The organism is Arthrobacter sp. zg-Y179 (genome assembly GCF_020907345.1).
GTDB lineage: Bacteria > Actinomycetota > Actinomycetes > Actinomycetales > Micrococcaceae > Arthrobacter_B > Arthrobacter_B jinronghuae.
In genome coordinates this window covers 394,122-449,320 of sequence record NZ_JAJJOB010000005.1, presented here as the reverse complement: position 1 = coordinate 449,320, position 55,199 = coordinate 394,122, and the positions used below count along the sequence as shown (strand labels likewise).

The window sequence follows — 55,199 nt, the reverse complement described above, 5'->3', positions numbered from 1 at the left end:
ACTGAAGGGCAAGCTGGACGGCTTCGCCATCCGCGTTCCGGTCCCCACCGGTTCCGTCACCGACCTGACCGTCACGCTGGAAAAGGAAGCCACGGTCGAAGAGATCAACGCCGCCTACGCCAAGGCTGCACAGGATCCGCGCTGGGCCGGCATCCTCACCTACACCGAGGATCCGATTGTCTCCTCGGACATCGTGGGCGATCCGTCCTCCTGCATCTTCGACTCCGGCCTGACCCGCGTTATGGGCAACCAGGTCAAGATCGTCGGCTGGTACGACAACGAGTGGGGCTACTCCAACCGCCTGGTCGATCTGACCGGACTGGTCGCTTCCAAGCTCTAATAAGCACCAAGCACGACGGCGCCGCGCCGGACTCCCTGAGTCCGGGCGGCGCCGTCGTCGTTTAATGTGCTGGCCCCTTTCCGCGGGCAGTTCAGTTGGTTGAAGAAGCTGCTGACTGGATGGCTTCGGCGAGGTCGCGTGGACGGCTCCACATAGGCCAATGCCCGGTCGGGAGGTCAACGACGTCGAGGTGCTCGGTGTTCGCGACTTCGGCAAACACGGCATGGCCTGCGCGGGCCAGCGCCGAACGCGGTTCCCCCGTCATCGCGCACAATCAGGTCGGCACTGGAGGAGGTGATGGCCGAGCAGCGGGTAATCCGCATCCGCTACACATCGAGAGATGGAACCAGGACCATCCGCGACGTCGAACCCGTGCTGTTCTCCTCCACGAACGGCCAGTGGTACCTAGTTGGGTGGTGCCGACTGCGCGACGCAATGCGCTGGTTCACCGTGTCGCGCATCGAGCGGGCCAGCGTAACCAAGACGGCCTGCGGCGGCCATACCATCCAGGAGGTCGGAGAGCCCCCGGCGAACGCCAGGCCGGTGCACGGCCGGGTCGACTGAGCACCTCAGTCAATTTCCCGGTAAGCATCCCTAGTTACCGGAAGTCCTTGCGGGACCTCTCGATTGTCGATAAGTATTGATTGTCCTTCAATCGAAGCGATCCCGTAGGGAGAGCATGATGGGAAAAGCAACCATCCTGGCATTGCGGATCGTGCTGGTGCTGGTGTTCCTCGGCACCCTGTTTGTGCAGGCCGTGCTGGTGCCGCTGTTCGGCGTCGACCTGGCCGAGGCGGGAGCCGAAGCCGTCCGGGTGCCGATCCTGGTGATTGTGGTGCTGGGGGTCCTCGCCTTCCAGGTCTGCCTGGTCTGCGTCTGGCGCCTGCTGACCATGGTCCGGCGGGGGACCGTGTTTTCCTCTGCGGCCTTCCGTTACGTTGATGTGGTGATTGGCGCGCTCTCGGCGGCAGCCCTGCTGCTCTTTGCCCTGGGGGCTGTGCTGGCACCGGGAGAAGAGGCGGCCCCCGGCGTCGTCCTGCTGATTGGCGGCATGGGAGTGACCGTGGCGGCCGGCGCCCTGCTGGTGCTGGTGATGCGGGCGCTGCTGGCCTCCGCCGTCGACACCGCGGCCGAAGCCAGCCACCTGCGCGCCGAACTCGGCGGGGTGATCTGATGCCGATCGTTGTGGACATCGACGTGATGCTGGCCAAGCGCAAAATGCCCGTCGGCGTGCTGGCCGAGCGGATCGGCATCACCCCGGCGAACCTGGCCGTGCTGAAGAACGGCCGCGCCAAGGCGGTGCGGTTCACCACCCTGGCGTCGTTGTGCGAGGTACTGGACTGCCAGCCCGGGGACCTGCTGCGCTGGGAGCCGGAACCGGACGGAACGGTTCCGGCGGACGACCGGACGGAGGCAATCCGGGGAGCATCGCAGCGGGACACCGTTGGGCGGCCCGGGCAGTAACGTTTACTGCTGCCGGTGCTGCTCCAGGACGCCTGGTACCGGGGCCTGGGCATCGGCCATGGCCCGGGTCAGTCAGGTGCAGCTGGCCCAGCCGGTGCTGACCATACGGTGCCGGCGTCGTCCGCCTGACCGGCCCGCGCCGGAGCCAGGCTAGGGCCAGGAATCCTCCTCCTCGTGGCAGATCAGCATTTCGCGGACCTCGCAGCCGGCGGGCTGGCCCAGTACAAAGAGGATGGCGTCGGCCACCCGCCGCGGATCATTGAGCCGGGAATCGTCCTGCGGCCGGTACTGCTCGGTGCGGTCGTCGAAAAACCGCGTTTTCATGCCGCCGGGAATCATGGTGGTCACACCCACGCGGCCGCGGGTCTCGGCCGCAAGGGCACGGCTGAAGCCGATCACCCCGAACTTGGAGGCACAGTACGCCGTCGCATCCGAGACGGCCTTGAGCCCCAGCGTGGAGGCCACGGTGATGACGCGGCCGTGGGAGGCGGCCAGATGCGGCAGGGCAGCGCGGACTACGGAGACGGTGCCCAGCAGGTTCACGCCGATGACCTTCTCCCATTCCTCCGCCGCCACATCTTCGAGCCGGCCGCAGCGGTCAATGCCGGCGGCGGTGACCACGGCATCGAGTCCGCCCAGGATCTGCGCCGCCTCCTGGACGGCCGCTTCCACGCCGGCGCGGTCCGCCACGTCCACCTGCACGGCCTTGGCTTCCGTGACGGTGCTGATATCGCGGTCCAGCACCACCACGCTGCCGCCGGCGGCGATCACGGCGGCGCTGACGGCGGCACCCAGCCCGGAGGCGCCGCCGGTGACCAGCACCCGGCCGGTGAACACCGCGGGAAGGGGGAGCGCTTGGAGGAGGGGGTCCGGGACCGGGACAGGAGCGGGCACAGGATCCGGCACAGGATCGGGAAGGGAGGCCGGCGCGGGGGCCACGGGGGACAGGCTCATGGGACTTCCTTTCGGCGGAACGGGTAGGGGCAGTGGAAACAGCGAACGGCTTGCTCAGCCGACCTTCGCCAGCGCGGAGGCCAGAGCGGTGGTGGAACGGGCGGGATGGAAGGGGACGGTGACGGTTTCCCCGCCCCAGGAACGGATCAGCGCGGCCTCCGGGAGCTGGTCTTCGCGGTAGTCGCCGCCCTTGACCCAGATGTCCGGGCGCAGCCGCTCCAGCACCGCCGCCGGGGTGTCCTCCTCGAAGACCAGGACCCCGTCCACGCATTCCAGTGACTGCAGCAGTTCCGCCCGGTCCTCGGCACCGATAATCGGGCGCTGCTCTCCTTTGAGCCGCCGGACGGAATCGTCGGAGTTCAGGCAGACAATCAAACAATCGCCCAGCCCCCGGGCCGCCAGCAGGGTGCGGGCATGTCCGGCGTGGAGCAGGTCGAAGCAGCCTCCGGTGGCCACCACGGTTCCGCCGCGCTCCCGGACCCGCGCCGCCGTCGCCATCGCGTCCGGTGTTTCGGTGCCAAACATTTGCTGGGGGTCCTCCGCCTCAAGTCCGGCCACGCCGCCGGCGGCCAGGAAGGAGGCCGCCGCCTGCACCGCGCCCTCGGCGGCGGTTTCCAGCCCGTCGCCGTCGAGCAGCCGCATGGTGAGGGAAGCGGAAAACCGGTCTCCGGCACCGCACGTGTCCTCCGCGGAAACCTTCGGGGCCGGAAGGATCTGCGCCAGGCCCGCGGCGGGGAGCGCCAGCGCGCCCTGAGCCCCCATGGTGAGCACCACGGATTGGCTCTGCCACCGGGTCAGCAGCTTTTCCGCCGCGCGAAGTGCCGCCGGAACCCCGCCCGGTACCTCCCCGGCAGCGGACAGGGCCTCGGCCAGGTTCGGTGTCACAGCCGCAACCCCGGGCACCGGATCAGCCCCGGCCGGATGCGGGTCCCAGACCACGGGAATACGCCGGGCCAGGGTTCCCAGCAGGTCCCGGAGGGCCGGATTGGCCGTGAGCCCGCGGCCGTAGTCGGCAACCACCACTGCATCGGCTGCCGCGACCACGGACAGCATCTGTGCGGTCACCGCCGGGACCGGGACAGGAGAGCAGCCGGAGTCGAAGCGGACCACGGCGTGGGTGCCGGCCCGGATCCGCGTCTTGACCGGGGTGGGTGCCTCTGACGGGCCGCAGGTCAGGGGGATGCCGGCCAGCGCGGTCCGCAGCTGTCCGGACGCGTCGTCGTCGGAGAGCACCGTCACCAGGTGGACCTGCCGGCCGTCCCGCTCCAGCAGGCGTGCCACCAGGCCCGCCCCGCCGGCCCGGCGTCCGACGTCGTCCACGTCCACCACGGGTACCGGCGCGTCGGGGGAGAGGCGCCGGGCCGAGCCGGAAATGTCCGTGTCCAGCAGGACATCACCCACCACAACGATTCTCTTCACGCGGTTCCTCCTGCATTGGTGAGCCGTTCAATTTCGGCGTCAAAGGACCGGCAGAGGGCATGCAGGGCAACCAGATGGGCCTCCTGCGCATTTGCTGCCGGCGCATCAATGGCAATGAAGTCCTCGCAGGCCGACGCGAGCGGATTCGGCGCCCGGCCGGTCAGGGCCCAGGTCCGCAGCCCTGCACCGTGCGCGGCCTGCACCGCGGCCAGCAGGTTGGGGCTGGCGCCGCTGGTGGAGAAGAGGATGAGCACGTCGCCGGGCCTGCCGTGGCCCTGCACCTGCCGGGCGTAGAGCTGGTCGAAGCCGTAATCGTTGGCGATGGCCGTCACGGCAGAGGTTTCGGCATGCAGGGCGATGGCGGAAAACGGGCGGCGCTCGCCGTCGAACCGCCCCACCAGTTCCGCGCTCAGGTGCTGGGCTTCGGCCGCGGACCCGCCGTTTCCCGCAGTCAGCAGCCGGTGCCCGGCGAAGAGGCGGGCCGCCAGCTCAAGGCCCCATTCGGTCAGGTGCCGGGCCTGCCGCTGGACGGAGAGCAGGGCGGGCTGCGTCTGGGCCAGATGGTCCAGCACTGCCTGCTCCGGCCCGGCGACGGGAGCGGTGACGGGGGATTCGATGCTCACAGCGCCTTACCTCCCAGCGGCTGCAGCCGGCCGGGCCTCGCGGCGGCGCCCAGGGCCAGCTGATAGGCCTTCTCCGTATCCAGTGCCACCCGGTCCCAGGAGTAGCGGGCGGAGGCACGCTGCTTGCCCGCTGCGCCCAGCCGCCGGGCGTAACGGGGGTTCTGCAGCAGCTCCGAGAGCGCGGCGGCCAGGGCGGCCGGATCCCGGGGCGGCACATGGAGGCCGGTCTTGCCGTGGACCACGGTGTCGATCAGCCCGCCCACTGCGGAGGCCACAACAGGCACTGCGCACGCCATCGCCTCCAGCGGCACGATCCCGAAGGGTTCATACCAGGGTGCGCACACCACGGCATCGGCACTGCGCAGCACCGCGGGCATTTGCTCGCGCGGGACCTGACCCCGGAGCAGCACCCGGTCCGCCACACCCAGGGAGCGGGCCAGGGCCAGCAGCCGGCGGGCTTCCGGATCCGATTCCAGTCCGGCACTGTCACTGGAGCCGCCGACAATCAGCAGCTCCACATCTTCCAGGCCCTCGTCCCGCAGCAGTGCGAGGGCGCGGATGGCCAGGTCCACACCTTTGCGTGGCACCAGGCGCCCGACGGCGGCAATCCGGTGCCGCCGTCCGCGCGGTTCCGCCGGCCCGTGGGAAGAGAAGAGGGACAAATCCACGCCGCAGGGCGCAATGGAGATCCGGTTGCCTGGCACCCCGATGGCCTTGAGTTCAAAGACCTCGTCCGAACAGGTCGCCAGCACCCGGTCCGCGCGCCGGCCCACGGAGGGCTCGAGCCAGGCCCGTTCCGGCGGGGACGTGTCCTCGGCGCCCTGATGCCGTTTCTTCACGGTGCCCAGGGCGTGGAAGGTGTGGACCACCGGCACGCCCTCGTCCCCGGCGTTGCGGGCCGCCTCCAGCGCGGCGAGGCCGGACATCCAGAAGTGCGAGTGCACGACGTCGGGCGGTTCGGTTCCCCAGTCGGCGAGGACGCCGTCGGCCAGCTGTCCCATGTACGGCAGCAGGTCATCCTTGGGCAGCGGCAGGGCCGGACCGGCGGTCACATGCACTACCTCCAGGCCGTCCTGCACCTGCACCCGGTCCGGGAGCCCTGGATCGTCCCGCCGCGTGTACACCTGCACGGTGTGGCCGCGTGCGGCCAGCGCCACGGACAGTGCGGCCACATGCACGTTCTGGCCGCCGGCATCCACGCCGCCCAGTGCGGCCAGCGGACTTGCGTGCTCGGACACCATTGAGATTCTCACTGTTGCCCCCCTCCTGTTGATGCCGGTGCGGTCCCCGCCGCCGGAAGAAACGATGCAGCGGAAACCGCCTGGGTCAGCAGGTCCGCGAAGAGCGCATCCCAGTCGGACAGAAAGCGGTCCAGCCCGTACCGGGACAGCGCCGCTTCACGGGCGGCCCGGCCGCAGTCACGTGCCCGCTCGGGTTCGGCCAGGAACATCCGCGCCGCCCGGACCAGCTCCTCGGGATCATTGCTGGCCACCCCCGCTTCCGGCGGAACCGCCCGGACCGTTTCAGTGGTCGCAAGGGCCAGGACCGGCAGTCCCATGTGCATGGCCTCAAGCAGGGACAGTCCCAGCGAAGTCCAGCGCATCGGGTGCAGGTAGGCCCGGCAGCCGGCCAGTTCCCGGTGCAGCCTGGTCACCGGCAGGTCGCCGCGGACCAGCAGACGGTCTCCGCCCAGCACCCCGGGCAGCCGTTCCGTGCCCATCCCGAAGACTTCCAGCGGCGCGGTCCGGGCAAACTGGGGCAGGAGATCGGTGCCGGCCACCCGGCTGCGGCGGACCGGCTCGTTCACCACCACCCCCAGATGCGGGCGCTCCCCGGTGTAGAGGTAGCCGGGATCCGGGATGCCGTGTTCGATCACCCGTACCGGAGCCCGCCCGTTGTCCCAGAACAGGCGGTTGAACTGCGTGACATGTACAACCGGGATGTCCGTCCGTCCGGCCAGCGGATGCCGGGTCTCGGGCACGTTGCCGCGCGGGGTGTTGTGTTCGAGATACACCGCGGGGATGTCCCGGCCGGGCCGCCGGCCGAGCAGGCGGGTGCAGGCCTCGATCTCCTCGGGACGCTGCAGCAGCACAACGTCGATCTGCTGTGCACGCAGATCTTCCGGCGCCACTTCCACGGCGGATTCCGGCCAGGCCCGGCCGCCGCGTCCCAGCCCCCAGCCGTCCCGCTCCGGGGTAGCCGGCAGCAGGTATTCGTGGGCGCCGCGGACAAATGCCTCCATCCAGCCGCCGTGTATGTGCCACAACAGGATCCTCATCGGTGCCTCATTTCGCGGTGGGTCTGCAGCGATGGCACACCGATGACCAGGCGCTGGACGGCTTCCACCACCTGCTCGGGGGAAACGCCGGAGAGGCAGGGATGCCCGGGTACCGGGCAGATCCGGGCACGGGTTCCGCTGCAGGCATCGTGCTGGTTCCCCAGCAGTTCGAGCGGAACCCGGTAGGGCGCCCACCGGATGGCGGGCACCACGGGCGCGAAGAGGCTCACCACCGGAGTTCCTGCCGCGGCTGCCAGATGGGCCGGTCCGGTGTTTCCGACCACCACCGCGTCTGCTCCGGCCAGGACCGCCGCCAGCGCGGCCAGATCGGTGCGTCCGCCCAGGTCCAGGCCGGCCACGGCCGCCACGGTGGCGGTCAGTTCCTTCTCCCCGGGGCCGCCGGTGACCACCACGCGGAACCCGGCGGCGGTGAGCAGCTCGACGGCGGCGGCATGGTGCAGCGCCGGCCAGGCCCGGGCCGGCACGGCGGCACCCGGATGCACCACGATGTAGGGTGCGGTGCCCACCAGGTGGGAGACGTCGGGCAGCGGCCCCAGCCGCAGCCGGCCGTCGTCGCCGGCGGGAAGCGGAAAACCTGCGGCGGCAGCGATCTGCAGCGCGCGCTCCGCCTCCGGCTGGTCTTCGGGAAAGTCCTCCCCGGGTTTCAGCCGGTGGGCCAGCAAGGAACCGGCGTAATCCGTGGAGGCCGCCGTGATCGTTCCTACCCCCGCTTCCCGGAGCAGTAGTGCCAGGGGAAGCGGGGACTGGTGGAAGGACGTGAGGATCACTGCTTCATCGGCCCGGGAGGCGGCGACTACCTCCCGCAAATCCTGAAGCAGGGCGGGGGAGGGGTCCGGGGCGGGATTCAAGATCCAGGGGCAGGACCACTCCAGCACCTGCGCGACCCCGGGCAGCAGCCGGCCGGCGGGCGCACCCTGCGGACCGCACAGCAGCACAGCTTCCACACCCGGAGCCGCCGCCACCGCCCGGATGGCAGGGCCGGCGAGCAGCACGTCGCCGGCCCCGTCGAGCCGAGCCACGAGTACCCGGCGGCTCATCGGCTGCTCCACAGCAGCTCCACGGCCTCGGCCAGGTTGCCCGCCACGAGCGGAGCCGCGGCGGTTTCCTCGGCACGGGTAACGGCGTTGGGCACCAGCACGCCGCGTGAACCGGCGGCCGCTGCGGCCTCGACATCGGCACCAATGTCACCGATGACGGCCACTTCCGCAGGATCGAGCCCCAGACGGCGGCTGGCCCGCAGCACCATGCCGGGCCTCGGCTTGCGGCAGGCGCAGCCGTAGCCCGGTGCATGCGGGCAGATTTCCCAGACGTCGAACGGCCCCAGCAGGTCTTCGACGGCGGCGTTCACTGACGCTACTTCTTCGGCGGACAGCATCCCCCGGCCGATGCCGGACTGATTGGTGATTACTCCTACGGCCACGCCGGCATGCCGCAGCCCGGCCAGCACCTCGACGGCGCCGGGCACCGGCCGCACGCGTGCCGGATCCGCGTTGTAGGGCACGTCAAAAATCAGCGTGCCGTCCCGGTCAAACAGGACGGCACGCGGCGGCGACGGCAAAAATCCCATACCGCATCTGTTCCCCGCCGGAAGGGAAGCTAAACACTGCGCGAACCACTTCTTTGCCAGTCGGAACTGCCGTCCCACCCGTATCCCGCGGCACAATCTTCTGGCAGGATGTGGACGTTCTGGCAGGAGTCGACCCGACCGGAAGGAAACTGCGCCCATGCCCGAGGTGGCCGACCGTCCCGAACTGCTGGTGCTGCGGGCCCTGAAACTCGGGGATCTGCTGGTCGCGGTTCCGGCGCTTAAGGCCCTGCGGCGGGAGTTTCCGGAACACCGCATCCGGTATGCGGCGCAGGAGTGGCTGCGTCCCATCCTGCCGCTCACCGGGGCCGTGGATGACCTGCTTCCCCTGCACGGCCTGGATGTGCCCATTCCGCTCGCGCCCGGACTGATCGACGTTGCCGTGAACCTGCACGGCAGCGGCCCGGAGAGCTGCAGTCGGATCGAGGCGCTGCAGCCCGCGCGCCGGATCGGTCATGCGGGACCCGGGTGGGACGGTCCGCCGTGGAAGGACGGTGTCCATGAACGGGAGCGGTGGGCAGGATTGCTGTCCTGGCACGGCATCCCTGCGGATCCGCTGGATTACCGACTGGAGCCGCCGCCGGCGGCGCAAAACGCGCCGGAAGCGGTGGTGATCCATGTGGGCGCGGCCTACGGCAGCCGGCTCTGGCCCGCGGACCGGTTTGCCGACGTCGCCCGTGAACTGGACGCCGCAGGTTTCCCGGTTCTCTTTACGGGCAGCGGGTCGGAGCGGCAGCGCGCGCTCGCCGTCGCCGACGGCGCCGGGCTGGGGGCGATGCGGGTCGTGGCCGGTGAGCTCCGGCTGGACGAGTTCGCCGCCGTGATTTCCCGGTCCCGGCTCGTGATCTCGGCCGATACCGGAGCCGCGCACCTGGCATCGGCCTATGCCCGGCCGTCAGTGGTCCTGTTTGGCCCGGCGCCGGTCAGCGAATGGGGCCCGCCGCCGGGGCCGCACATCGCCCTGACCGACGGCAGCCGACGCCGCGGAGACACCTTCGCCACGGATCCGGACCCCGCGCTGCTCGCGGTCACGGTAGAGGACGTCCTGGCCGCCGTGGAGAAGCTCGAGGCGCTCTAGCGGTCGCTGAGGCGCAGCCGGCCGCCGGATGCGTCCACGGTCAGTTCCGCGCGGCCGCCGATCGGCAGGGTCAGCTGCGGCTGGGTGTGCCCGAAGTCCACGTTGGCTAGAACCGGCAGGCCCGCCAGGGCAGGCTGCGCCGCGATCTCCTGCAGATGCGGCAGGGTGATGCCGCTGGACGCCTGGAACCTGCCGATGACCAGGCCCTGAACATCCTCCGCGTCCGGCTGCTGGAGCAGGGAGGTGAGGTCACGGGCAAAAGTCATGGGATCGGTGGAGGCATCGTCCTCCAGCATGAGGACGGCGCCGGCCAGCGGAGGCATCTGCGCGGTGCCCTGCAGGAGGTTCAGCGTGCACAGGTTCCCGCCGATAATGCGGCCGGAGGCGCTGCCCTGCTGCAGCGGCCACCATCCGGTCCCCGGCCGGGGAGTGCGGTTGTCCTGGTCCAGGAACCAGGCATCGTCGGTCCACTCCGGGGAGGGGGAAAGTTCCATCCGGTAGCCGTCTACCAGGGCGTCCACGAACCACTGCTGGGTGAGGTCAAAGTGGTCCCGCATGCCGAAGCTGGACCAGTGCGGGCCGGAATAGGTCACCAGGCCGGTGCGGGCGAAAATCGCGTTCTGCAGCGCCGTAATGTCGGAGTATCCGCACAGGATCTTCGGATTGGCGGCAATCAGGTCCCAATCCAGATAGGGGAGCAGTTCGTTGCTGTTGAAGCCGCCGATGACGGTCAGGATGCCCTTGACCTCCGGATCCGCAAACGCATCATGCAGGTCGGCTACGCGGGAGGCGACCGATGTGGAGTCGAAAATGTCGCGCTCATCCACGTGGCGGCCGTAGGAAAGCCGCAGGCCCAGACCGGCGAAGCGGCGCTCGATGAGTGCGCTGTGATCGTGTTCGGCCACCATGGCGCGGCTCGCCGCCGGGGCAATGACGCGCAGCAGGTCGCCTTTGGCCAGTTTGGGCGGGACGGTGGCGAACGGGACTGTATTTTCCGGGGCGCTGGTGTCCGGAGCGGCGGCGGGATCCATGGTGGAACGGTAACAGGGCTCCGTACGGTATTCGGGCAGGTGCAGCCGCGCGGCGGTTCAGGCGGTTGCGCTGCCCCTGGCCGCGGGAGTCACGGCTTGGTTGAGCGTGGGGGCACCCAGCAGTTCATGCTGCAGCCGCACCAGAATCCTCGCCAGTCCGCGGGAGACCTGCATCTGGGTCAGGCCCAGCCGTTCTCCGATGGCCTGCTGGGATTCCTCGTGGAAATACCGCAGGAACAGCAGTTCCTTGTCCTGGTCCGTCAGGTTCCGCACCGCGCGGCGGAGCATGGCAAGGTTCTCGGCCCGTTCCAGCCGGCCGTCGGCCACGGCCCATTGCTCCGCGCCGGTGGTGTCTGCCAGCGCTTCCAGGGATTCGGGGCGAAGACTGCTCTGGCAGTTCAGCGCCTCCGAGACGGCTTTCGTGGTAACTCCCAATGCCTCGGACAATTCACGGAGCGACGGCTCCCGCCCCAGCGTCTGCAGGAGTTCCGGTTGCAGCCTGGCGATGGCGGTCCGCAGGTCCTGGAGCTGCCGCGGGGGCCGGACTACCCAGGAGTGATCCCGGAGGTAGCGCTTGAGCTCTCCATGAATGGTGGGAACCGCGAAGGCCGGAAAGTGCGGGCCGACGGTAGGGTCAAAGCGGCGAACCGCCTTGATTAGTCCCATGTACGCGACCTGGCGCAGGTCCGCCAGCTCACGTCCCCGCCCCGCGTAGGCGGCGGCAGCTGTTTCCGCGATTTCCCGGTACCGGAGGACAAGTTCGTTGTGCAGTGCCTGCTGCAGGTCACCGCGTGCCTGGCGGGCTTTTTCAAATGGAAGCAGGGAGGACGGAACACCGGAGAAAGCGCTCATGAGCAGCACGGGTTTTCAGCAGCAGGTTCGGCCCGCTGCTGGACCGCCTGATCAGGACACCAGAGCACTCACGGGTTATCAATAGCCCGGACCACCTGTTTTGTTACTGCTTCTTGAGCTCCCGGTGGAGCAGAAGGTATAAGCGCCGCGAACGTCCCCCATCCTTCGGAGCGGCAGGACCGGCTCCGTTTGCCGCGCCGGCCCGGTCTGCGGAGCGGTGCAGGACCAACGCGGCGACGGCGGCCGCAGCCGCCGGTGCGCTTCACAGGGCAATCATGAGACTGCAGTACATCCACAGGAACATCAGGGTGGGCGGGGTGCCGAGCGGTGCCTCCAGGAACCCGGCCACAAGGGCCAGCCAGTATGCCGCGCAGGCAGCGAGGACAATCCAGGCGGTGCGGCGGCGAACAAGGGCGAGCAGCTTTTGCTCCATGGCAAAGATCCAGACAGATAGGAGAAAGTGCCGCCTGCTTGACCCATCAACCCTAGGCGCGCAGGCGGCTCCACCGCCGGTTATGCGGAGCTTGTCCCTACTTTGTGGACATCGGGGTTGTCATTCCCGCTGATTCCTCCACAATGACGGATATTTCTCCGGCAGGTGCCTGCCCGTCGACTGCCGTCTGCAGTGCGGTGACCTGATCCGCGGGGACCTTGACGGTCACCGTGCCGGTGCGTCCGCTGGTGCTGATCGAGTGGACTTTCAGGTCCGGAACGGGCTTGTCCGCGAGCCAGGTCTGCACTTGGTTGCGGGCCTGCAGCAGTTCGTCGGCACTGAACGCCACGAGGACCGGCTCTGCACCGGCGTCGCGCACCTTGGCCTCGGCCTCCGGACCGGTCACCGCGACGTGGAGAACGCCGCGGTCAATCCAGCCGTCCGCGTATTCGGCTCCCAGTTCGTTCCTGAGGCGCGCGTGCAGCAGCAGGAGCTGGGCGCCGGGTCCGTCCGAGTTCATGGTTGCATCCGATCCTGGTTTGGGTGACGCGGCAGTACCGGATGGGGAATCCGGCGGGGTACCCGGTCCGGCGTCTTGCGGTGCGCAGCCGGTAACCGCGCCGACGGCGATCACGGCCGCCAGGGCGGCCCCGGCCAGGCCACGGGCTGAAGGCAGGTGGAGCGCCGGCGGCGTCCGGTTTCGGATCATGATTCCTCCTGGTGCGTGACTGTAGCTTAAGTCAAAGCGGGTCCCGGCCGTTGGCAGGGACCCGCTTCAGTGTTTACCGCTGGTGCTGTTAGGCGTCGACAGAAACCCGGCGGCGCTTGTTGTACATCAGCGCTGCGGCACCGGCGGCGAGCAGGGATGCTCCGCCTCCGGCCAGCAGGCCGAGGTTGGCGGCGCCGGTATCAGGCAGTCCGCCACCCGGGTTAGCTGCCGGAGCGGGGTTCACCACAACCGGAGCTGCGGTGACCGTGATGCCCGCGAAGGCGTCAGCCGACGGAGCGCTGTTGATGGTCTGGACGGCCGTGATTGCGTGGTCGCCCGCGGTCAAATCGCCCATCGGAACGGACCAGCTGCCGTCTTCGTCCACGACTACGGCCTCGAGGGCCTCGTCATCGACCGCAACGGTCATCTCGACGCCGGCGGTACCGGTACCGGTGATTTCGTTGGGGAGTGAACCTTCAACGAACTCCTGGCCGTCAGTGGGGGAGGTGATCACCGGAGCATCGGGTGCGACCGTAAGGTTCAGCGTCGCTGCCCCCGAGTCTTCCTTGCCTTCAATGCCGCCCTGGGCTGCGGACAGCTCGTAGACGCCGTACGTCAGCGGTTCGTCCAGGGTCACTGACCAGTTGCCTTCGTCGTCGACCTCGGTATCGAGGGTTGCAGCCGCAGCGACTTCGTCCTCATCGGCATCGCCCGGCACAGTCAGAGCCAGGGTGGCGCCGGCTACGCCGGTGCCTTCGATGGTCTCAATGGAATGCAGCACCGTGGCAGGGGTGGTGAAGACTGGAGCAGGGAGGGGAGCTTCCTTGACCGTCAGTTCGAATTCGCTGACCGTCGAGTTGTTGTACCCGTTGACGGCCTGCGCGGTGATGGTGAGCTTTTCGTCGGCAGGGACCAGGGTCGGCGCCTTGAAGGACCAGGTGCCGTCCGCGGCGACCTCTACCGTCGAGTCGACATCGTCGACGGCCAGGCTCACGGTCTTGGCACCCGGTGCCGTGCCGGTGATGACCGCGTCGGTGTCAACGGTGCCGTTGTTCGCCGGGCTGGTCAGCGCGGGTGCGTCCAGGTAGATGCCCACCGAGTAGCCCGGGACAGCAGCCAACGCGGTGTCCAGATCAGAGGCAAAGGAGATGGGCTCTGCGTCGGCCCCACCGCTGGTGATGCCCACGCCGTATTCACCGGAGATCATCGCACCGCCGGAGTCGCCCCCGTCCACGAAGATGTCGGTGAAGAAACCGTTGACCCAGGTTTCGGACACGTTGGCGATCCCCAACTCGGTGATATTGCCGCATTCCCAGAAGGTCGTTCTGCCCGACTTGCAGATCGGCGCGCCCACGACAGGCGAAGTGATGCCCCTTAGCTTGACCGTAGTGGCGGAGAGGTCTTCGGTATTGGTCCAGTTGGCTGTCTCCGCGCGGAGGTCCAGCTCGGTGTTGATGTTATCGATCACAGCTACGTCGGTACCGGGAGCCTGCTCCGTGCCGTCGAATGACCACGATCCGAACGTACCGAGCTCTTCGCCCGTACCGAATTCGTCGCTCGTCACTTCGAGGAAAGTCTGGCTGCCAGCATCCTCTGCGCAGTGCCCTGCAGTGATAATAGCCTCGGCGCCACTCGCGTTGTATCCGGTGTAGCCCACCGAGCACCGGTAGCGGATCGAGCCGACCTCGGAGTAGTAGCCGGCGCCGCCGACGACGGCGTCGTCAGCCTTGGGCTTCAACTCGGGCTGGCCCGGATTGAGCGTCACATTTGTGTACTGCTTATCAAATTCCTCCGGGGACATGGAAGGAGCCGTGCGTGCCGCCGAAGGGGTGCCCTCGATGGCGAACGGGTCACCGAGGTCGATGGTGAAGCCGCGCTCCGGGCTGCCGGAGACTGACCTCAGGTTGTCGGTACCCACGGCAGAGGCGTAGGCAGACAGGAGGTCTTGCAGATCGGTGGCCTGCTTGGCCTCAGGCTCCGAAGCTCCTCCTTCGACTACCGCAGTCTGTGTTTCGTCCGTCGGGGGCGCCTGGGTGAGAAGCTCAATGGGAGCCTGCAGGGACGGAGCTTCAGTGGGGGCCGCGGGCTCAACAACGGTGGCGTCGAGTTCCGCGGCGAGTGCCTCGAGTTCTTCGCCGCTGCCGGTAACAACCAAGCCATTGTCACGGATTTCGATGTTGACAAAGCCCTTGGTGGCCCTGAGCTGCGCTAGGGCAGCTGAGGCCTTTTGGCTAAGCTCGCCTGCAGCCACGAATTCGTCGACGGTCATGCCGAGATCGCGCTGAAGGGCCTCCTCGAGGCCGGGAGCCAGTTCTCCGGTGCCCTGCAGTGCAGCGCCGGGTGTTTCGGTTGTGGTCGGCTGCGGGGTGTCCCCGGTATCAGCCATGGCCGGGCCGGCGATGAACGCGCCGCTCACCGCCAGAAGGGCAGCGGCGCTAAGGGCGCCTACCCGTGCGTAGAGCGGGCGTGGACTTTCCTGCATGAATTTTTCCCCCATAAAACATCAGCCCCCGGTGTTTCCGTGCAGGCCCACGTACGGCACCTGGAGATTGCGGAGGTAATGAGACTGAAACTACTGAGTTTGTACTGATTCCGGTCGATTCTCTGAAAGGCCGTTATCCTGCGGGTGAATTCAATCGACGGGAATTAAAGCACCGGATAACCGAGATCACAGACACGCGAAAGAATAGCGGTCATCGCTCGGGATGGCAAGGCTTGTTTATGGACGCTTTGTATACCGGGACGAGCGCCACCGGGCTTCGCGAAAGAGGGAACAAAAACGAGGACGGGCACCCGCTATTTGCGGGGGCCCGTCCTCGTTTACTGCTTAGGGTTTCCTAGGATTCGGAAGCCGCGTTGCGGCGACGGTTGAACAGCAGGGCTGCACCACCGGCGGTGAGCAGGGCTGCTCCGCCTCCGGCCAGCAGACCCAGGTTCGCCGCACCGGTGTCGGGCAGTCCGCCCGCTCCCGGGTTTCCGACCGGAACCGGATTGACGGTGACGGGCGGCTCAACGACTGCAGCGGTAACGGTGAAGCCGGTGTCGGAGAAATCGGAAACTTCGTCTCCGACGGCCTGGATGGCAACAATGTTATGGGCGCCCTCAGCCAAAGGAGTCATCGGGACGGACCAGTTGCCGCTGGCATCGGCGACGGTTGCCTGGATCGCGGTTTCATCCACATCCGCCTCGCCGTCGAGGTCGAAGTCGACCACGAGCTCGACGTCGGCACCCGGCACCGCGGTACCGGTGATTGCCGCCGGCTGCTTGTTGACGGGGATTTCGGCACCCTCGCCCGGGGTTGTGACCACCGGAGCGGCGGGGGCCACGAGGATGACGCCGGAGATTTCCTCAGAGCTAACCTTGCCTTCCTGCGACTGCACGACGGCCACGGTATAGGCTCCGTAGCCCAGCGGCGTCTCGAGGGTCAGCTCCCAGATGCCGTTTTCGCCGACTGTGGTTGTGCCGGTAACCGGCTCTGCTACGTCCCCGGTGATCGTAACGTTGATCGTGGCCCCCGGCACGCCGTTACCGGTCAGAACCTCTAGAGTGTCGACGACGCGGATCGGGGTGGTGACGGTCGGAGCCGGCAACGGAGCATCTTCAATGGTCACTACGACAGTGGTGGCAGCTGACCTGGTGGCGCCGTTGACGGCAACTATCGAAAGGGTCAGCGTCTCGCCGTTCACCGTGACGAAGGTGGGTGCGTAGACACTCCACGTGCCATCTTCCGCTACCGGGATGGTCTGCGGCTCTGCTCCGTTGACGGACAATTCCACGGAGGTTGCCCCCGGAGCTGTTCCCTTGATGAGGTGGCTCGTCTGAATGACATCGCCATCGGCCAGATTAGTCGTGGGCGCAGCAAGGGCCTCGGGCGCGGTCTCGGTGGGCGTCGGGGTGGCGGGCCCCGGGGTGGCGGGCGTGGTGGCCGGCGTGGTGGGTGCCTGGGTGGCCGGCGTGGTCGGTTCCGCAGTGGCCGGCGTCGTGGGTTCCCCGGTGGGCGGCGTGGTCGGCGGCGTGGTCGGCGGCGTGGTGGCCGGCGGTGCGGTCGGCGGCGTGGTGGCCGGCGGCGTAGCGGGTACCGACGGAGTCACCTCTACGGCCATAGCGGGGCTGGCAATGAATGCGCCGCTGACTGCCAAAAGGGCTACGGCGCTGACCGCGCCGACCCGTGCCGAAATGTTGCGATTGTTTTCCTGCATGAAATTTTCCCCCATAAACCGTCAACCTCCGGCGTTTCCATGCTGGCAAGGCGGCAAATGGAGAATGCGGAGGGAACGAGACCGAAACTGCTGAACGAAGATTTGAAGTGCACACAGTTATGTGCGCCATCAATAAGTAGTATCTGCAACGGCCAGAGACCCATGCCGCAGATAAGGGCGAGAATAGCGTGCCTTCGCGTAGATAGCAAGGATGGAGATTATCCGGGCAAAGAGCATATTGAAAGCGCTCCCCAGGCCGGGTAGCGTCGCCGTCGTAATCCCGGAACCCGAGTCCCGGGCTGTCCTAAACCGCAGGGAGATCCATGGCACGGGCGCGGACAAAAGGCAGCCAAGCTGCGCGGCGGGGGGCGTCCGGAATTCTCGTGGCGCTGGCATCGTCGGCGGTGTTCGGATTGTCCGGATCCTTTGCGAAGTCGCTGCTGGAAACCGGTTGGAGCCCGACCGGTGCCGTTGCTGTCCGGATGCTCGGAGCAGCACTCGTCCTCGCGGTTCCCACTGCTCTCGTCCTGCGCGGGCGCTGGAGCCAGATCCGGAGCAATTGGCGCACCATCGTACTGTTCGGGTTCATCGGGGTGGCCGGGTGCCAGTTCTTCTATTTCAACGCGGTGGAGCGCCTGTCAGTGGGCGTGGCTCTGTTGCTGGAGTTCCTGGCGCCGGTACTGATGGTGCTTTGGATTTGGGCTGCCACACGACGCCGGCCCGGCATCCGCACGGTCCTCGGCGCGGTGGCCGCCGTGGCGGGGCTGGTGTTGGTCCTGGATTTGGGCGGCAGCACGCGCATTGACCCGGTAGGGGTGCTGTGGGGGCTCGCCGCCGCGGTCTGCCTGGCGATTTATTTCTTCATGACCGCTAAGCAGAACGATTCCCTCCCGCCGCTGGTGCTGGCCACCGGAGGCATGTTCGTGGGCGGTGCCACCATGGCAGCGTTGGGATTCACCGGCATCCTGTCCCTGGATTTCAGCACCACGGATGTGGACCTGGCAGGGTGGCAGACCGCATGGTGGGTCCCGCTGATCGGTCTGGTGCTGTTCTCCACGGTGCTGGCCTACGTCACAGGAATCATTGCGGCCCGCTCCCTCGGCTCCCGGGTGGCCTCGTTCGTGTCCCTGACCGAGGTGCTGTTCGCGGTCCTGTGGGCGTGGCTGCTGCTTTCGGAGCTGCCACGCCCCGTCCAGTTGGCCGGCGGGTGCCTGATTGTTGCCGGCGTTGTGCTGGTCCGTTCCGACGAACCGGCCGGACTTCCGGGGGAGGCCGCGGCCGACGTCGAGCCCTACGCCTAGCAAACAAGTTCGCGGCCAGACACGTCACCCGGAGCCGGGTGTTCATGAGCCGTTCGAGGGGGACCGGAGATCGAGTCTGCAGCAATTACCGTTTTCCGGTCGAGAATCAGTAAATCTTGCAGACTCGATGCGGGGAACCGTAAATCTTGCCGACTCGATGCACCCGCGGCCCCTCCATCGGCGCTGGAGGGGCCTGGAGGAAGGCGGCTTTAATATTTTCCGCGAGCTCTGCGAGCGGAGAATTTCGTTGCCGCCGTTCCAGGCCCCGTAGGTGCCATCTCGAGACCTATGCCCCGGGTGCGTCGGCCGCCAGGGGCGCGGAGACCTTGATTTCGCGCTTCAGGATCTTGCCCGTGGGCCCCTTGGGCAGCGCATCGGTCAGTTCGATCAGCCGCGGATACTTGTACGCGGCCAACCGGTCCTTGGTGAACTGCTGGATGTCTGCGATCAGCTCTTCCCTGGCCGCGTCATCAGCAGGGACTGCCTCGTCACGAAGCCCTACAACGGCAGCGATTTCCTCCCCGTGCAGCGGGTCGGGGATGCCGATGACCGCGGCTTCGGCAACGGCCGGGTGTTCGTAGAGCACCTCTTCGATCTCGCGGGGATACACGTTGTAGCCGCCGCGCAGAATGATGTCCTTCTTGCGGTCCACAATGTAGATGTTGGCGTCCTCGTCGAAACGGGCCAGGTCCCCGGTCCGGAACCAGCCGTCCGGAATCGCAGCGGCCGTGGCGTTGTCGTTCTTCCAGTAGCCCTTCATCACGCCGTCGCCGCGGACGGACAGTTCCCCGACTTCGCCGACCGGAACATCGTTGCCGTCCGGGTCCAGCATCCGGACCTCCGTCCCCGCCACGGTTTTGCCGATGGAGCCGGGCCGGCGGTCGCCGCCGGGAACATTGAAGGAGACAATCGGCGAGGTCTCCGAGAGGCCGTAACCCTCCAGGAGTTCGATGCCGAAAACCTCCTCGAACTCGTGCAGGATTTCCAGCGGCATGGCGGAACCGCCGGTGATGGCTCCGCGCAGGGACGACAGGTTGGTGGTCTTGACCGCCGGGTGGCGCAGCATACCCACGTACATCGTGGGCACGCCTTCGAAGATGGTCACGCCGTCGCGCTCGATGATCTCCAGCGCCTTGCCCGCATCAAAGCGGGGCAGCAGGCTGATGGACGCACCGGACAGGACGGACGAATTCAGGGCCGCGGTCTGGCCGAACACGTGGAAGAAGGGCAGTCCGCCGAAGTGGACATCCGTTTCCACCGTGTTCAGCAGGGACTGGGCCACATAGGCGTTGGTGAGCAGGTTCCGGTGCGTGAGCGCGGCGCCCTTGGGCCGTCCCGTGGTTCCGGAGGTGTAGAGGATCACCGCGGTGTCCTGGTCATCCACTTCCGCCACGTCGGGCCGCGCGTCCGCGCCGGCCAGCAACTGCAGGAAGGCGGCGGAATCCACGGAGACCACCTCCACGCCGCCGGCTTCTTCCGCCCCGGCGGAGACCTCCGCGGCCACGCCCTCCCACGCGAAGGCGATCCGGGCACCCGAGTCCTGCAGGTGGTAGGCCACCTCGCGGGCCTTCAGCAGCGGGTTCATGGGAACGACGACGGCGCCGTGGCGCAGGGTGCCGAAGTACAGGAACGCCATCTGCGGGATGTTCGGCATCACCAGCGCAACGCGGTCTCCGGGTTCCACGCCCCGGCTGGCGAGGAGGCCGGCGACCTTGGCGCTCATGGCGTCGAGGGCCGCGTAGGAGACTACGGTTTCATCTAGCTTCAGGGCTGTCCGCTCGGGAAAGCGCGCCACCGTGTCAGTCAGAATGCCGGCGAGGTTGTGCATGGGGGTGATCTCCTTTGATCTGTGCAACGTAGAGGGAAGTCTAGCCACCGCCGTCGACCGCGGGAAACTTTCTTAACACGGGGGCTCACAAAGCGGGCGCGGAAAACGTCTACCGTATGTGGAAGTGAAACCCTTTGAGCAGATTGTCCGCGAACACGGCCCGGCCGTGCTGCGCGTCTGCCGTGCCGTCGTGGGTCCGGACCAGGCCGAAGACGCGTGGTCCGAAACGTTCCTCGCCGCCCTGGGTGCTTACCCGGACCTGCCGGAGGGTACGAACGTCCAGGCCTGGTTGGTGACCATAGCCAAGCGGAAGGCCGTGGACCAGCACCGTTCCGCCGCCCGGAACCCGGTTCCGGTGGACGAAATCCCCGAACCTGCGGGGGCACCGCAGATGGACACGGACGGACTGTGGTCGGCCCTGAAAACCCTGCCGGTCCGCCAGCGCGAGGCGCTGGCCTACCATCACCTCGCCGGACTCCCGTATGCCGAAGTGGCCCGGCTGCTCGGCGGCAGCGAAGCCGCCTGCCGGCGGTCCGCGGCAGACGGCATCAAGAAACTACGCATCCTGTATGAGGAGGACCGCCATGGCATCCTTTGAGACGTACGGCGCCGGCCCCGCCGACACCGGCCTCCTGGATCCCGACCCCCGCGAGGACGCGGTCCTTGCCGCCCTGCATTCCCGCCTGGCCGCAGGAGCCGAGTTCGCCGGACTGCTGGACGTTGCCTACACCGTCATCGACAGTCCCGTGGGCCGGCTCATCCTTGCAGCCACCGACGCCGGCCTGGTCCGGGTCGCGTTCGAATGTGAAGGGGTGGACGCCGTGCTGCAGGACCTCAGCACCCGGATCAGCCCGCGGATCCTCGAGGCTCCGGAGCGCCTGGCCCGTCCCGCCGCCCAACTCCGCGAGTACTTCGACGGGACCCGGCGCAGCTTCGACCTGGACTTGGACCTGCGGCTCACCGCCGGATACCGCCGGACCGTGGTCCAGACGCTCCAGCAGATCGGTTACGGGCACACCTCCACGTACGCGGGCATAGCCGCACTGACCGGAAACCCCGGAGCCGTCCGGGCCGTCGGCACCGCATGCGGGCGCAATCCGCTGCCCCTGGTGATCCCCTGCCACCGGGTCCTGCGCTCCGACGGGACCACCGGCGGCTACCGGGGCGGTCCCGCCGCCAAGAAAATCCTCCTCGACCTGGAAGCCGCCGCATGAGCAACTCGCTTTTCCCCCGTGAACGATCCGAACCCGCCGTCGGCGCCGTCCATGTGCCGGGCTGGCTGCCGCCCGAGAAACAGCAGCGGATTGTCCAGGCCTGCCGGCAGTGGGCCATCGGTCCGGTACCCATGCGCGCGGCCGTCCTCCCCGGCGGGCATACCATGTCCGTGCAGACCGTGTGCCTGGGCTGGCACTGGCAGCCCTACAAATACACGCGGACGGCCGACGACGTCGGAGGCGGCCGCGTCGCCGAGCTGCCGGACTGGCTGATCGAGCTGGGCCGCGATGCCCTCCGCGAGGCCTACCGGAAGCCGGACGGCAGTTATGCGCGGGACGATTTCCGGCCGGAGAACTACACCCCGGATACGGCGTTGATCAACTACTACGCCGAAGGTGCCCACATGGGCATGCATCAGGACAAGGACGAGAAATCCAGCGCACCGGTGGTGTCCATCAGCATCGGGGACACCTGCGTTTTCCGGTTCGGCAACACCGAGACGCGGAACCGGCCCTACACCGACTTGGAGCTGGAATCAGGGGACCTCTTTGTCTTCGGCGGTCCCTCCCGGTTCGCCTACCACGGCGTTCCGCGGACGCTGGCAGGCACGGCGGACCCGGCATCCGGCCTGCCCGCGGGGCGGATCAACATCACGCTGCGCATGACCGGGCTGTCATGACCGAGCCTGCGGCTTTGTCGGGTAGGCAGCGGCACCCACTCCAGCACCGCGGTGCCTTCGCCTGGGAACCGCTCGCCAGTGCGCTGCAGGCGCACGCCGTGCCCGGCCTGGAGCGGGTTACCCGGACGGACGACGGCGCTACGGTAGAGCGGTTGCTGCGGGGAGCCTCGGCACCTGTCGCCGTGGCAGTGTCCCTGAGCGACGCCGGAGTGGTCCTCGACCTGCCCGCGCTGCCCGCCGCGGAGGAAGCCGCCCTGATATCAACGGTCCGGGCCTGGTTGGACCTGGACGCCGATCCGGGCGTAGTGGACCCGTTCCTCTCCCGCTTCGAGCTGCTGGAACCACTGGTGGACCGGCACCCTGGACTGCGGGTGCCCGGCTCCACGGACGGTTTTGAAACCGGCATCCAGACTGTCCTCGGGCAGCAGGTATCCCTCGCGGCTGCCCGGACCTTCGGCTCCCGGCTGGTCGCGGCGTTCGGGGAGCCCGGGCCTGAAGGGTTGTACGCTTTTCCGACGGCGGAGCGGCTGGCGGCGGTGCCGGCCGCCGACATCCAGTCCGCGGTCCGGATCACCCATGCCCGTGCCCGAACCCTGTCCGCGCTGGCCGACGCCGTGGCCGGTGGCCTGCCGCTGCGTCCCGGAGCGGAACCGGGAGCCGTGCGGGCCGGACTGTTGGCCCTGCCCGGGATCGGACCGTGGACAGCCGACTACCTGGCCGTGCGGGTGCTGGGGGATCGGGATGCCTACCCTGCCGATGATTTGGTGCTGAAACGGGCTCTCGGGGTGGGCAGCGGGCGTGAGGCTGCCGTGCTTTCTCAGCCCTGGCGCCCGTGGCGCTCCTACGCCCTGTTCCACCTCTGGACCCGGGCAGCCTACGCGGTGCCGGCCCCCGCTGCGCGGTAGCTTTCGGCCGGCGGGCGGCTAGTCAGGTCCCGAGCAGCGAAAAGGCGAGGGACAACGCCGCCGGACCGCCCTGGATCAGGGACAGCCTGCCCAACCTCCGGTCGCTGAGCACCAAGACCACCGCAGCGAGCAGCATGCAGGCGGTGGTGAAGGTCATCAGCGTCAGCCCGGCCACGGCGTTACCGGCGACAAGCAAAACCACACCCAGTCCTGCACCCACCGCCAGGAACAGGTTGTAGAACCCCAAGTTGTACGCCAGTTGTGCGGTAGCGGAGGAATTGGCTCCCCGCAGCTGAAAGATCGCCGCGGTTTCCGGCTCGGCCCAGCGCAGGGATTCGAGCATAAAGAAGTAGAACGCGACGGCGGCGGCTACTACGGCAAAAATCGCGGCGGCAATCAGCACGGGCACTCCTTGCGCATGCGGGGGGTCAGGGCGGCATGCGGGGCGGCGGCGCAGCCGCGCCGCAGCAGTTTTGTCCGCAGCAGCACTCTCCGCAGTGCCGCCAATGCTGGCAGCAGGCCCCGGAACTCCTCAAGGGGGAAGTCGGTTTTCGGTTGGCAGGCGGGACCGATTGCCCGCTAGCCTTGAAAGGGCAGCTTTTAGGATCTGCCTCCCCGGCGTTGGACGCCGTAGCCGCTTCTTTGGAAGGACACCCTTTGCGCCCAATCCGCCCCGCCCGTTCCCTGGCCACGGTGGTGCTGGCAACGCTTGCCCTCACCGCCTGCGGATCCGACTATCCCCTCGGCGACGCCCAGCGCGAGGCAGCCGAGAACAGCACCTCCAACCTCAGCGGAGTGCTCTCCGGCGCCGGATCGAGCGCCCAGGGCCCTGCAATGGATTCGTGGATTGCCGGTTTCGGGACGCTGCATCCCAAGGTCCAGCTTCAGTACTCCCCGGACGGCTCCGGCGCCGGTCGCAGCGCACTGCTGGCCGGTGCCGTGAACTTCGCCGGTTCCGACGCCTATCTGCAGGAAGAGGAAATGGCAGACGCCAAGGCTGTCTGCGGGCCGGAAGGTGCACTGGACATTCCTGCCTACATTTCCCCGATTGCCGTGGCGTTCAACCTCCCCGGCATCGAATCGCTGAACCTGGACGCCGTCACCATTGCCCGGATGTTCCGCGGCGAGATTCAGTCCTGGAACGATCCGGCCATCGCCGCCCTCAACCCGGGCGTCCAGCTGCCCGAAACCCGGATCACTCCCGTCAGCCGGGCGGATGACTCCGGCACCACGGAGAACTTCACCGAATACCTGCACGAAGTCGCCCCCGATGCCTGGCCGGATGCACCGTCCGGAACCTGGCCGGGAGGGCTGCAGGGCGAGAACGCACAGGGAAGCTCCGGCGTCGTCAGCACCGTGACACGCACCGAGGGAGCCCTCACCTACGCCGACGACTCGGTGATCGACGATTCCATGGGCACCGCGAACCTGCTGGTCGGGACCGAATTCGTGCCGATCAGCGCGGAAGCGGCGAGCACCGCCGTCGAACAGTCCAAGCGCGTCCCCGGACGCGGGGAACACGATATTGCGCTCCAACTGGACCGGCGGACGACGGCGCCGGGGGCCTACCCGCTGGTGCTGGTGTCCTACCAGATCTACTGCAGTTCCTATGACGACGCCGACCTCGTCGAGCGTGTGCGGACCTTTGGCCAGTATGTGGTCAGCGAGGAGGGACAGCAGGCATCTGCGGAGGCAGCGAAGAGTGCCCCGATCCCCGAATCGCTGGCCGAAGAGGCCCGCGAGGCGCTGGAATCCATCACAGTCCGCGACTAGTTCCACGAGCCTGCGGTGCTACCTGCCGGTAGCACCGCAGCTTCCCCTGCTGCTCTTTGGTTGCCCTCTTGCGCCCCCTCAGTGCCGGTGTCACCGTGGATTTACGCAACGCTGAAGGGGGCTGCTGTGGAACCTATCCGAATCGAACGCTGGTGGCCTTACCTCGATGGTTCGGCCAAGGACTGGTTGAGGCACAATCTCCGCCAGGACGGCCTGCCGCCCAAGGTCCAGGACCGGATTGCCGAGGCCGGCGGTCCCGTCATGGACCCGATCCTCGCCGAGCCGGACTGGGCCTTCATCGAACTGGACGCCCAGGCCGTCGAGTAGGGCGCTCAGGCTTCTATGGGAGGGCCTGAGCCAATCTGCTAGATTGGCGCACCCCGGCCTAAGGTGGCGTTATGACCAAGCTCAGTGACGAGTCCCTTCCCCATCTTCCGCAGTCCATTGCCCGGCCCGGCTATGACCGCTCTCGTCTGCGTACCGGCATCGTGCATTTCGGTGTCGGGGGATTCCACCGGGCACACCAGGCGATGTACCTTGACCGGTTGATGAACGAGGGCAAGGCCCTGGACTGGGCCATCTGCGGCGTGGGTGTGCTCCCCTCCGATGCCGCGATGAAAACCGTGATGGACGGCCAGGACTGCCTTTACACGCTGGTCCTGAAGCACCCCGACGGTGCCCTGGAAGCCCGTGTGATCGGCTCGATTGCCGAGTACCTGTTCGCCCCCGAAAATCCCGAAGCGGTCATTGAAAAAATGGCAGCCCCGGCCACCCGTATCGTCTCCCTGACCATCACCGAGGGCGGGTACAACATCAGTGACACCACGGGGGAATTCGACGCCGGAAACGCCGGCGTCGCGGCGGACCTGCAACCGGGGGCGGTGCCGTCGAGCGTCTTCGGGCTCGTCATCGAGGCATTGCGGCGCCGGCGGGAACGGGGGCTGGAACCGTTCACCGTGATGTCCTGCGACAACGTCCCCGGCAACGGCGAGGTGGCCCGAAAGGCCTTCGGGGAGTTCGCGCGGCTGCGGGACCCGGAGCTGGGGGATTGGGTGCAGGAGGCTGTTTCCTTCCCCTCCTCGATGGTGGACCGGATCACTCCGGCGACCACCGACGCCGACCGCACGCTGCTGGCCGATGAATTCGGAGTCGAGGATGCATGGCCGGTGGTGGCCGAGGACTTCGAGCAGTGGGCGCTGGAGGATGCGTTCCCGCAGGGCAGGCCGCCGTGGGAGGACGCCGGTGTGAACATGACGGCGGACGTTCAACCGTACGAACACATGAAACTCCGTCTGCTGAACTGCGGTCATCAGGCCCTGGCCTACCTGGGCTATCTCTCGGGCTACCGCTACGTGCACGAGGCCGTGCGGGACCCTCAGATGGCGCAGTTCCTCCTGGACTACATGGACCGGGAAGCAACCCCCACCCTGCTCCCTGTCCCCGGCGTCGATCTGGGCGCCTACAAGCTGAGGCTGCTGCAGCGCTTCGGCAATGAACACGTCCGGGACACCCTCGCGCGCCTGTGCGCCGAGAGCTCGGACCGGATTCCGAAATGGCTGGTTCCGGTGGTCCGGGAGAATGTGGCCGCGGGCGGCGAAATCTCTCGTTCCGCTGCAATCATTGCCTCGTGGGCACGCTACGCCGAGGGTGTGGACGAGGCAGGTGAACCGATCCGGGTGGTTGATAACCGTCGTGATGAAGTGATGGCAGCGGCGGAGCGGAACCGGGAGGATCCGCTGGCTTTTATTTCGCAGCAGCACTTCTTCGCGGATCTGTCCTCCGATGCAAGGTTTGCGCAGGACTACCTGTCCGCCCTCGGAACCCTGCACCGCAGCGGTGCCCGGGCTGCCGTCGCCGCGCTGGTGGACGAAGCCTGAAGCGTCCCGGAGGCACACCTTAGTCGATGAAGTGGGTCTCCACGGCCTGCGACGTTACGGACTTCACCACTTGTTCGGCGAGGCCGCGGAGTTTCAGGTTCCGGTTGCTGGAGGCACCGCTCAGGATCTGGAAGGCCTCCTGCTGACCGCATTTGTTCTGAGCCATGATGATCCCGACCGCAACGTCGATGGTCGTCCGGGCTTCCATGGCTGCGCGGAGATGATCGGCTGTGCTCTTGTGCCGGGCGATCTGGACGGCCAATTGCAGGGTGACGGCCGCCTCTGCGGCGAACGTTTCGGCTGACCGGACGATGTGCGGCGTGAAGTGACCCGCGTCCCGGGCATACAGGTTGAGCCCGGCGCCGCCGTCGTTCCCAAGGATAAGCGGGACCCCGAGGATGGAATAGAAACCGCGGTCCCGGATGGCGTCCGTATATTCCGGCCACCGGGGGTCGGTGCGCACATCTTCCACCATGACTGTCCGCCCCGTCCGCGAGGCCCGCAGGCACGGTCCGTCTCCAAAGCCGTACTGGACTTCATCCAGCGCCCGCGCCGCCTCGCTGCTGCTGGCCACAGTGGTGCCCTGCTTGTTCCGAAGCAGGGTCACTCCGGCCAGGACTTCGGCATCGCTGCTGAAAAGCTTAGCGGCACGCGTGGCGAAGCCCTCAAGGAAGAACTCCACTGACTCGGTCTGCAGGATAAGCCGCTGCAATTCAGCGGCGACGGAGTGCTGGTCCGCGGTTAGGCTCATACGCTGATTCTATCGTCGCGCGCAGCCGCGCCCGTCCCCGCAGCCGCGCCCGTCCCCGCAGCCGCGCCCGTCCCCGTTGCCGAGCCTCACGCCTAGGTGGCCTCCGCCAACTCCACTTCCTTCTCCCGGCTCCACGTGCGCGCATAGACCCCGATCAGTGCCTCCTGGCGAAGCGTGAATCCCAGCCGGTTCAACAGGCCGTGCGCCTGGTAGACGGTGAGGTGCTGGGCGCTGCGGCTGGCTCCGGCCTTGTCCGCCCGGTAGAGGTAGGTGTCAATGGTCCGCAGCCAGCGCCGGCGCCAGTTCGTGACGGCGGGTTCGGACGCTGTGGCCATCATCAGCCTGTGCACCGGCATCAACTGGGCCTGGGCCTGCGCGCCTGTGGCCTTCTGCACTCCGGCAGCCCGCGGATCGGACGCCGTGCAGCTGTGGAGATGGCTGTCCCAGTAGTACTCCCAGGAGACCCGACGGCGGTCCGGCCACGTGGACGCACGCGGTCCCTTCATCATGGCGTAGGCCGAATCGAAGAGAAGCAGGGATGCCAGCGCCGACCGGTTCTGCGCCTTCGCAAACCGCGCGGTTGCCCAGAGGCAGAGGTCGGAGGAAAGCTCGAAGACCTCCTCCGCCAAGGCCAGCCCGTCAACACCGCCGTAGCGGGCCAGATCCGCTTCGACCGACGGCAGCAGCGGGTCCGTGCCGATGGTCCGGTCCAGCACCGGCTCGCTGAATTCATGCTCCACCGCAAGACTTCGCACCGGATCCCCGGACTGCTCCTGCAGTGCCCCCAGCAGGGACTGCAGCCGGTCCAGGGTTTCCGCGGGGGCAAGTACCCGAAGCCGGACCTGCGCATTGGACGGCTGCATGCGGCGGGTATAGAACCATCGCTTGGTTCCGCAAAGCCTCGCCTGCGCAACAAGGGGGGTTACAAGTTCACCGATGATCCGATCGGCCAGTTCAAAACCACCGGCATCAACAGTCAGGTTCCACCACGTGAGGTGGGGGGAGGGGCGGGAGGGAGTGCGGACTGCGGCTGGCTCAGTCATGGCCATCCTTTCGGTGCTGGTCGTGCTGGACCACCCCACCGGAACACCCAATTCAGCGTGTCCCGGGATGGAAGTCTTTCCCAATCCAGCGGCCGTGTCCACCACCCGAGGTTCCTCGCTGCGAAGACGGACGGAACCCATCCCGAAGCGCTCGATTAGTAGTAATATCTCCTGCTTGCGCACGCACAGCCGAGGGCACCCACAGCCATGCCGGCAGGGACCGGAAATGGAGAAATGCCGTCATATTACGAATCAAACAAGCATGCTGATAAATTGTTTGGCCGGGCACAAGCCTCAATCGAATATTCGACGAATGCGCGTCCCGGGAAATTGTCCCTGAGTAATTTGTTCTTCCAAAAGGTCCGGCATGCCCATGTTTTCCCGCCGCATTCCCCGCATCGGACGCCGACGGACGTCCATTCCGGACTGGTCGACTCTTTTCCATCGTTCCCCGTCGGGCTACGTTCTGGTTTCCGGGCAAGGCGTCATCCTGGAATCGAACTCCACCTTCGCGGCTTGGACCGGCAGGAACCGAAGTGCACTGGCAGGCACCGTTTTTTCCGATCTGCTTTCACCCGAGGACCTGCTGGAATACCAACGCTGGAGCGCGGCACTCACTGCCGAACCAACAGCGAATCTCAGTGTCGATTTCAACGTATCCGGTAACAGCAGGCTGCCGGCCCACATTTCCGCGGTCCGGACTGCCTCCCGCGGCCGCACCGTGGACCTGATCACGGTCTTCCCCATGCCCGGAAGGCGCAGGTATGAACGCGACCTGGTTGACGCGCTCCAGCAGGCAGAAGCCGCAGAAGCCGCACGCGGCGCTGCCGAGCGTGCGGCCAGGGAGCGGGAATCACTGTTGAAGACCATCCTGGACACGGTGGACGTGGGCGTGCTTGTGGTGGATGACGAAGGCCGGGAGATCCTCGCGAACGCCCATATGGAGGCCAGCAGGGCCATATTAGGGGCCGAGGACCTGAGCGACTTCAACTCCGGAGCGTGGTCTGTTTACGGCCCCGACCGGATCACGCCGCTTCCGGACGAGCTGCTCCCCATCCGCCGCGCCGTGTCCGGTGAATCCTTTTCCCAGCAGATCATGTGGATCGGCACCGGCGAGGGCAAGATGGCGGTCAGTGTGTGTGCACGGCCGGTCCGCGACGGCGGGGACTTCAAGTGTTCGGTCCTGGCGTTCAGCGACGTCACCCAGCTGGTGCGCGCGCTGGCGGCACAGGGTGAATTTGTGGGCAATGTGTCCCACGAGCTGCGCACGCCCCTGACATCCATCCTCGGTTACCTGGATATGGCCCTGGAAGAAGAAGGACAGTTGCCCGGCACGGTCGAATCGGCCCTGCAGGCAGCGGTCAGGAACTCCGAGCGGTTGCTGCAGCTGGTTTCCGACCTGCTGTCCGTGGTATCCGACAGCGGCGCAATGGAACTTCAGGAAGTGGATCTGGCTTCCACTGTCACAGCCGCCGCCGATTCCTTCCGCCCCCACGCTCGGATCAACGGGGTGGAAATCGGCGTTGAGCTGGCGGCAGGACTGCGGGCCGTGGTCGACGAAGGCCGGATCCGGCAGGTGCTGGAGAACCTGGTGTCCAACGCCGTCAAGTATTCACCCGGCGGCGGAACGGTGCAGATAAAGGCGCGGCGGCAGGATGAAACCGTGCTGATTGAGGTCGCCGACACCGGGATCGGGATGACGCCGGCGGAGCAGGAACAGGTCTTCAACAAGTTCTTCAGGTCCGGCCAGGTTCTCACCGCAGCCATCCCCGGGGCCGGGTTGGGCCTGGTGATCACCCGCAGGATTGTGGAAGAGCACGGGGGGAGCATCGACTTCAGCAGCGAGGCGGGGCGGGGAACCGTTTTCACTGTGAAGCTTCCGGCGGCTGGACCGGGGTCAGGGTTGCAAAGTTACTAAGTCTGCTTATTGTTAAGGGGCCAGATCCGGCTTCAGACGAGGAGACTGTCCAGTGCGAGCGATGGTGTACCGAGGGCCCTACAAGGTAAGGGTTGAAGAAAAGGACATGCCGCCGATCGAGCATCCCAACGATGCCATCGTCCGGGTCACCCGGGCGGCCATCTGCGGGTCCGACCTGCACCTTTACCACGGGCTGATGCCCGACACCCGGATCGGGCACACCTTCGGCCATGAGTTCATCGGAGTGGTTGAGGAAGTCGGATCGTCCGTGCAGAACCTCAATGTGGGCGACCGGGTGATGGTTCCGGCCAACATCTACTGCGGGTCCTGCTATTTCTGCGCACGGGGACTCTACTCGAACTGCCACAACGTCAACCCCAACGCCACCGCCGTGGGCAGCCTCTACGGCTATTCGCACACCACCGGCGGTTACGACGGCGGCCAGGCGGAGTTCGTCCGGGTCCCGTTTGCCGACGTCGGACCCTCCATCATCCCCGACTGGCTGGATGAAGAAGACGCCCTGATGTGCACCGATGCGCTGGCCACGGGCTACTTCGGCGCCCAGCTGGGGGACATTGTGGAGGGCGACACCGTGATTGTCTTCGGCGCCGGCCCGGTGGGGCTGTATGCCGCCAAGTCAGCCTGGTTGATGGGTGCCGGCCGGGTCATCGTCATTGACCATCTGGACTACCGGCTGGAAAAGGCGCGGACCTTCGCCCACGCCGAGACCTACAACTTCACCGAGTACGACGACATTGTGGTTCAGATGAAGAAAATCACCGACCACTTGGGGGCCGACGTCGCGATCGACGCAGTGGGTGCCGAGGCTGACGGCAGTTTCCTGCAGCACGTCACCGCCACCAAGCTCAAACTGCAGGGCGGCTCACCCGTGGCACTCAACTGGGCCATCGACTCGGTACGCAAGGCCGGCACCATTTCCGTGATGGGCGCGTACGGCCCCGTTTTCAGTGCCGTGAAGTTCGGTGACGCCATGAACAAGGGCCTGACACTGAACATGAACCAGACTCCGATGAAGCGGCAGTGGCCGCGCTTGTTCGAGCACATCAAGGCCGGCTACCTCAAGCCCAGCGAGATCATCACGCACCGGATTCCGCTGGAACACATTGCCGAGGGCTATCACATGTTCTCCGCGAAGCTGGATAACTGCATCAAGCCCGTCATCATCCCCGGTTCCTGAAAGGAAGGACCCCGCAATGGCCTATACGCCTCAAAAGCCGGCCCTGACTCCCACCAGCGAGGAACTGCGCGCGCGGATCCCGGGCTGGGGTGCCGACCTTGATCCCCGGGACCGTCCTGCGGTGCCCAAGCTGCAGTTTGACCCGACCCTCAGCGGTGCCCACTGGGAATTCCCGGAGCGCCAGGAGGAAAAGTATCCGCGGGAGCGGTCCATCGAGCACAAGTTCCTCACCCCGGTGTTCGGCACCTCCTGCCCGCCCAAGGGACTGTCCGGCGTGATGCGCCGGTACGCCTACCGCCGGTTCAGCGAAGCCCGGGCCGCGCACTGGCTGATCCTGCTCGCCGCGGACAGGGTGGACGCGGTGGAGAGCCATCTGGCTTCCTTCGCGACCCTGCATCCGGACAATCCGATCACGGAGACCGGCGTGCTGAGCGAATTCACCCGCCACGGCTTCTCATCCCGGGTGGGCCGGAAGCGGGCGGACGTCAACCACCAGTGGATCGACCCGATCCTCGTCGGCGGCCCATGGCTGCTGGCCGGCGCGGGGGCGGCTACCGCCGTCGGCACCGTCGTGCGCCGGCTGCGGAAGTAATCCGGAAACGGGCACGCTTTTGTCGCGTTTGCCGTTTGTCCTTAGTAGGAATACCGAAGAGGTCCGAACCGGTTGAAACACTAAACGGGACAGCTTAGGCGGCGGGACATATGGACGGCAGGGGTGTTGAGGAGTACCGGCGCAGGATGGAACGGGCCGCGCGGCTGCGGGCCGCGGCGTCCGGCGGAGGGCTGGACGATGAAGACCTGGAGCGTGCGGAGGCCGAAGAAGGGCTGCGGCACAAGCGCCGGACGGTCGACGACGCCGCCAAGGCAGATTACCTGGTCCGGGATGCCATGGCGCGAGGGGACTTCGACAACCTGAAGTACGCCGGAAAACCTATTCCGAACCTGGGCGACGGCCATGATCCGGACTGGTGGATCAAGGGGCTGATGCAGCGCGAGAACGTGACTGGACTAGGGCCCAGAGCCATTCTGCTCCGTACGGAAGACGCGGAACTGGACGCCCGGCTGGATACGCGGTGGACCGAAAAGCAGGTTCGGGAGATCGTTGAGGATTTCAATGCGCGGGTCATCGATGCGCGCCGCCAGCTTGAAGGCGGTCCGCCCGTTGTCACGCGCACCCGCGACGTCGAGCAGGAACTGCAGCGGTGGCGGGAACGGAAGGCGGCGGCAGCAGAAACAGAAGCCGCCGCCGCTCCGGAACCGGAGCAGCGGCGGCCTTGGTGGAAACTCTTCGCTAGGCGCTAGGCGCTAGACGGTGGTGGCGTCGTGGACTTCGCCCACGAGTTCTTCGATGATGTCTTCGAGGAACAAGACGCCCGTGGTGTTGCCCTTGGCGTCAAAGACCCGGGCCACGTGGGCCCCGGTTCGGCGCATGGTGGCCAGGGCGTCCTCCAGCTCGCTGCCCCGGTAAGTGGACGCCAGCCGGCGGATCCGCTTGGCCGGTACCGATGCGGCGAACTCGTCCGGCGTGGTGAGGTCCATAACGTCCTTCAGGTGAAGGTAGCCGTCGGGGTCGCCGTCGTCGTTGGTGAGGATGTACCGCGAGTAACCGTGGACGTCCACGGCCTGCTGCAGGTCCGCGGGGGTTGCGGTCTCGGGCAGCAGCACCATCTGGCTGATCGGAACCTCGACGTCGGCCACGGTCTTCGCCGTGAACTCGAACGCGGCCGTCAGGGTGCCGCTGCTGTCCGAGAGTACCCCGTCACGCGTGGACTGCTCCACGATGTTGGCCACCTCGTCCAAGGTGTAGGCGCTGGTGGCTTCATCCTTGGGCTCAACCTTGAAAAGGCGCAGGACGCCGTTCGCAATGCCGTTCAGCGTCCAGATGATCGGACGGACAATGCGGGACACCATCACCAGGGGAGGAGCCAGCAGCAGGGCAGCGCGGGTGGGCACGGAGAACGAGATGTTTTTCGGCACCATTTCGCCCACCACCACGTGCAGGAACGTCACCAGCAGCAGCGCCACCACAAACGCGATAATGCCGATGGCGTCTGCGGACAGCGGAGTCAGCCCCAGCGGAATCTCCAGCAGGTGGTGGATGGCCGGTTCCGAGACATTCAGGATGACCAGGGAGCAGACAGTGATGCCAAGCTGGCTGGTCGCCAGCATCAGCGTGGCGTGCTCCATGGCCCACAGGGTGGTTTTTGCGGCCTTGCTGCCGGCTTCGGCCTTGGGCTCAATCTGCGACCGACGGGCCGAGATAACGGCGAATTCCGCACCGACGAAGAACGCGTTGACCACCAGCAGCACTACGAGCCAGATGATTCCGGGCAGGTATTCACTCATGGGTCAGGTCCTTGGTCAGCGAGTCGACAATGCGGTCATGGGCGCTCACCGGGGTCTCCAGTGAGCCCGACGGGGTGAAGCGCAGGCGTTCTATGTGGTTTCGGACCACCCGCTCGACGCGGAGCGTGCCACCCTCGATTTCCACTTCGTCGCCCAGTTCCGGCAACCGGTCCAGCACATCGGTGACAAAGCCGGCGATGGTGTCATATTCCTCGCCGTCGGGAACCTCGACGCCGGTGCGGTCCAGGAGTTCGTCCGGCCGCAGCGAGGCGTCGAACGTAATGGCGCGGCCCGTGCGGACGACGCCGACGCGCGCGCGGTCGTGTTCGTCCTCGAGTTCGCCGACGATTTCCTCCACGAGGTCTTCGAGGGTGACGATGCCGGCCGTGCCGCCGTGCTCGTCGGAAACGATCGCGACCTGCAGGCCCTGGGCCCGCAGCAGTCCCAGCAGCGTGTCAACGCCCATGGACTCGGGTACATGCAGCGGTTCCACCATCAGTTCCCCGGCAGTGACGGAAGTCCGTGCGGCCAGGGGGACGGCGAAGGCCTGCTTGAGGTGCAGCACGCCCAGGACGTCGTCCGAGTCGCGTCCGATCACGGGGAAGCGGGAATAGCCGGTTGCCGTGGCAACGGCGACCACCTGTTCGGCAGTGTCGGACTCGTGGACCGTCCGCATGCGGACCCGGGGGGTCATAACGTCCGCCGCGGAGTGCTCGGCAAAGCGCAGGGTGCGGTTCAGGAGCACGGCGTGGTCCAGGTCCAGGACGCCTTCCAGCGCCGAACGCCGGACCAGCGAGCTGAGCTCTTCCGCGCTGCGGGCACCGGAGAGTTCTTCCTTGGGCTCGATGCCGAAGGAGCGGATGATCGCATTGGCAGTGTTGTTGAACAACAGGATTACGGGCTTGAACACCGTGGTGAAGACGGTCTGGAAGGGCACCACCAGCTTGGCGGTGGCCAGGGGGAGGGCCAGGGCAAAGTTCTTCGGTACCAGTTCGCCGATGATCATCGAGAAGATTGTGGCGAGGAAAATGCCGGCGACGGCGCCGATCCCCGGCACCAGTCCTTCCGGCAGGCCCAGCGCCGTGAGCGGGGAGCGCAGCAGCGAACTAATCGCAGGCTCAAAGGTGTACCCGGTCAGCAGGGTGGTCAGCGTGATACCCAGCTGGGCGCTGGAAAGATGCGTCGAGGTGATCTTCAGCGCGTTGATCGTGGGATTGAGGCGTTTCTCGCCCTTGTCGCGGCGTGACTCGAGGTCCCCGCGGTCCAGATTGACGAGCGCAAATTCGGAGGCGACAAACAGTCCGGTGCCGACGGTGAGGAGCAAACCTACGCCGACCATGAGCCATTCATACATGGGGCTGCCCCTCTCTCGCGATAGCCGGTGCAGCCGGAGTGGGCACAGTCTGCAGGTCGGTTAGGACGGGGAGGGGCAAGGGTTTATGTGAGGGAGGGTCATCCATAGTCCAAGGAATATTACAGGATGGACCTGTTTGCTGTTCCAAGGTTCTATTCGGGTTGTGGTCAGAGACCATGCCAAACTGCCTACCAGCTGCCCTGCCTGTAGTTGGGCTCATGGTTGGTGGAGGCCGCCACCCGGTGCTGGCGCACCAGGCAGAACGGGTCATAAATCTCAATCCCCAGCCGGCCGGTGCCGGGCACGGGCTGGCAAAAGCAGGTGCAGGGAAAGTTCACGGGCGCCTTTCCGGGCCCTCGCATCAAGGCCCTCGAAGTTCTCTTGATCCGCAGCGGAAGGCCCCCGCGGGAAGCGGAAAACCGTCCTACTCTCCTTGATACAACGCCGGCCCGCCCTGATCCAAAACGAGCAGTTACCGCTGCCTTCCCGCACGTCTGCACGCCGGCCGTGGCATGCAGACGCACGGGAAGTGACAGCCGGAGCTAGCTGGTCGCCAGCTCCGGTTCCACAATCGTTTCCATCAGGACGGAATCGAGCAGGTCGCCGGCGTCCTCCGCCGACGAGGACCTGGCAAGGGCAAGTTCGGAGACGAGCAGCTGCCGGGCCTTCAGCAGCATCCGCTTCTCCCCGGTGGACAGCGGATGGGTCCGCTCGCGGCACCACAGATCGCGGACAACTTCTGCGATCAGGCGCAGTTCGCCCGTGGACATCTTGCCTTCGTTGGCCTTGAACCGGCGGGACCAGTTGTCCGGTTCCATCCCCACCGGTCCTCGCAGCACCGCAAAGACGGCCTCTACGCCGGCGTCATCAATGACGGAGCGCACTCCAACGTCTTCGGCGTTGTCCGCCGGAAGCTTGATCGTCAATTCAGTGGCGTGGACGCGGAAGGTCAGGGTTTCCCGTTCCACCCCCTTGATGGTCATGGGGGAAATATCGGTAACGGTGACTGCGCCGTGGTGCGGGTACACCAGGGTCTGCCCGACGGTGAAATTCAAAATGACGTCCCTCTGTTCAAATGGTTCCGAGCTTGCTTCGGAAGCGGGCTCCCGAGACCGCTGGACCTGTCCAGGCCGGTCACCGGTGAAGGGCGACGGCCGGGCGGGCGGGCAATAGAGAAGGAGTCAATTTCCAGGCGGGAGGTGCGGATCTTGCTGAAAGGTTGACGGATTAGTCGTTGACTGTCCGGCTCGCGGTCCCCACGCTGTCCCGTCAGCTTATCCTCCCTGCGCAAGTGCCATCTTTTCGGGGCCGCCGGCAGTGCTTAGGTTCCGCCGCACAGCGCCCCGTGCTCAGGCCTTCCCCCGGGAAGCATCGGGGTCACCGGGCGCCTCCCTGCGCCGCTGCGCCACCAGTTCCTTGGTGCGCACCAGCCGCAGTGCCGTGACCAGCACCAGGCCGCCGAGCATATTGAACAGCAGGGTGTAGCCGAACCAGCCCAGCCATTCGAGGTAGGTGATTTCCGCTCCGGAGATGATGGCGCCGAAGATCAGCAGTGAGTCCAGGATTGAGTGGAAAAGCTGGAGCCCGGCGAGCAGGAAACCGCCGATGACAGTTGCCACGATCTTTGCCGGATCCGAGGTGGTTCCCTGCTGCATGCGGCTCATCAGGGTGATGGTGCTGCCGCCCAGGACCGCCAGCGCCACGGTCTGGAGCGAGAAGGGCGCCTCGGTAAAGTGCGACGCCGATGTTGCCACTGTGGGTGCCCACTGCGGAAAGGCCTGCATCACTATCCACATGAAGATCCAACCGCCGGCCAGATTGGCCAGCAGGGTTCCGCCCCAGAGCTTGGCCAGCAGTCTTATGCTGCCTTCCTTGGCAGCAACGGCGGCAACCGGCATGAGGAAGTTCTCGGTGAACAGCTCGCTGTGCGCCAGGAAGAGGGCGATCAGGCCAACACTGAACGCGACGCCCGCCAGGAGGTGGTCTCCGGTTTCATGCATCACGGCGAGATAGGCCATAACGCCCAGGCCGACCTCCATGCCGCCGAACACGCCGGTCACCAGGATGGTCCGGAAGGTGCGGTGCAGTCGTTCTGCACCTTCCGTCACCGTGTTGTCGAAGGATTCCTTAAGTTCGTCCTCCACCGGTGCTGAGGACTCTCCGATTTCGCTGCGGCGTTCCTCGCTCATGGCGTCCTTCCGGTGCGGCTGGATCTTTCTGGATGCGGTGCCCTTAAACCATAAAGCGGCCGCGGTGCGTTCAATTCCCTATCCCAAAGTCCCGCGCGCCGGTATCCGCACTCCTTCCGGCAAACGTGGCACAGTCCAGGCGCAGGGCGGAAACAGCAGTGAAAATACGGGGACGCAAAAGGGAACTTTGCGTTTACGCTGGACCCAGCCACGGCACCGAGCCAAAGGACGCATACATGGCGCACGTTTCGACCCAATCGCCCACGGGCAATCTTCCGCGCCTCGCACACCCCGACGGCAGTCCGATCCGGGCACTGGTGGTGGATGACGAGACCAGCCTCGCAGAGCTCGTGAGTATGGGTCTGCGGATGCTGGGCTGGAACGTCGTTACTGCCGGTGACGGACTCGGTGCGGTCTCCGCTGCCCGCGAATTCCGGCCTGACGTCCTGGTGCTGGACGTAATGATGCCCGGGGTCAACGGGCTGGCGGCCCTGCAGAAGATCAGGGCCTTCCTTCCGCAGGTTCCCGCCTTGTTCCTTACCGCCAAGGATGCGGTGGAAGACCGTATCTCAGGGCTGGCCGCCGGCGGGGATGACTATGTGACCAAACCGTTCAGCATGGAGGAACTGATGCTCCGCCTGCACCGGCTGGTGCAGCGTTCCGGGGCCGCGGCGTCGGGCTCGGACGAACTGGTGGTCGGCGATCTGGTGATGAACCTCGAAACCCGCGAGGTCAGCAGGGGCGGGGAAGATATTGTCCTCACGAACACCCAGTGGGAGCTGCTGCGGTACCTCATGGAAAACCCGAGGCGGGTGCTGAGTAAAGCGCAGATCCTGACGAATGTCTGGAACTACGATTTCGGCGGCCAGGCGAACATTGTCGAGCTGTACATTTCCTACCTGCGCAAGAAGATCGACATTGGACGCCCCCCCATGATCCACACGGTTCGGGGCGCCGGCTACGTGCTTAAACCGGCGGCCCCGTGATCCACGCGGATAACCGTCCGGCTGCCGGTCGATCGCAGATACGCAGCCATCCGCTGCGCACCAAGCTCATACTCGCTACGCTGGCGCTCCTGACAGTGACCTGCGCGGCGTTGGGCATTTTCAGCCACGTGGCTATGGACCGGTATCTCACCGGAGTGCTCGACGACGGCTTGGAACGTGCTGCGGCCAGAGCCGGGTTCCGTCCCGGTCCGCCTGCGGGAGAGTATCAGTCACCCCAAAAGGAGCCGGCCGCGGGAGCCGCCGGGACGGACAGCGGAGCCGGGGAACGAGGGGACGGCAGCGACTACCAGTCCGGCCAACGCCCGGGCTCCCTGAATGCCTTCTTCGAGGACGGCGTTGCCCGCCGATCCACGCTTGTGCTTGAGGACGGCACCGCCGTTTCCCTGAACGGGGCGGACCTGGACCTGCTGGCGGGAATGGATCCGGCCCGCGGCCCCCAGGGCATGAACCTGTCCCGCGGGCATTACCGGCTGGATGCGTTCCCCGGCCCGCCCGGGGCAGGCGACCAAATGCTGGTCACCGGGCTTTCAACGTCGCAGCGGGAGAGCACCCTGGCCTCGCTTGATCTGACCATGGTTGTCCTGTCCCTGGCCGGCCTGCTTGTCACCGGGTTTGCCGGCACGGTGATCATCCGCCGCTCGCTGCGCCCGCTGGACGAACTCGCCGCCGTCGCGACCTCTGTTTCCAAGCTGCCGCTGGCCTCCGGGGAAGTGGAGATTCCCGTCCGTGTGCCTCCTGCGGCGGCCCGCCCCGGGTCCGAAGTCGGAACGGTGGGGCTGGCCCTGAACGGCATGATCGATCACGTCACGAACGCCCTGCGCGCCCGGCAGGCCAGCGAAACGAAGGTGCGGCGGTTCGTTGCCGACGCCAGCCACGAGCTGCGCACGCCGCTTACCTCTATCCGCGGGTACACGGAGCTGGTCCTGCTCAGCGAACAGGTCAGCCCACCGGGCCGTGCCGCGTTGGAACGGGTGGACAGCGAGTCCAAGCGCATGTCCGCGCTGGTTGAAGACCTGTTGCTGCTGGCGAGGCTGGATGAGGGCCAGCGGGGCGAGCGGGCCGACGTCGACCTCACCGAACTGATCGTGGAGTCAGTCAGCGATGCGCAGGTCTCCGCCCCGGAGTACCAGTGGACGCTGATGCTGCCCGGTGAACCGGTAGTGGTGTCCGCCGTCGAGTCCGAGCTGCGGCAGGTGCTCATTAACCTGCTTTCCAATGCCCACAAGCACACGCCTCGGGGGACCCGGGTAGAGATCGGACTGCAGGCGGGAGCAGCCTGGGCCACCTTGACGGTGACGGACGACGGCCAGGGGATTGATCCGGACTTTATCGATTCATTGTTCTCCCGGTTCAGCAAGGCCGATTCCGCCCGGACGGGGAATACGAGCAACGCGGGGCTCGGCTTGGCCATTGTTTATGCCCTCGTTACGGCCAACGGCGGGACCATCGAGGCCGAGAGTAAACCCGGCCGCACCAGCTTCACCGTGGTGCTGCCGCTGGCTGGCGCGGTAGCGGGCTGAACCAACCCGCGCAGCCCCTAGGCCGGGTCGATCCAGTACCGGCGGGTGCCGTCCCGGCTGTCCTCATAAACGCCCCCGTTTTTCTCGATAACGGCGCGTGAACTTGTGTTGTTTTCGGTGCAGGTAACCAGCACCCGTGTAATGCCCAGCTCCCGGGCCACCGGCAGGGCGTCCTGAAGCGCGCGTGTGGCATGTCCCTGCCGGCGTGCGGAGGGCCGGACGCTGTAGCCAATGTGGCCACCCTGCTCGAACAGGAAATCATTCAGGGTGTGCCGGATGGCAAGCGAACCGAGAAACTCCTCGCCCTCCACGAGCCAGAGATAGGTGCAGGGGACAAAACCGTCCTGTCGCGGCGTGTCCGGCAGCCGCTCCTTAACCAGCCCGGAAACGAATCCGGGAAAGTCCCCGGCAATTTCCGTGCGAATGCGCTCTTTCGAGGTATCGCCGTACACACCGGAACCGTCCATCGATTCGCCGTTGAATTCTTCGGCGGCGGCCAGCCAACTGTTCCGGAAACGGACATCGGGGGTAATCAGGGTCGTCATGGGGGAATTGTACGGCCGTTTAATTTGGCGGGTTTATCGGAAATCAACCAAATGGGCAGGATTACCAGCCCCGGGGATGAAAGACTGCCGTTTCATCCGAAAGTCGGTTGGGGGCGGGATAGCTTCGGGGCCATGACTCAATTCCTGAATTACACGCGTATCTGGGGCGCCCCGGCGGCAGCCGCAGTATTTATGGTGCTCTGGATTATCGGCGAGGCAGGCCGGATGGGCGGAGACTTCTTAACCTGGTCCGGCGTGTTCCCGCTGCTTGCCTTCACCTTGGCCATAGGGCTTGCCTCAAGGTTTGCCTATGCTGCAATGCTCATTCCCGCTGCCGTAATGGGTGCACAGCTGCTCCGCGCGGTGCCGCCATTGGAACCCAGTACCTGGCCCATTTACCTGGGCTCCGCCGTCGTTCTCTTTTTTGCCGCGTTCTCGGGAGACAAGTGGCAGCAGGTGGCTGGAATTGCCACCGCGCCTTTCCTTGCCGCCACCATGTCCTACCTGATGCTGAACAGAAGCTACTCGGGAGGTGTCGGCTGGCTGCCGGTTTACGGTGCCTCGTGGCACACAATGCGGGATTTCTGGATACTGTATTCCTCTTTCTTGCTGGTTATCCTGACCGCTGGGTGGCTGGCCGGCTACGCACTTCGGGGCTGGGAGGAGCGCCGCACCCTGTCGGCGGAACGGACGGCGGCCGTGGACACGCTGAAGGCCACCGAAGTGGACCTGATCGTGGAACAGGAGCGCACCCGGATTTCCCGCGACCTGCACGATGTCCTGGCCCACTCGCTGGCCGTGATCGCGGCCCAGGCGGACGGCTCCCGGTATCTGGGCAAGGATCAGCCGCAGCCCGTGCTTGACGCGCTGGAGAACATAGCTTCGTCTGCCCGCCGCGCCCTGAAGGATGCCCAGCGCGTGATCGAGGGGGTGGGCGACGGCGGGTCCGCTCTCCCACAGCCGAGGCTGGAGGATATTGAGGAACTGCTGGAGCAGCAGGGCAGCAGCCTGCTCGTGGAGCGCACCGAATCCGGAACCCCGGTGGAACTTCCGGAGGGCCAGCAGATGGCCGTCTTCCGGATTGTCCAGGAGTCCTTGACCAATGCCCTGCGCCACGGCGGGACCGGCACCCGGGTAACCGTGCATCTGGATTGGAGCGGTCCCGGGCTTTCGCTGCAGATAGCCTCCTCCGCGGATCGACCCGGAAAACCGGACACCGGAGCAATCACGACGGCTGGCACGGGCCGGGGCATCCCCGGCATGCGGGAGCGGGCCCACCTTGCGGGGGGATGGCTGACGGCCGGTCCGGACGGGGACAGCTTCCGGGTAACCGCGTTCCTTCCCTACGGCCTGGCACTGAGTGCTCCGGGCGCGGAGATTTATGCCGCCGAGCTGGTTGGCGCAGATGAGTGAGACTGCCGCCGGTGCCGCAGCCATCACTGTGGCGTTGGTGGACGACCAGCCGCTGTTCCGGACCGGTATCCAGATGCTGATCCGCTCGCAGCAGGACCTGGCCTACTGCGGCAGCGCCGGCAACGGGATGGAAGCCGTGGAACTGGCGGAAGCCGCGTGCCCGGACATCATGCTGATGGACCTGCGCATGCCCGTGGTAGACGGCATCACAGCCACCCGCCGCATCATGGCAGCAGCGGACGAAGCCGGACGGGAACGGCCGAAGGTGATTGCCCTGACCACCTTCAACCGGGACCAGGCCGTAGTGGAAGCCGTCCGCGCCGGCGCCAGCGGCTACCTGCTCAAGAGCGCCGAACCGGAATTCCTGCTTTCTGCCATCCGGACCGTCTATGCGGGCTATTCCGTGGTGGCCCCCGGCTCGGCCCATGACCTCTTTGCGCACCTCACCCGCAGCGCGGATCCGGCGGAACCCGACACGGCGGCCATCGCCGAGCTGACCGCGCGGGAAAAGGACGTGTTCCTGCTCGTGGCCAAGGGGCTCAGCAATGCGGACATTGCGGGCAGCGTGTTCCTTTCAGAGGCCACGGTCAAGACGCATATCCGCCGTATCCAGGACCGGTTGGGTTTGGCTACGCGGATTTCGATGGTGGCCTTCGCGTATGAGCACCGGCTGCTGGGCTAAGAGGGCTCCCGCAGACAGGAAACCGACCGTATCCTCCGAGGATGGACCCGGTTCGCGTTTGTTTCGAGATATTCACCGCCGCCTGCGCCGGAACCTGGGTGCTCTCACTGCTCACCCGGGAATACTCCTGGACGGACCGCATCTGGTCCGTAGTTCCGCTGGCTTATCTGTGGGTTTTTGCCGTTGCGTCCGACGGCGACCACAGGGTAACGCTGATGGCGGTCCTGGTTACGCTGTGGGGCGTCCGGCTGACGTTCAATTTTGCCCGCAAGGGCGGGTACGCCCCGGGCGGTGAGGACTACCGGTGGGGGATCCTGCGCCGACGGCTGAAGCCGTGGCAGTTCCAGGCCTTCAACCTGCTGTTCATCAGCGTCTACCAGAACCTCGTCGTCTGGATGATGACCCTGCCCGTGCTGACCGTCTATCAACACCCGGGAGCACTTACGGGCTGGGACTGGCTGCTGGCGGTCCTGTTTCTGGCCGCACTGGCCGGGGAGACCCTGGCGGACCAGCAGCAGTGGAACTTCCAGCAGTGGAAAAAGGCCCTGCGGACCGCCGGACGGATTCCGCCGGCCGACTTCCTCCGGACGGGGTTGTTCCGATACTCGCGCCATCCGAACTTCTTCTTTGAACAGCTTCAATGGTGGCTCTTCTACGGTTTCGCCGTCACCGCGTCGGGGCAGTGGCTGCATTGGACGCTGGCGGGCCCGGTCCTCCTGACTCTGCTCTTCGCCGGGTCCACCGCCTTCACCGAGAGCATTTCCCTGGCACGCTACCCGGACTACGCGGGGTACCGGCGCCGGACCTCCCCGCTCGTTCCCCTTCCCCCGCGGCTGGGTTCAAAGCACGCCCGCTAGGCGGGAAGGCACGGCGGGGTACCGATCCGCGCACAGCGTCCCATTGGGTGGGGCCGGTGTTGCCTCCTGTTGTCCCGGTGTTCACATCAGCACCACTTGGTGGGATCCTGTGCGGCGGAGCGGGTCGCCGGGCCTCAACCCGCGCCGGCAGCTGTCTCGTCAGTCACATTCGACGGTTTCGGGGCTGGGAAGTTCTTCTACAGGTGTTGAATAGGGCAGGATAGAAACGAACCGGTGCTGTTCCTGACGAACCACTAGGCCGGCTACAACTAAAAGCTTGCGGCGTCCCCCAGCGCCGCGGCACGGAAGGGCTTCGCTTCGGCGGGGCCCTTCCGTGTATCTGAGAAGATTGGTCCCATGCCCGGACTGCACCGCCCAAAGCCGCATCGGCACTCACCGTCGGATGAGCCGCGGATAACGCGCACCCGGGATGCGCTCGAGGCGGGACTGTGGGAGCTGCTTCGGGATCACGAACTCGCGGAGATCAGCGTGGCTGCACTCTGCCGGCAGGCCGGGGTGCACCGCACCACCTTCTACGGACACCACCGGAACATTTTCGAGTTCGCCGGCTCGGTATACGCAGGCGTTGTGGACCGGCTTGGCACAGTTGAACTGGACCAACGCGGCACCGGCCGGACAATCGCGGAGATCGGGGACCTGTACGTCGAGTCCATCCGGCAGATCCTGCAGCACACCAAGGCAGAACAGCGGGTTTACCGGGCCCTTTTTCACACCGAGACCTTCCTCGGGATCCTCGCCGACCAGCTAAACGTGCGGATTCTTCTGGCACTGCATGTCTGGCGGGCGCACAACGCGCCGCCGGCGGCCCTGGACCTGGACGCGACTGCGGCCTTCCTGGGCGGCGCCTATGCCTCCTGGTTCGAACAGTGGGTGGTCAGTGAGGACGACGACGTCGAAGCCCGGCTGGCCTCGCTGCGTTACCTGCTCCCGTGCTGGTGGCCGCGGGACGGCCTCCCGGAGACCTAGCCCTTCGCCGCGCAGCTCCTAGAGCCGGTGCAGGGATCCGCGCAGCGAGGCCAGATCCGGATAGCCGTTGACCGCCATGGTCAGGTCCGCTTCGGCGAGCAGGCTGCGCATGACATGGGCGATTCCCGCCTGCCCGCCCGCCGCCAGACCGTAGACGTAGGGCCGGCCGATGCCCACCGCCGTCGCGCCCAATGCCAGCGCCCGCAGTGCGTCCACGCCGGACCGCACCCCGGAGTCGAAGAGCACGGGCGCGCCGTCGGCGGCTTCGACGACGCCGGGCAGGCAATCGATCGCAGGGATGCCGCCGTTGGCCTGCCGCCCGCCGTGGTTGGAGCAGTAGATCCCGTCCATCCCGCCGTCCAACGCGCGACGGGCGTCTTCGGGGGAGCAGATGCCTTTAAGGATGATCGGCAGCGACGTCATGGACCGGAACCACTCCAGGTCCTCCCACGTCATCGTGGGGTTGCCGAACAGCGAGGCCCACAGCATGACGGGCGCGGCGGGATCCGGTGACCCCTGGTCTGCCAGGAGCTTCCGGAACCTGTCATCGGTCAGGTAATTGGCCAGGCACTGGCCGGAGAGCATCGGCAGGTACGCGGCACTGAGGTCGCGGGGCCGCCAGCCATTCACCCACGTATCCAAGGTGATGACGATGCCCGAGTACCCGGCTGCTTCGGCACGGTGCACCAGGCTTTCAGCCAGCTCCCGGTCGGCGGGCGGGTAGAGCTGGAAGAACCCGGGTGTTTCACTGGCGGCTGCACGGACCTGTTCCAGCGGAGCAGAGGAGAGGGTGGAGGCAACCATTGGGATGCCCAGCTCCGCGGAAGCAGCCGCCGTCGCCAGATCGCCGTCGTCGGCCACTGCACCCAGTACCCCCACCGGGGCGAAGAACAGGGGAGAAGGCAGCCGGTGGCCGAGCAGATCGATGCCCATGTTGCGCTGGGCGGCTCCGACCATCATGCGCGGCATGATGCCGAGCCGCTCAAAGGCAGCCACATTGGCACGTTGGGTGTGCTCGTTGCCGGCGCCGCCCGCCAGGTAGCCCAGAATCCGTGGATCCATCCTGCTTTCGGCCAATTCCTCCATGCCGGCGGAGCTCATCGGCAGATCCGGCAGGACGCCGCGTGCGCCGTTCATGTAGATACCAAGCTGATAATCGCCGTAGTTCGTGCTCATGGAGGCTCCGCCTTTTCGTTCCGGCCGCTTTGCCGTATTTCCGCTTTGTCCGGGATGCTACTCCAGCGGCGGCCGGGCATCGGGCAGACCCGCTGCGAACCGTTCCAGCCGTTCCTCGAGTCCGGCGCGGACTGCCGGCCATTCGTCGGACAGGACCGAGTACACCGCGGTGTCCCGCCAGCTGCCATCGGCGCGGCGTTTGTCCCGGCGTCGGACACCCTCGAACACGGCGCCGATTCCGCTGATCGCGGCACGGGAACGGGTGTTGCGCGCGTCCGCCTGGATGCTGATCCGCCCGAAACCGGCGGCAAAGGCGGAGCCGAGCAGGAGCAGCTTCGTTTCCGCGTTGACCGCCGTGCCCCAGACAGCGGGAGCGTAGGCGGTCCAGCCCAGCTGCGCCGCTTCGCCGGGCAGGTCAAGGTCGGCAAGGCTGCTGGTGCCCACCACCGCCCCCGGAAGGTTCCCGTGGACCATCCGCACCGCGAACGGCAGCTCGTCCCAGCGGTAATAGGCGCGGGCCCACGCAATGAACCCGTCCAAATCGGGGTGCAGCCCGGCCGGCCCGCCGCCGTATCCGCCGGCAAAGACCTCCGGCACCGCAATGGCCCGGTGCAGGTCCGGGATCAGGTCCAAGGTGAGCGGCTCGAGCCGGACAAACCGGCCGGAAAGAACCGAGTGCTGGGGCCGCACGGCGTTCATGCGGCGAACCCGGCATTGTCTGCCACGCTCAACCCGCCGTGACCTGGAACTTGTTGCGCCAGTCCGTGATCAGCCATTCGCCCGCGCTCTGCCCGGGCCGGGAACACAGCGTCATGGACGCCTCGATGACCTGTGTGTTGGTTCCCGGTTCGCCGGCACCGGGTGCCACCTCCATTTCCGCGGTTGCGGAAATCTCGGTGACGATGCTCTTGTTATCGTCGGCCAGCCATACCTCGAGGACTTCAATGTCCAGCTTGGTGAAGCGTGACCGGTCCGGTTCGTAGATATACCGGTAGGAATCGCCGTAACGCTCCTGGTGGAAGGTGCTTTGCATAACGATTCCGCCAAAGGGCGAACCGTCGTTGAGACTCTGCTGAGCCATGCCTTGGAGCTCCGGAGCGATCCGCTGCCTGTTCGCGGCCCACCACTCCTCCGGCGTCCAGGCGCCGCCGTTAAGCGGGGAGTCGAGCCCTTCCTCGACCATAAAGGCCAGGTTGTTCCGGTGCGCTTCCTCGATTTGCTCCTGCGAGTACAGGGAAAGCAGCTTCGGCTCCACCACCGCCGGATCGAGGGTCCACGCCGGATCATCTTCGGCCGGCGAAACCTGCAGGTAGGTTCCGTGGGCCGTCTCCACGTTGCCCTTGACTCCCAGCCCGCGCTGGGAAGCGGACGACGTCGGCGCCGGACTCTTCGTCGGCGTTGCCGTAGGGGAGGGTTTGGCCTTCACTGATGCTTTTTCCGTCGATTTCACTGCGGGCGACGCCGAAGGCGAGCTGGAAGCGGTGGGCCTGCTGGTGTCAGTGCTCGCCGCGTCGGTGCCGCAGCCGGCAAGGACGGCTACCAGCAAGGCCAGGCCCGCTGCGGCCGGGCGCGGGCCGGCTGAAATGCCCATGGTCACGATTCCCCCAATCGGAACACACCGATTCCGGTGCAGAAAGCGCCAGTATAGGGCGGGAAATCCGGCCGGAGCCTCGTCGGCCGGCTGGCGTGGTCGCTGCCGGGCGGAGAACACGACAAAAAAGATCCCGATCCGGGTTCCGGATCGGGATCTTTTTCTTGGTTGCGGGGGCAAGATTTGAACTTGCGACCTCTGGGTTATGAGCCCAGCGAGCTACCGAACTGCTCCACCCCGCGGCGTGGTCTCAACTTTACCGCAGATCCGCCGCACAGCGTAATCCAGTGGCGGGGCTCACAATTCATCCGGTCCGGTTCGGTACGCTGGGGCGGATGAGCCTGCCGAAAATCGATACCGCCGTCACCTATCCCGCCGGAGCCCTGACGGGCACGGGAGCCGTACTCCACGTGGAGACACTGCCGGACGGAAGGCTTGCGGTGCTCCTGGACGCCACTCCCGTACACCCGGTGGACGCCGGCTGGCCGGACCAAGGGCCGGACCGGGCAACACTCACGACGCCGGACGGCCGCGAGGTGCCCCTGCTGGACTGCGTGGTGGGCGCCACGGACGGTGCCGCACTGTTCCTGGGGCGGGACATTCCCGTCCGCAAGGGCACCGAGGGCTGGGCGTCCGTGGTGGTTCATGTGCTTCCGGAGGATGCCGGGATTGCCGAGGGGGACCGGGTGGAAGTCAGTGTCGACGGCGGCTACCGGGCCGCGCTCTCGGCCGGGCACACCGCCTGCCATCTCGCTTCCCTGGCGCTGAACCGGCAGCTGGCGGGCGCCTGGAAGAAAGAGGTGCAGGCAGACGCGGCAGGCAGCCCTGACTTCGATGCCCTGGCCATCGAAACGACGACGATCCTGCCCGGAGGTTCCCGGGATGTTTACCGGCTGGGAAAGTCCCTGCGCCGCAAGGGTTTCCTGCCGGACGCTCTGCTGGCGGACCTGGCAGCCGTGGAAAAGGGCGTGAACGCAAGGTTGGCCGAGTGGGTGGCATCCGACGCCGAGGTCCGCATCGAGCGCGAATCGGACCTTCTTACCGGCATGCGCAGCTGGGTTTGCGAACTGCCCGACGGCACGGTCAGCATCCCTTGCGGCGGCACGCATCTAGCCTCGTTGGCCGCTGTTTCCGAAATTGAAGTGCGGTTGAGCTGCGAACCCGGCGAGGGAGCTGCGGAAGTAGTTATGGATACCATTTGCACCCAGGCCGGGACGGCTTAGTCAGCAAACGTTTCCCGGCCTGCCGCCGCGGTTATTCCTCATTGCCCTATTCCGCGACCATTCTTCTCTGCCCCTTGCCTTTGGAAGCGCTTTTTGCCGATTGATCCGGTAACTCAGTGATAGACCTTGTCCACTCGAATGGAGGAACGTAGTGTTCCGCCCACGTGAGCGGAACCGCTGTCTCAAATGAGCAAAGGTGACCAGATGAGATTTCGACGCAGCAGGGGGAATCGCAACCACCGCCGTTACCGGCTTCGAGCGGGTCTGGCATCCGCAGCAGCAGCCGCCCTGGCGCTGACCGGCTGCGGCGGTTCCGAGGCAGAGGGCAGGGATGAGATTGTCGTAGCCATTGTCTCCAATCCGCAGATGCAGGACGCAATCACGCTCCAGGACGAATTCAAGGCCCAGTATCCGGACATTGACGTCAGCTTTGTATCGCTTCCCGAAAACGAGGCACGGGCGAAGATCACTGCCTCTGTTGCCACGCAGGGCGGGGAATTCGACGTCGTGATGATCTCCAATTACGAAACGCCGATGTGGGCGGAAAACGGATGGATCACTAATCTCCAGGACTATGCGGACAGCACTGAGGGATATGATCCGGACGATTTTGTTCCGACAATCCGCGAGGCGCTGAGCTATGAAGGAGACCTGTATTCCGTTCCGTTCTACGGCGAGTCCTCCTTCCTCGCCTACCGGCAGGACCTGTTCGAAGAGGCCGGCCTGACCATGCCGGCCAAACCCACTTGGGAGGACATCCGCGGGTTCGCTGAACAGCTCGATGATCCGGAAAACGACATCGACGGAGTGTGCCTGCGCGGGCTGGCCGGCTGGGGCGAGGTCATGGGGCCGCTGGACACCGTGATTAACACCTACGGCGGCCGCTGGTTCGACGAAAACTGGAACGCGACCCTGGATTCCCCAGAGGTGGAAGCTGCGGTCACAGATTATGTGGACTTGGTGCAGGCCTACGGCCAGGCCGGTGCTGCCACGAGCGGCTACGGTGACTGCCTGACGCTCTACAGCCAGGGGAGCGCGGCCATGTGGTACGACGCCACGGCCATGGTCTCCACCGTTGAAGACCCCTCATCCTCCCTTGTGGTCGGCAAGACAGGTTATGCCCCGGCCCCGGTGCAGGAAACGGAATCGTCAGGCTGGCTCTACAGCTGGTCCTTGGCCATCCCCACCACCAGCGAGCAGAAAGACGCTGCCTGGGACTTTGTCTCGTGGATGACCAACAAGGAGTACATCCAGCTGGTCGGCGAGGAAATCGGTTGGGAACGGGTTCCCCCGGGCAGCAGGCTTTCCACCTACGAAAACCCCGGATACGCAGAAGTGGCGGGCGCCTACGCCGAGCCGACGCTGAATGCCATGGCAGGGGCTTCACAGGAAAACAGCATGGTGAAACCCGTGCCGTACACCGGACTCCAATTTGTAGGTATTCCGGAATTCCAGGATCTGGGGACACGGGTGGCCCAGCAGATATCCGCTGCGATCGCCGGCCAGCAGACAGTGGAGGAAGCGCTGGAACAATCCCAGGGCTATGCCGAGACGGTGGCTGAGAGCTACCAGGATGGAGGCAGCTGATGTCCACCTTGGTGGAACGCCAACAGGTACGCGCCCGGAAGGCCGCGGCGGAGCGGCAATCCGGGGGAATGTCGTCGGCTGAAGGATGGCGGCGGCGGTTACCGCTGCTGCCCGCATTGATTTTCACCCTGGTCGTGACCCAGGTTCCGTTCCTTTTCACCCTTTGGTACTCGCTGCAGAACTGGAACCTGCTGCGTCCCGAAGGCAACGAGTTTGTGGGTCTGGCAAACTACGCGGACATCTTCTCCGACTCCACGTTCCGGGGCGCGGCGCTGAACAGCGTGATCTTCACCGTCGCCTGCGTTTTCTTCGCCATGCTGCTGGGCATTATTTTCGCCCTGTTGCTGGACCGGAGTTTCGCCGGCCGCGGCATTGTCCGCACCCTGCTTATTACGCCGTTCCTGATCATGCCGGTGGCAAGTTCGCTGCTGTGGACCTATTCCATCCTGAACCCCAGCTACGGCCTGCTGAACTGGATTATCGGACTGGTGGGAATCCCGCCGGTGGATTGGACGTCCCAGCATCCCATTGTGTCCATCCTGATGGCCCTGGTCTGGCAGTGGACCCCGTTCATGATGCTGCTGGTCCTGTCGGGCCTGCAGGCGCAGTCCAAGGACGTACTCGAAGCAGCCCAGGTGGACGGCGCCGGCTGGTGGCGCACCTTCATCTCGGTGACACTTCCGCAGCTGCGCCGGTACATCGAACTCGGCGTCCTGCTCGGGGCCATCTACGTGGTCAACACCTTCGACCAGATCTACCTCATGACCGCCGGCGGACCCGGGACGGCAAGCGCCAATCTGCCGTTCTACATCTACCAGCGGGCCTTCCTCGGCTTCGACATCGGCCAGGCAGCCGCCATGGGTGTGGTGGTGGTCATCGCAACCATGATTGTGGCAACCCTTGCACTGCGCCTGATCTTCCGAAGCTTCGACGTAAAGGATTAACGACGTGGCTACCCAAACCGCTGCACCTACTCCTCCTGCAGGAGAGCAGACTCCCGCTACGGCAGGCGCTGTCCGGAAACCCGCCCGGAAGTTCAACTCCGCACCAATTCTCACCACGGTGACCTGGGTGCTTGCCCTGGTCTTCTTCTCTCCGGTGCTCTGGATGGTGCTGACCTCCTTCAAGCAGGAGTCCGCTGCCGCATCAGACCCTCCGGTGTTCTTCTTCGCCCCCACGCTGGACCAGTACCGGGCCGTGTTGGACAGCGGGGCCGGCAGCTATTTCATCAATTCGGCGATCGCCACCGGCGTCTCCACTATCCTCGTGATCCTCCTGGCGGTGCCGGCCTCCTATGCCCTGAGTATCCGGCCGGTGAAGAAGACCTCGGACGTGCTGTTCTTCTTTATCTCCACCCGCATGCTGCCCGTTGTCGCGGTCATCATGCCGATCTACGTGATAGCCGGCCAGCTGAAAGTACTGGACAACGTGTGGACGCTGGTGGTCCTGTACACCTCAATGAACCTGCCCATCGCCGTGTGGATGATGCGCTCGTTCTTCCTGGAGGTGCCCGGGGAGGTGCTTGAGGCGGCGCAGATGGACGGAGCCGGGCTCATGAAAACCCTCTGGCGGGTCTTGATGCCCATGGTCGCACCGGGCCTTGCCGCGACGGCCTTGATCTGCGTGATCTTCGCCTGGAACGAGTTCTTCTTCGCACTCATCCTCACCGCGGGCCAATCGGCTACGGTTCCGGTCTTCCTGGTGTCCCAGATGACCAGCGAAGGCCTGTTCCTGGCGCAGCTCTCGGCGGCGTCCGTGCTGGCTTCGCTGCCGGTCGTCATTGCCGGCTGGGTGGCGCAGAAGCAACTGGTCCGCGGCCTGTCCATGGGCGCGGTCAAGTAGTCGGCCCACGCTTTGGCCGGGCCGCATTCCGGTCCGGTCAAAGCGCGGAGTTCTGCTCCTGCACCGTCGCGTTGGAGGACACTTCGAAGGTCCGCTCGGGCGGCTCCACATTGGCGGGATCCATCCACATGAACTCCCAGACGTGTCCGTCCGGGTCGGTGGCCGAGCCGCTGTACATTCCGGGCATGCGTTCCTCTGCCGGAGCGTAGAGGGCACCCCCGCCGGAGGTGCAGGCGGCCAGGAAACGGTCCACTTCGTCCCTGCTGTCGCAGCTGATGCCGTTCAGCACTTCCTTGCCGGCGGAAGCAAGGTGCGGTGTGTCCCCTTCGGGCAGGAACTCCTGGTAATAGTCCTGCTGCAGCAGCATCACCACAATGCTGTCCGAGACGACAATGGCTGTGGTGCGTTCATCGCTGAACTGCGGATTCTTGGTGAATCCGAGACCCAGATAGAAGTTCTCTGCGGTCTTCAGGTTTGCCACCGGCAGGTTGGGGAAAATCATGCGTTCCATGACGGGTCCTTTTAGGAAGCCCGCGGGCGCGCATCGTGGCGGAGAGCCCACGGGGAATGTGCGGGTAACACGCTGTTCCTTCACACTCCCACTGCCCGCCGCTGCTGACAACGGGTAGCCGGGAACCCCTGCGGCCGGTAGCCGGCCTGGCTCCAGTGTGTCTATACCTCCACAGCTGCATTGCTATGGCTCCTTGTCCCCAGATGAGGAAGCTGAGAATCTTCCACCTTTATCCGCTGGCTAGAGTGCCGTGCAACCAAGGGAGAAACCATGACGGACAGACAAGAGCCCGGGGCGGAAGGCAGCCCCGGGTCCGGACATAGGCAGCAGGAACCCGTGCCCCCGGCTTATCCACCCTTCGGGCCGCCTTCCCATCCGCCGCAGGGTCACCCCGAGAAGGGCCGGTGGAAGTTGCTTACCTCAGCAGCAACGGCAGTCCTGGTCGCCGGCACCGGGATCCTCATAGGAGTGAGTCTCGGCACTGAACAGGCGGAAGGGCAGGTCAAGCAGGTACCGCCTGCTGAGGCTGCCTCTCCGCTCCCGGAGACGCCGTCCGCGGGTCTCGACCCGGACCCGAGCGTCTGCGGCCTGACGGGCTTCGACACGGAGGGCAGGCTTATCTCATCGGCACCCGAGGCATCGTGGAGCTATCAGGGTGGTCTGGCCTATCCCGCGTCTCCCACTGCGGGCCCGGCCATGACGGCACCTTCCGGGTATCGGTACTGTTTCCAGCACACTCCCGAAGGTGCGGTGTTCGCCGCAGCCAATGCAATGGTGAACGGCACAACGGATGATCCCGGAATGATGGAGGCATGGCTGGACTATGTGTTGGCCGACGGCCGGTACCGCGATGAACTCGTGCAGACCAACTCGACTCCCGATCCACCGGAGTCCTCCGGAGGCGTCAGCATTGTTGGCTTTCGGCTGCTTTCCTACACCGCCCGCGAGGCACGCGTGGAAGTGGCATATATCGCCACGGGAGGGTTCACCTACCTGTATGGAGCGGTTACCTACACGTTGGTGTGGCAGGACGGTGACTGGCTGCTAGGGACAGATTCCGAGGACACTATCCAGTACCGCCGGATCTATGACAGGAGTGGATTCGTCGTCTGGGTCGACCCGGCCAAGGTAACCCGTTACACAATGCCGCCTCGGTTCGAGGGGACGCCCTAGCCGGTTGCACCGTCCTAGCTGCCCCGGCCCGGCGGCGCCGTGCCACCGAATATGACCAGCCCATATTCGTCCGCACAGCAATAACTGCTAGTCTCACTGCTGCGAAGGCGGGCCGGGCATTTCCGGCTATCTACCTGGCATAAGCGGACCAAGGGAGAAGCCATGAGCAGCACGTCGGACGACATTTACCTGGCCCAGGCCATTCGTCTTGCCACCGAGAACGTGGCCAACGACGGCGGACCGTTCGGCGCCGTCGTCGTGACCGCCGAAGGTGCCGCGTTTGAGGGCGTGAACCGGGTGACAGCGAACAACGATCCCACCGCACACGCCGAAGTAACGGCCATCCGCAACGCGTGCGCCACGCTGGGCACGTTCGATCTCACGGGTGCGGTGCTCTACACCAGCTGCGAACCGTGCCCCATGTGCCTGGCGTCCTCGCTCTGGGCCCGCGTGGACCGCGTGGTTTTCGCGGCGGACCGGCACGACGCCGCCAGCGCGGGGTTCGATGACGCCGTCTTCTACGAGTACTTCGAAACACCGGTGGAGCAGCGTTCCATGCAGGTTGCCCAGCTGGCCGTGGAAGGCACCCCGGCGATGGCCCCGTTCGATGCCTGGACCGCGGCGTCGGAACGGATCGACTACTAGGCCCGTCCGGCGCTCGCAGCCGGCCCGGGTCACCTAGAACCGGTGCTCCAGCGCGGCGCCGATGGTTTTGGAATAACAGGTAGACCCGTCGGAGGCGATGTACGGGCCGAAGTTCGGCACCACCCGGTAACCGGCATTCTCGTAAAAGCGGTGGCCGTCCGGCTGGGCGGAGCCTGCCTCTGCAGTGAGGACCGCGAATCCCATCTGCTTCGCGCGCGCCTCCAAGGCCCCGAGGACCGCTGTCGCCACTCCTGAACCGCGCGCATACGGCAGGACATACACACGCTTGATCTCCGCCGTCGTGGTATCCAGCCGCCGAAGCCCGCCGCAGCCCAGCGGCTGGCCCGTACTGCGCTCATAGGCAATGAGGAAAACTGCGGAATCGCCGGCGCGGGGCGGGTTGGGATCGTGTTCCATCGTGCCGTAACGGGCGTCCAGTTCGGCCTGCTGGGCCTCGCGCAGGTCAGCGCCCACGGGGTTGCTCCACGGCACTTCGCGGATCCGCAGGTGCGGGGTGGAGTAGGGACGGAATCCGGAAAAGGGTCGCAAATCCGACATGCTGCCTCCAGCGTCAGGGGTAGTGCTTCCACGCTAGGAGCCCGGCGTTTCACCCGTGTTTCGGCCGTGTGCCGTCCCGGCAAAAGGAATGTTCCGGATATGCGAATCGTGCGAGAATAGTAGCGATGTCAACTGTCGATTCTTCCCCTGATCAAAACTCCGCCAAAAAGCAGCGCCGTGTCCGCTCGGTTCCCACCGCCACCGGACCTCAGGTCCGTCCCGCCACGGAGGGTTGGGAGCAGGCCAAGGAACCCGACGGCCGCCCGCTGCTGCAGTTCAAGTCGCCGCGCGTGTCCCAGCCGCCGGCCCATTTGGCCGATATGACGCTGGCCGAACGCCAGGAGAAGCTGAAATCCCTGGGCCTGCCCGCGTTCCGCGCGAAGCAGCTGTCGGTGCACTACTTCCAGCACTACACCACTGACCCCGAAGCCATGAGCGACCTCCCGAAGGAACGCCGTGACGAGCTGGTGGGCGAAATGTTCCCCACGCTGCTCACCGAGATCAAGCGCCTGACCACGG

Annotated in this window: 56 protein-coding genes, 1 tRNA gene and 2 pseudogenes (2 of these 59 cut by a window edge); 30 read left to right on the top strand and 29 right to left on the bottom strand. The window is 66.1% G+C overall.

The window, feature by feature from the left end; genetic code table 11:
• Positions 1-340, top strand: partial view of a type I glyceraldehyde-3-phosphate dehydrogenase gene (gene gap / locus LOC56_RS05315; protein ID WP_229951153.1) — the end only. The gene continues 668 nt to the left of window position 1, outside the view; 340 of the gene's 1,008 nt are visible here — the last part of the coding sequence; the start codon falls outside the window, past its left edge; the stop codon is at positions 338-340.
• Positions 341-431: 91 nt separating this feature from the next.
• On the opposite strand, the pseudogene LOC56_RS05310 reads toward gap, so the two are convergent.
• Positions 432-584, bottom strand: a pseudogene (locus LOC56_RS05310) (alpha/beta fold hydrolase); the annotation flags it as partial.
• Between the two features lie 2 nt (positions 585-586).
• On the opposite strand from LOC56_RS05310, the pseudogene LOC56_RS05305 reads away from it, so the two are divergent.
• The 3 genes and pseudogenes from LOC56_RS05305 to LOC56_RS05295 all read left to right on the top strand — a co-directional run.
• A pseudogene (locus LOC56_RS05305) lies at positions 587-904 on the top strand (helix-turn-helix transcriptional regulator); the annotation flags it as partial.
• Between the two features lie 118 nt (positions 905-1,022).
• Positions 1,023-1,514 carry a DUF2975 domain-containing protein gene (locus LOC56_RS05300; protein ID WP_229951515.1) on the top strand — a complete coding sequence of 164 codons (492 nt, stop codon included), beginning with the start codon at positions 1,023-1,025 and terminating at the stop codon, positions 1,512-1,514.
• Positions 1,514-1,804 carry a helix-turn-helix domain-containing protein gene (locus tag LOC56_RS05295; RefSeq protein WP_229951151.1) on the top strand — a complete coding sequence of 97 codons (291 nt, stop codon included), beginning with the start codon at positions 1,514-1,516 and terminating at the stop codon, positions 1,802-1,804. The genes LOC56_RS05300 and LOC56_RS05295 overlap by 1 nt, the downstream gene beginning before the upstream one ends.
• A gap of 150 nt (positions 1,805-1,954) precedes the next feature.
• Here LOC56_RS05295 and LOC56_RS05290 read toward each other — a convergent pair whose 3' ends face one another.
• From LOC56_RS05290 to LOC56_RS05260, 7 genes are read right to left on the bottom strand one after another with little or no spacing between them, the layout of a single operon-like run.
• Complete coding sequence (locus LOC56_RS05290) at positions 1,955-2,758, bottom strand: SDR family oxidoreductase (RefSeq protein ID WP_229951149.1); 804 nt, start codon at positions 2,756-2,758, stop codon at positions 1,955-1,957.
• Positions 2,759-2,812: 54 nt separating this feature from the next.
• On the bottom strand, positions 2,813-4,177 hold the full coding sequence (gene rfaE2 / locus LOC56_RS05285; RefSeq protein WP_229951147.1) for a D-glycero-beta-D-manno-heptose 1-phosphate adenylyltransferase: 1,365 nt from the start codon (positions 4,175-4,177) through the stop codon (positions 2,813-2,815).
• The gene (locus tag LOC56_RS05280) at positions 4,174-4,800 is read right to left on the bottom strand and encodes a D-sedoheptulose-7-phosphate isomerase (protein WP_442860065.1); all 627 of its coding nucleotides are present in this window, start codon (positions 4,798-4,800) and stop codon (positions 4,174-4,176) included. The genes rfaE2 and LOC56_RS05280 overlap by 4 nt, the downstream gene beginning before the upstream one ends.
• Positions 4,797-6,053, bottom strand: coding sequence for a glycosyltransferase (locus LOC56_RS05275; protein WP_229951145.1), 1,257 nt, complete (start codon positions 6,051-6,053; stop codon positions 4,797-4,799). Before LOC56_RS05275 ends, LOC56_RS05280 begins: the two co-directional genes overlap by 4 nt.
• Positions 6,050-7,078 (bottom strand): glycosyltransferase, encoded by a 1,029-nt coding sequence (locus LOC56_RS05270; protein WP_229951143.1) that lies wholly within the window; start codon positions 7,076-7,078, stop codon positions 6,050-6,052. The genes LOC56_RS05275 and LOC56_RS05270 overlap by 4 nt, the downstream gene beginning before the upstream one ends.
• Positions 7,075-8,136: a glycosyltransferase family 9 protein gene (locus LOC56_RS05265; RefSeq protein ID WP_229951141.1), complete on the bottom strand. Its 1,062-nt coding sequence runs from the start codon at positions 8,134-8,136 to the stop codon at positions 7,075-7,077. Before LOC56_RS05265 ends, LOC56_RS05270 begins: the two co-directional genes overlap by 4 nt.
• Positions 8,133-8,666 (bottom strand): D-glycero-alpha-D-manno-heptose-1,7-bisphosphate 7-phosphatase, encoded by a 534-nt coding sequence (locus tag LOC56_RS05260; RefSeq protein ID WP_229951139.1) that lies wholly within the window; start codon positions 8,664-8,666, stop codon positions 8,133-8,135. Before LOC56_RS05260 ends, LOC56_RS05265 begins: the two co-directional genes overlap by 4 nt.
• 157 nt (positions 8,667-8,823) lie before the next feature.
• On the opposite strand from LOC56_RS05260, the gene LOC56_RS05255 reads away from it, so the two are divergent.
• Positions 8,824-9,762 carry a glycosyltransferase family 9 protein gene (locus tag LOC56_RS05255; RefSeq protein ID WP_229951136.1) on the top strand — a complete coding sequence of 313 codons (939 nt, stop codon included), beginning with the start codon at positions 8,824-8,826 and terminating at the stop codon, positions 9,760-9,762.
• Here LOC56_RS05255 and LOC56_RS05250 read toward each other — a convergent pair.
• The 6 genes from LOC56_RS05250 to LOC56_RS05225 form a co-directional block, all read right to left on the bottom strand.
• Positions 9,759-10,793, bottom strand: coding sequence for a S66 family peptidase (locus LOC56_RS05250; RefSeq protein ID WP_229951134.1), 1,035 nt, complete (start codon positions 10,791-10,793; stop codon positions 9,759-9,761). The genes LOC56_RS05255 and LOC56_RS05250 overlap by 4 nt on opposite strands.
• A gap of 57 nt (positions 10,794-10,850) precedes the next feature.
• Complete coding sequence (locus LOC56_RS05245; protein WP_229951133.1) at positions 10,851-11,645, bottom strand: sigma-70 family RNA polymerase sigma factor; 795 nt, start codon at positions 11,643-11,645, stop codon at positions 10,851-10,853.
• Positions 11,646-11,907: 262 nt separating this feature from the next.
• The gene (locus tag LOC56_RS05240; RefSeq protein ID WP_229951131.1) at positions 11,908-12,078 is read right to left on the bottom strand and encodes a hypothetical protein; all 171 of its coding nucleotides are present in this window, start codon (positions 12,076-12,078) and stop codon (positions 11,908-11,910) included.
• A gap of 97 nt (positions 12,079-12,175) precedes the next feature.
• A complete protein-coding gene (locus LOC56_RS05235) occupies positions 12,176-12,787 on the bottom strand; it encodes a hypothetical protein (protein ID WP_229951129.1) in 612 nt (203 codons plus the stop codon).
• 88 nt (positions 12,788-12,875) lie between these two features.
• Complete coding sequence (locus LOC56_RS05230) at positions 12,876-15,269, bottom strand: S1 family peptidase (RefSeq protein ID WP_229951127.1); 2,394 nt, start codon at positions 15,267-15,269, stop codon at positions 12,876-12,878.
• Between the two features lie 355 nt (positions 15,270-15,624).
• The gene (locus LOC56_RS05225) at positions 15,625-16,986 is read right to left on the bottom strand and encodes an LPXTG cell wall anchor domain-containing protein (RefSeq protein WP_229951124.1); all 1,362 of its coding nucleotides are present in this window, start codon (positions 16,984-16,986) and stop codon (positions 15,625-15,627) included.
• 323 nt (positions 16,987-17,309) lie between these two features.
• Here LOC56_RS05225 and LOC56_RS05220 point away from each other — a divergent pair, with 323 nt between their 5' ends.
• Positions 17,310-18,287: an EamA family transporter gene (locus LOC56_RS05220; protein ID WP_229951122.1), complete on the top strand. Its 978-nt coding sequence runs from the start codon at positions 17,310-17,312 to the stop codon at positions 18,285-18,287.
• 286 nt (positions 18,288-18,573) lie between these two features.
• On the opposite strand, the gene LOC56_RS05215 is transcribed toward LOC56_RS05220, so the two are convergent.
• Entirely contained in the window at positions 18,574-20,115 is a 1,542-nt protein-coding gene (locus tag LOC56_RS05215) for a long-chain-fatty-acid--CoA ligase (protein ID WP_229951120.1), read from the bottom strand.
• A 124-nt stretch (positions 20,116-20,239) separates the two neighbouring features.
• Here LOC56_RS05215 and LOC56_RS05210 point away from each other — a divergent pair, with 124 nt between their 5' ends.
• From LOC56_RS05210 to LOC56_RS05195, 4 genes are read left to right on the top strand one after another with little or no spacing between them, the layout of a single operon-like run.
• Positions 20,240-20,713, top strand: coding sequence for an RNA polymerase sigma factor (locus LOC56_RS05210; protein WP_229951118.1), 474 nt, complete (start codon positions 20,240-20,242; stop codon positions 20,711-20,713).
• Positions 20,700-21,329 carry a methylated-DNA--[protein]-cysteine S-methyltransferase gene (locus tag LOC56_RS05205; protein WP_229951114.1) on the top strand — a complete coding sequence of 210 codons (630 nt, stop codon included), beginning with the start codon at positions 20,700-20,702 and terminating at the stop codon, positions 21,327-21,329. The genes LOC56_RS05210 and LOC56_RS05205 overlap by 14 nt, the downstream gene beginning before the upstream one ends.
• Positions 21,326-22,009: an alpha-ketoglutarate-dependent dioxygenase AlkB family protein gene (locus LOC56_RS05200; protein ID WP_229951112.1), complete on the top strand. Its 684-nt coding sequence runs from the start codon at positions 21,326-21,328 to the stop codon at positions 22,007-22,009. Before LOC56_RS05205 ends, LOC56_RS05200 begins: the two co-directional genes overlap by 4 nt.
• A 14-nt stretch (positions 22,010-22,023) precedes the next feature.
• Complete coding sequence (locus tag LOC56_RS05195; protein ID WP_229951111.1) at positions 22,024-22,914, top strand: DNA-3-methyladenine glycosylase family protein; 891 nt, start codon at positions 22,024-22,026, stop codon at positions 22,912-22,914.
• A 22-nt stretch (positions 22,915-22,936) separates the two neighbouring features.
• Here the strand turns inward: LOC56_RS05195 and LOC56_RS05190 are convergent, their stop codons facing one another.
• Positions 22,937-23,317: a DUF1304 domain-containing protein gene (locus tag LOC56_RS05190; protein WP_229951109.1), complete on the bottom strand. Its 381-nt coding sequence runs from the start codon at positions 23,315-23,317 to the stop codon at positions 22,937-22,939.
• Positions 23,318-23,571: 254 nt separating this feature from the next.
• Between LOC56_RS05190 and pstS the strand changes: the two genes are divergently transcribed.
• The 3 genes from pstS (at position 23,572) to LOC56_RS05175 (ending at position 26,564) form a co-directional block, all read left to right on the top strand.
• A complete protein-coding gene (gene pstS / locus LOC56_RS05185) occupies positions 23,572-24,687 on the top strand; it encodes a phosphate ABC transporter substrate-binding protein PstS (protein WP_229951107.1) in 1,116 nt (371 codons plus the stop codon).
• 126 nt (positions 24,688-24,813) lie between these two features.
• Positions 24,814-25,014, top strand: coding sequence for a hypothetical protein (locus LOC56_RS05180; protein ID WP_227920152.1), 201 nt, complete (start codon positions 24,814-24,816; stop codon positions 25,012-25,014).
• 71 nt (positions 25,015-25,085) lie between these two features.
• Entirely contained in the window at positions 25,086-26,564 is a 1,479-nt protein-coding gene (locus LOC56_RS05175) for a mannitol dehydrogenase family protein (RefSeq protein WP_229951106.1), read from the top strand.
• 19 nt (positions 26,565-26,583) lie between these two features.
• Here LOC56_RS05175 and LOC56_RS05170 read toward each other — a convergent pair whose 3' ends face one another.
• Together LOC56_RS05170 and LOC56_RS05165 are read right to left on the bottom strand one after the other, a co-directional pair.
• Positions 26,584-27,315: a GAF and ANTAR domain-containing protein gene (locus tag LOC56_RS05170; RefSeq protein ID WP_229951104.1), complete on the bottom strand. Its 732-nt coding sequence runs from the start codon at positions 27,313-27,315 to the stop codon at positions 26,584-26,586.
• A gap of 92 nt (positions 27,316-27,407) precedes the next feature.
• Positions 27,408-28,358, bottom strand: a complete 951-nt coding sequence (locus LOC56_RS05165; RefSeq protein ID WP_229951102.1) for a lantibiotic dehydratase C-terminal domain-containing protein — start codon at positions 28,356-28,358, stop codon at positions 27,408-27,410.
• Between the two features lie 367 nt (positions 28,359-28,725).
• Between LOC56_RS05165 and LOC56_RS05160 the strand changes: the two genes are divergently transcribed.
• The 4 genes from LOC56_RS05160 (at position 28,726) to LOC56_RS05145 (ending at position 32,776) form a co-directional block, all read left to right on the top strand.
• Positions 28,726-30,276, top strand: coding sequence for an ATP-binding protein (locus LOC56_RS05160; protein WP_229951100.1), 1,551 nt, complete (start codon positions 28,726-28,728; stop codon positions 30,274-30,276).
• Between the two features lie 52 nt (positions 30,277-30,328).
• Positions 30,329-31,474 (top strand): zinc-dependent alcohol dehydrogenase, encoded by a 1,146-nt coding sequence (locus LOC56_RS05155; RefSeq protein ID WP_229951098.1) that lies wholly within the window; start codon positions 30,329-30,331, stop codon positions 31,472-31,474.
• Positions 31,475-31,490: 16 nt separating this feature from the next.
• Positions 31,491-32,066: a hypothetical protein gene (locus LOC56_RS05150; RefSeq protein WP_229951096.1), complete on the top strand. Its 576-nt coding sequence runs from the start codon at positions 31,491-31,493 to the stop codon at positions 32,064-32,066.
• A gap of 110 nt (positions 32,067-32,176) precedes the next feature.
• Complete coding sequence (locus LOC56_RS05145) at positions 32,177-32,776, top strand: J-domain-containing protein (protein WP_229951094.1); 600 nt, start codon at positions 32,177-32,179, stop codon at positions 32,774-32,776.
• A gap of 3 nt (positions 32,777-32,779) precedes the next feature.
• Here the strand turns inward: LOC56_RS05145 and LOC56_RS05140 are convergent, their stop codons facing one another.
• From LOC56_RS05140 to LOC56_RS05125, 4 genes are all read right to left on the bottom strand, one after another.
• The gene (locus LOC56_RS05140; protein ID WP_229951092.1) at positions 32,780-33,820 is read right to left on the bottom strand and encodes a hemolysin family protein; all 1,041 of its coding nucleotides are present in this window, start codon (positions 33,818-33,820) and stop codon (positions 32,780-32,782) included.
• Positions 33,813-35,174: a hemolysin family protein gene (locus tag LOC56_RS05135; RefSeq protein WP_229951090.1), complete on the bottom strand. Its 1,362-nt coding sequence runs from the start codon at positions 35,172-35,174 to the stop codon at positions 33,813-33,815. Before LOC56_RS05135 ends, LOC56_RS05140 begins: the two co-directional genes overlap by 8 nt.
• Positions 35,175-35,716: 542 nt before the next feature.
• The gene (locus tag LOC56_RS05130; RefSeq protein ID WP_229951088.1) at positions 35,717-36,229 is read right to left on the bottom strand and encodes a CarD family transcriptional regulator; all 513 of its coding nucleotides are present in this window, start codon (positions 36,227-36,229) and stop codon (positions 35,717-35,719) included.
• Positions 36,230-36,523: 294 nt separating this feature from the next.
• Complete coding sequence (locus tag LOC56_RS05125; protein ID WP_229951087.1) at positions 36,524-37,363, bottom strand: formate/nitrite transporter family protein; 840 nt, start codon at positions 37,361-37,363, stop codon at positions 36,524-36,526.
• Positions 37,364-37,599: 236 nt separating this feature from the next.
• Between LOC56_RS05125 and LOC56_RS05120 the strand changes: the two genes are divergently transcribed.
• Positions 37,600-38,349, top strand: coding sequence for a response regulator transcription factor (locus LOC56_RS05120; RefSeq protein ID WP_229951085.1), 750 nt, complete (start codon positions 37,600-37,602; stop codon positions 38,347-38,349).
• A complete protein-coding gene (locus tag LOC56_RS05115) occupies positions 38,346-39,890 on the top strand; it encodes a sensor histidine kinase (protein WP_229951083.1) in 1,545 nt (514 codons plus the stop codon). Before LOC56_RS05120 ends, LOC56_RS05115 begins: the two co-directional genes overlap by 4 nt.
• 17 nt (positions 39,891-39,907) lie before the next feature.
• Here the strand turns inward: LOC56_RS05115 and LOC56_RS05110 are convergent, their stop codons facing one another.
• On the bottom strand, positions 39,908-40,435 hold the full coding sequence (locus LOC56_RS05110) for a GNAT family N-acetyltransferase (protein ID WP_229951082.1): 528 nt from the start codon (positions 40,433-40,435) through the stop codon (positions 39,908-39,910).
• Positions 40,436-40,567: 132 nt separating this feature from the next.
• On the opposite strand from LOC56_RS05110, the gene LOC56_RS05105 reads away from it, so the two are divergent.
• From LOC56_RS05105 to LOC56_RS05090, 4 genes are all read left to right on the top strand, one after another.
• Positions 40,568-41,848 (top strand): sensor histidine kinase, encoded by a 1,281-nt coding sequence (locus tag LOC56_RS05105; RefSeq protein WP_229951081.1) that lies wholly within the window; start codon positions 40,568-40,570, stop codon positions 41,846-41,848.
• Positions 41,841-42,530: a response regulator gene (locus LOC56_RS05100; protein WP_229951080.1), complete on the top strand. Its 690-nt coding sequence runs from the start codon at positions 41,841-41,843 to the stop codon at positions 42,528-42,530. Before LOC56_RS05105 ends, LOC56_RS05100 begins: the two co-directional genes overlap by 8 nt.
• Before the next feature lie 41 nt (positions 42,531-42,571).
• Positions 42,572-43,387: a DUF1295 domain-containing protein gene (locus LOC56_RS05095; RefSeq protein WP_229951079.1), complete on the top strand. Its 816-nt coding sequence runs from the start codon at positions 42,572-42,574 to the stop codon at positions 43,385-43,387.
• Between the two features lie 357 nt (positions 43,388-43,744).
• Positions 43,745-44,374: a TetR/AcrR family transcriptional regulator gene (locus LOC56_RS05090; RefSeq protein ID WP_229951077.1), complete on the top strand. Its 630-nt coding sequence runs from the start codon at positions 43,745-43,747 to the stop codon at positions 44,372-44,374.
• 18 nt (positions 44,375-44,392) lie between these two features.
• Here the strand turns inward: LOC56_RS05090 and LOC56_RS05085 are convergent, their stop codons facing one another.
• From LOC56_RS05085 to LOC56_RS05070, 4 genes are all read right to left on the bottom strand, one after another.
• Positions 44,393-45,550, bottom strand: coding sequence for an alpha-hydroxy-acid oxidizing protein (locus tag LOC56_RS05085; RefSeq protein WP_229951075.1), 1,158 nt, complete (start codon positions 45,548-45,550; stop codon positions 44,393-44,395).
• A gap of 57 nt (positions 45,551-45,607) precedes the next feature.
• Complete coding sequence (locus tag LOC56_RS05080) at positions 45,608-46,249, bottom strand: GNAT family N-acetyltransferase (protein WP_229951074.1); 642 nt, start codon at positions 46,247-46,249, stop codon at positions 45,608-45,610.
• A 28-nt stretch (positions 46,250-46,277) separates the two neighbouring features.
• The gene (locus tag LOC56_RS05075) at positions 46,278-47,141 is read right to left on the bottom strand and encodes a hypothetical protein (protein WP_229951072.1); all 864 of its coding nucleotides are present in this window, start codon (positions 47,139-47,141) and stop codon (positions 46,278-46,280) included.
• 165 nt (positions 47,142-47,306) lie between these two features.
• A tRNA-Met gene (locus LOC56_RS05070) sits at positions 47,307-47,383 on the bottom strand.
• A 93-nt stretch (positions 47,384-47,476) separates the two neighbouring features.
• Between LOC56_RS05070 and LOC56_RS05065 the strand changes: the two genes are divergently transcribed.
• The 4 genes from LOC56_RS05065 (at position 47,477) to LOC56_RS05050 (ending at position 51,793) form a co-directional block, all read left to right on the top strand.
• Complete coding sequence (locus LOC56_RS05065; RefSeq protein ID WP_229951070.1) at positions 47,477-48,364, top strand: metal-dependent hydrolase; 888 nt, start codon at positions 47,477-47,479, stop codon at positions 48,362-48,364.
• A gap of 204 nt (positions 48,365-48,568) precedes the next feature.
• Positions 48,569-49,951, top strand: a complete 1,383-nt coding sequence (locus tag LOC56_RS05060; protein ID WP_229951068.1) for an ABC transporter substrate-binding protein — start codon at positions 48,569-48,571, stop codon at positions 49,949-49,951.
• The gene (locus LOC56_RS05055) at positions 49,951-50,895 is read left to right on the top strand and encodes a carbohydrate ABC transporter permease (protein WP_229951066.1); all 945 of its coding nucleotides are present in this window, start codon (positions 49,951-49,953) and stop codon (positions 50,893-50,895) included. Before LOC56_RS05060 ends, LOC56_RS05055 begins: the two co-directional genes overlap by 1 nt.
• A gap of 106 nt (positions 50,896-51,001) precedes the next feature.
• Entirely contained in the window at positions 51,002-51,793 is a 792-nt protein-coding gene (locus LOC56_RS05050) for a carbohydrate ABC transporter permease (RefSeq protein ID WP_229951513.1), read from the top strand.
• 37 nt (positions 51,794-51,830) lie between these two features.
• On the opposite strand, the gene LOC56_RS05045 is transcribed toward LOC56_RS05050, so the two are convergent.
• Positions 51,831-52,304: a VOC family protein gene (locus LOC56_RS05045; protein ID WP_229951064.1), complete on the bottom strand. Its 474-nt coding sequence runs from the start codon at positions 52,302-52,304 to the stop codon at positions 51,831-51,833.
• Between the two features lie 468 nt (positions 52,305-52,772).
• Between LOC56_RS05045 and LOC56_RS05040 the strand changes: the two genes are divergently transcribed.
• Together LOC56_RS05040 and LOC56_RS05035 are read left to right on the top strand one after the other, a co-directional pair.
• Positions 52,773-53,477, top strand: coding sequence for a hypothetical protein (locus LOC56_RS05040; RefSeq protein WP_229951062.1), 705 nt, complete (start codon positions 52,773-52,775; stop codon positions 53,475-53,477).
• Between the two features lie 162 nt (positions 53,478-53,639).
• The gene (locus tag LOC56_RS05035; RefSeq protein ID WP_229951060.1) at positions 53,640-54,122 is read left to right on the top strand and encodes a nucleoside deaminase; all 483 of its coding nucleotides are present in this window, start codon (positions 53,640-53,642) and stop codon (positions 54,120-54,122) included.
• 33 nt (positions 54,123-54,155) lie between these two features.
• On the opposite strand, the gene LOC56_RS05030 is transcribed toward LOC56_RS05035, so the two are convergent.
• Positions 54,156-54,680, bottom strand: coding sequence for a GNAT family N-acetyltransferase (locus LOC56_RS05030; RefSeq protein WP_229951058.1), 525 nt, complete (start codon positions 54,678-54,680; stop codon positions 54,156-54,158).
• Positions 54,681-54,805: 125 nt separating this feature from the next.
• On the opposite strand from LOC56_RS05030, the gene rlmN reads away from it, so the two are divergent.
• A protein-coding gene (rlmN, locus tag LOC56_RS05025; RefSeq protein WP_229951057.1) for a 23S rRNA (adenine(2503)-C(2))-methyltransferase RlmN crosses the window boundary here: on the top strand, positions 54,806-55,199 show its beginning. The gene runs 863 nt beyond the window's last position; only the first 394 of its 1,257 coding nucleotides appear in the window; its start codon is at positions 54,806-54,808; its stop codon lies beyond the right edge, outside the window.

Bases quoted from the DNA above. Each gene is read 5' to 3' on its own strand.
- LOC56_RS05095 (WP_229951079.1), top strand. From the start codon at position 42,572: ATGGACCCGGTTCGCGTTTGTTTCGAGATATTCACCGCCGCCTGCGCC.
- LOC56_RS05035 (WP_229951060.1), top strand. From the start codon at position 53,640: ATGAGCAGCACGTCGGACGACATTTACCTGGCCCAGGCCATTCGTCTT.
- LOC56_RS05060 (WP_229951068.1), top strand. From the start codon at position 48,569: ATGAGATTTCGACGCAGCAGGGGGAATCGCAACCACCGCCGTTACCGG.
- LOC56_RS05240 (WP_229951131.1), bottom strand. From the start codon at position 12,078: ATGGAGCAAAAGCTGCTCGCCCTTGTTCGCCGCCGCACCGCCTGGATT.
- LOC56_RS05150 (WP_229951096.1), top strand. From the start codon at position 31,491: ATGGCCTATACGCCTCAAAAGCCGGCCCTGACTCCCACCAGCGAGGAA.
- LOC56_RS05135 (WP_229951090.1), bottom strand. From the start codon at position 35,174: ATGTATGAATGGCTCATGGTCGGCGTAGGTTTGCTCCTCACCGTCGGC.
- LOC56_RS05250 (WP_229951134.1), bottom strand. From the start codon at position 10,793: ATGGATCCCGCCGCCGCTCCGGACACCAGCGCCCCGGAAAATACAGTC.
- LOC56_RS05145 (WP_229951094.1), top strand. From the start codon at position 32,177: ATGGACGGCAGGGGTGTTGAGGAGTACCGGCGCAGGATGGAACGGGCC.
- LOC56_RS05225 (WP_229951124.1), bottom strand. From the start codon at position 16,986: ATGCAGGAAAACAATCGCAACATTTCGGCACGGGTCGGCGCGGTCAGC.
- LOC56_RS05205 (WP_229951114.1), top strand. From the start codon at position 20,700: ATGGCATCCTTTGAGACGTACGGCGCCGGCCCCGCCGACACCGGCCTC.
- LOC56_RS05085 (WP_229951075.1), bottom strand. From the start codon at position 45,550: ATGAGCACGAACTACGGCGATTATCAGCTTGGTATCTACATGAACGGC.
- LOC56_RS05075 (WP_229951072.1), bottom strand. From the start codon at position 47,141: ATGGGCATTTCAGCCGGCCCGCGCCCGGCCGCAGCGGGCCTGGCCTTG.
- LOC56_RS05170 (WP_229951104.1), bottom strand. From the start codon at position 27,315: ATGAGCCTAACCGCGGACCAGCACTCCGTCGCCGCTGAATTGCAGCGG.
- LOC56_RS05125 (WP_229951087.1), bottom strand. From the start codon at position 37,363: ATGAGCGAGGAACGCCGCAGCGAAATCGGAGAGTCCTCAGCACCGGTG.
- LOC56_RS05140 (WP_229951092.1), bottom strand. From the start codon at position 33,820: ATGAGTGAATACCTGCCCGGAATCATCTGGCTCGTAGTGCTGCTGGTG.
- LOC56_RS05175 (WP_229951106.1), top strand. From the start codon at position 25,086: ATGACCAAGCTCAGTGACGAGTCCCTTCCCCATCTTCCGCAGTCCATT.
- LOC56_RS05160 (WP_229951100.1), top strand. From the start codon at position 28,726: ATGCCCATGTTTTCCCGCCGCATTCCCCGCATCGGACGCCGACGGACG.
- LOC56_RS05270 (WP_229951143.1), bottom strand. From the start codon at position 7,078: ATGAGGATCCTGTTGTGGCACATACACGGCGGCTGGATGGAGGCATTT.
- LOC56_RS05235 (WP_229951129.1), bottom strand. From the start codon at position 12,787: ATGATCCGAAACCGGACGCCGCCGGCGCTCCACCTGCCTTCAGCCCGT.
- LOC56_RS05030 (WP_229951058.1), bottom strand. From the start codon at position 54,680: ATGTCGGATTTGCGACCCTTTTCCGGATTCCGTCCCTACTCCACCCCG.
- LOC56_RS05120 (WP_229951085.1), top strand. From the start codon at position 37,600: ATGGCGCACGTTTCGACCCAATCGCCCACGGGCAATCTTCCGCGCCTC.
- LOC56_RS05300 (WP_229951515.1), top strand. From the start codon at position 1,023: ATGGGAAAAGCAACCATCCTGGCATTGCGGATCGTGCTGGTGCTGGTG.
- LOC56_RS05200 (WP_229951112.1), top strand. From the start codon at position 21,326: ATGAGCAACTCGCTTTTCCCCCGTGAACGATCCGAACCCGCCGTCGGC.
- LOC56_RS05230 (WP_229951127.1), bottom strand. From the start codon at position 15,269: ATGCAGGAAAGTCCACGCCCGCTCTACGCACGGGTAGGCGCCCTTAGC.
- LOC56_RS05090 (WP_229951077.1), top strand. From the start codon at position 43,745: ATGCCCGGACTGCACCGCCCAAAGCCGCATCGGCACTCACCGTCGGAT.
- LOC56_RS05265 (WP_229951141.1), bottom strand. From the start codon at position 8,136: ATGAGCCGCCGGGTACTCGTGGCTCGGCTCGACGGGGCCGGCGACGTG.
- LOC56_RS05295 (WP_229951151.1), top strand. From the start codon at position 1,514: ATGCCGATCGTTGTGGACATCGACGTGATGCTGGCCAAGCGCAAAATG.
- LOC56_RS05215 (WP_229951120.1), bottom strand. From the start codon at position 20,115: ATGCACAACCTCGCCGGCATTCTGACTGACACGGTGGCGCGCTTTCCC.
- LOC56_RS05220 (WP_229951122.1), top strand. From the start codon at position 17,310: ATGGCACGGGCGCGGACAAAAGGCAGCCAAGCTGCGCGGCGGGGGGCG.
- LOC56_RS05045 (WP_229951064.1), bottom strand. From the start codon at position 52,304: ATGGAACGCATGATTTTCCCCAACCTGCCGGTGGCAAACCTGAAGACC.
- LOC56_RS05110 (WP_229951082.1), bottom strand. From the start codon at position 40,435: ATGACGACCCTGATTACCCCCGATGTCCGTTTCCGGAACAGTTGGCTG.
- LOC56_RS05065 (WP_229951070.1), top strand. From the start codon at position 47,477: ATGAGCCTGCCGAAAATCGATACCGCCGTCACCTATCCCGCCGGAGCC.
- LOC56_RS05260 (WP_229951139.1), bottom strand. From the start codon at position 8,666: ATGGGATTTTTGCCGTCGCCGCCGCGTGCCGTCCTGTTTGACCGGGAC.
- LOC56_RS05290 (WP_229951149.1), bottom strand. From the start codon at position 2,758: ATGAGCCTGTCCCCCGTGGCCCCCGCGCCGGCCTCCCTTCCCGATCCT.
- LOC56_RS05245 (WP_229951133.1), bottom strand. From the start codon at position 11,645: ATGAGCGCTTTCTCCGGTGTTCCGTCCTCCCTGCTTCCATTTGAAAAA.
- LOC56_RS05105 (WP_229951081.1), top strand. From the start codon at position 40,568: ATGACTCAATTCCTGAATTACACGCGTATCTGGGGCGCCCCGGCGGCA.
- LOC56_RS05165 (WP_229951102.1), bottom strand. From the start codon at position 28,358: ATGACTGAGCCAGCCGCAGTCCGCACTCCCTCCCGCCCCTCCCCCCAC.
- LOC56_RS05080 (WP_229951074.1), bottom strand. From the start codon at position 46,249: ATGAACGCCGTGCGGCCCCAGCACTCGGTTCTTTCCGGCCGGTTTGTC.
- LOC56_RS05255 (WP_229951136.1), top strand. From the start codon at position 8,824: ATGCCCGAGGTGGCCGACCGTCCCGAACTGCTGGTGCTGCGGGCCCTG.
- LOC56_RS05055 (WP_229951066.1), top strand. From the start codon at position 49,951: ATGTCCACCTTGGTGGAACGCCAACAGGTACGCGCCCGGAAGGCCGCG.
- LOC56_RS05100 (WP_229951080.1), top strand. From the start codon at position 41,841: ATGAGTGAGACTGCCGCCGGTGCCGCAGCCATCACTGTGGCGTTGGTG.